The sequence below is a fragment of the Rhizobium sp. K102 genome (assembly GCF_022385315.1).
GTDB lineage: Bacteria > Pseudomonadota > Alphaproteobacteria > Rhizobiales > Rhizobiaceae > Rhizobium > Rhizobium croatiense.
In genome coordinates this window covers 1,437,726-1,494,942 of sequence record NZ_CP092436.1, presented here as the reverse complement: position 1 = coordinate 1,494,942, position 57,217 = coordinate 1,437,726, and the positions used below count along the sequence as shown (strand labels likewise).

The window sequence follows — 57,217 nt, the reverse complement described above, 5'->3', positions numbered from 1 at the left end:
GGATCGTCGCGCATCTCGGCAATGACGCGGGCTTCGTCTGCCTTGTCGGCGACCGGGCGCATCGCCATCTCGATGCCGAGCGCGGCCGCGCGCGCATTCAGGCCTTCGAGGACGTAGAGGGTGAACTGATTGCGGACATAATCGATCATCGCCGCGCCAGAGGCGACGAGCATCACCTTCTTGCCGGCGACACTCGCCGGCAAGGCGTAGCTGACGGCACTGGCCGTTTCCAGCACCAGTTTGCGGATTTCGGGCCTGACGCCCTTTTCACCCGCGAGCGCCCGCGACACGGTGCTGATCGATACGCCGCACCGGGCGGCGATGTCGTCGAGGCGCGTGCGCCTGCCTTTCTTTTGATCCGGGGCCATGTCGTTTTCCTCCCGCTCCTTTATGCAAAAATCTTTCAGATTGCGCAAATGGAATGCCTATGCACAATTGCCATTGAGGAGTCCGCGACAAGCGGCAAAGCAGGGAGGCTTTGAAGATGCGGCTTGACCGCCATCCATGCGTCGGGGTTTTCTCGGAAATCCCAAGGCCGGAGCCGATTTCAGATGGCCGCTGAGCAGCAAGCCCATCTCCGCCGCGATACCGCAAAGAATAGCCCGATCGTCTATTGGCAGCTCGGCCATCTCTCGCAGGCGCGCTACGATGTCGCCGACCGTCCGATGGAAGGCAGGATGGATCCGTTTTTCTTCGTTACCAAGACGAAGAATTTCATTCCGCATGAATATCCCTGCCGCACCGAATTCAAGGCTACTTTCGCGGGCCGGCGGCCGCAACCGGCAGCCGAATTCGAGGCCATCCGCTGGTGGCTCCCCTTTGCCTCGCCGCGTGTCGATCTCTCCGGCTTCTGGTTTCGCCCGACACGCATCGGCTGCTGGGCGCGCACGTTCCTCGATGCCCGCACGGCCGGGCCAGCCACGCTTCGCCTATCGACCTGCGGCGGCGCCATCCTCTTCGTCAATGGCAGCGAGCAGGGCTTCATGGCGCCTTACGAGCGCAACCTCGAAGCCCAGGTGACCTTCGAGGTCGAGCTGACGGCCGGCCTCAACGAGATCCGCATCTATTTCGACGATCTGTCCGAGCGCGACGCCCGCTTCTATTTCGAGCTGGACTATCTCGACGGGCCGGAAGTCGAAACATCACTTCCCGTTCCGATCGCCGCCGATGAGGCGGACGGGCTGGAGGCGATCCTCGAAGGCATGCGCTTCGATCGCACCGCCTATCTCGGCGAGGCCGTGACGATCCTGTTTCCCGCGCCGCTGCCGGTGGCGCTGAGCTGCCATGTCGAGATCGAAGGCGACTTCATGTCGGTCGAGCGCTTCGACTATGATTTCGCGCTGGCGAAAGGCGCAACCAAGCTGGAACTCGGTACTTCGGCGCGCATGCCCGCCGATTTCCGCCATTTCCGCATCACCTTCAAAACCGGTACGCTGTCCGTCGCCCGCACCCTCGGCGTCGAGATCTGTCATCCCCAACGCCAGGGGCAAGCACCGGCTGCGCTGGAAGATCGCATCGGCGAGGCGCTGGCCGAGGTCGCCGCCCATTCCGAGCCCGATACCGTCTGCGCTTTCGCCCGTCTGGCGCTAGGGCAAAGCGGCGAGGAGACCGAGGCGATGATTTCGGCCATGCTGCCGGTCATCGAGGATTGTCATGACTGCGCCGATTTCGTGCTGGTGCCGCTGCTCTTCGCCTATACGCGCTGGAGCGATCATCTGTCACCGGAACTGTGCGCCAGGATCGAGCAGGCGGTTCTCCGCTACCGCTATTGGATGGACGAGCCGGGCAACGACGTTCAGTGGTATTTTTCGGAAAACCACGCGCTGCTCTTCCACACCGCCGCCTATCTCGGCGGCAGGCTGTTCCCCGATGCCGTTTTCGTCCGTTCAGGCCGCACCGGCGCCGAGCAGATGAAGGTCGGCGAGGAGCGGGTTCGCGCCTGGCTCGATCATTTCGAGCGCTGGGAAATGGCCGAGTGGAATTCCGTTCCCTACTTCCCGATCGACCTGAAGGGCCTGACGGCGCTCGCCGCCTGTGCGCCGGATGAGACGATCCGCGCCCGCGCCAATGCCAGCATCGTCCGCCTGATGGAGATCGTCGCCCGCTCCGCCCATCACGGCATGCTGACCGGCAGCCAGGGCCGCTCCTATGAACATACGCTGCGTCCCGGCCGCTCGGTCGAGCTGTCGGCCATCGCCCGGCTGCTCTGGGGCCGTGGCTGGTACGGCCGGCGTGTCCACGCGCTGCCGCAGCTTGCCGTCTGCATCCGCGATCATGGCCTGCATTTCCCGAAGGCGCTTGCTGAAATCGCCGCGCACCGTTCCGACGACGCGCAGGAATGGACCTTTTCCCAGGGCGAGAACCGGTTCGCCGCCCTCTATCACTACAAGACGCGCGACACCGCGCTCGGCACCATCGCCCATTATCGCCCCGGCGCCTGGGGCTACCAGGAGACGGTGCTGCACCTGCGCTTGGGTGAGCGGCCGGAAGCGCAGATCTGGATCAATCATCCCGGCGAAACCATCCAGTTCGGTTACGGTCGGCCGAGCTTCTGGGGCGGCTGCGGAACGTTGCCGCGCGTGCATCAATATCGCGATCTGGCCATTCTCGATTTCAACATCCATGAGGGGCAGCCGGATTTCACTCATGCCTGGTTCCCGCTGGAGGCCTTCGACGAGACGGCGGTCGACGGCAATCTGGCGCTCGCCCGCTCCGGCGGCGGCCTCGCCATGCTGATCGGCAACGGACCGCTGGAGCCGGTAAAGCACGGCCCGACCACGGATGTCGAGCTGCGGCTCTCCGGCCGCCAGGGCCGCTGGATCGTCCGCCTCTCCGATCTCGGTCGTGAGGGCGGCCTGGATGGGATGCGGGGTCGTTTCGCCGCGATCTCGGCCCGGCGGGACGGCGAGGGCGGATTGATCGTCATCGATCCGGATTACGGCGAGGTCGTCTTCGAGGAGGACGGCACCGTGCGTGCCGAAGGCCGCATTCTTCGTCCGTCGGACTGGTCGGTCAGGGGAGACGCGGTACATCTTAAGATACCGGGCAGGCAGCCTCGGCGAGCGGCCTCGTAGACGACATGTCCGGCAGGTGGAGGACCCAGCCGGGCGCGGGAATTCATCGGTCAAGAGGAGGAGAAAATGACTAGAATGAAATCGATCGGTGCGGCTTTTGCTGCGGTTCTCTTGAGTTCCGTCGCCGCCAATGCCGGCGACGTGCGCATCATGTGGTATTCCGACGGCGGCGAGGGCGCGGTCATCAAGGACCTGCTGTCACGTTTCTCCAAGGCCAATCCCGACGTCAACGTCATCCTCGACGAAGTCTCCTACGACGTCGTCAAGGAGCAGCTGCCGGTGCAGCTCGAAGCCGGCAAGGGGCCTGACATTGCCCGCGTCACCAATCTGAAGGCGCAGGCGCAGCACTGGCTCGATCTTCGCCCGCTGCTGGCCGATGCGAAATATTGGGACGACAATTTCGGCGCCCAAGCCGACTGGATGCGCCCCGACGGTTCGAATGCCATCACCGGCTTCATGACCCAGCTGACGCTGACCGGCGGCTTCGTTAACAAGACGCTTTTCGAGCAGGCCGGTGTCGAAATCCCCGGCCCGAAGGCCACCTGGGATGACTGGGCAGCGGCCGCCAAGAAGGTCGCCGACAGCCAGAAGGTCTTCGCCATGGCGATCGACCGCTCAGGCCACCGCGTCACCGGCCCGAATATCTCTTACGGCGCCAACTACATCGGCGCTGACGGCAAGCCGGCGCCGATCGATCAGGGCGCCAAGGAATTCCTCAGCCGCTTCGTCAAATGGAACGAGGAGGGCATCGTCAACAAGGATGTCTGGGTGAGTGCGGCCGGCACCACCTATCGCGCCGCGGCCGAGGACTTCATCAATGGCGGCCTTGCCTATTATTACTCCGGCAGCTGGCAGATTTCCGCCTTCGCCCAGAAGATCGGCGACAGTTTCGACTGGGTGATGGCGGGAAGCCCGTGCGGCACGGCCGCCTGCACCGGCATGCTGGGCGGCGCCGGTCTGGTCGCCGTCAAATACACCCAGAATCCCAAGGACGTCGCCAAGGTGATGGATTACCTGGCAAGCGCCGACGTGCAGAAGGAATTTGCCGAGCGCAGCCTGTTCATTCCGGCGCATAAGGGTGTCGCCGCCGGCCAGATGGACTTCAAGACCGACAATGCGCATGTGCAGGCGGCGCTGAAGGCCTTCGTCGAATCGGCCGGCCAGACGGCCGCACCCGCAGTCAAACTGCCGGGCTGGAAGTGGTCGGACGCCTATTACAGCGCCATCGTCGCCCGCATCAGCCAGGTGATCGCCGGCGAAATGAAACTCGACGACGCCTATGCCCGCATCGACGAGGACATCAAGGCCAAGGTCGGCGCCAACTGACGGGAAAAACGGATGGCGGACGAGACGGTTTCTTCCGTACCACCGGCCAAGGCCGGACTGCGGCAGGCGTTTCTGGCGCCTGTCCGGCTAGTCATGGGGCTCGTCGACGTGCCCATGCGCGCCTGGCAGAAGCTGACGGGCCTCAACGGCATGGCGGGCGTCTTCCTGGCGCCCAACATGCTGATCTTCACCGTCTTCGTGCTCCTGCCGCTGGTCATCAACTTCATCTATTCGACGACCAGCGGCGGCGGCATTTTCCTGCCGAACAGGACCTATGTCGGCGCCGAACAATACCGCATTCTCTTCGATTGCGGCTCCTATCTAGACCCCTCGACCTGTGCGGCCGACACCTTCTGGGCGGCGGTGCGCAACACTGCCGTCTTCGTCGTCTTCCAGGTGACGGCGATGCTGATCGCAGCGCTGGCGACGGCCTTGATTCTCAACCGCGAGCTTTCCAATCGCGGCTTCTGGCGCGCCGTCTTCTTCTTCCCGGTGTTGCTGTCGCCTGTTGTCGTCGGGCTGATCTGGAAATGGATCCTGCAGCGAGAGGGGCTGTTGAACTATGCGTTAAGCCCCTTCGGTTTCGAGCCCTTCTCCTGGCTCAGCGATCGTTTCTGGGCCTTCTTCTTCGCCGTCTTCGTCTCGGTCTGGGCGCATATGGGCTTTTATGCACTGATCCTGCTTGCCGGCCTGCAGGCTATCCCGAAGGATCTCTATGAGGCGGCGGCGATGGACAAGGCGAGCCCCACCCGCATCTTTCGGCGCATCACCCTGCCGCTTTTGATGCCGAACCTCATCGTCGTCCTGGTTCTGGCGCTGATCCGCGCCGTGCAGATCTTCGACGAGGTCTTCGTGCTCACAGGCGGAGGCCCCGGCACCAGCACTATGTACATCACCCAGTATATTTACGAGACCGGCTTTGCGAGTTCGCTGCGCAATCCTGGGCTTGCGTCGGCCGCCTCGATCCTGATGGGCATCGTGCTCGTCATCCTGACGCTGATCCAGCTCGCCGCAAGCAGCCGTAACGAGAAGAAGGGGAAACGCCAATGAGCGCCGTCGGCGCCTTTCTGCTTCGCCGCCGCGGCGGCCGGGGCTGGCACTGGACTGACGTCGTCACCTGGATCTGGCTGATCTCGGGCGTCTTGCTGATGTTCGGCCCGGCCGTCTGGCTGGTCTTCTCCTCCTTCAAGACGCCGGCCGCCCTTGCCGAATTCCCGCCCTCCGTACTGCCCTATGTCACCGAGCAGGCTGTCGTGCCCGGCTATGATAAGCCATTGCCGCTCTATAACGTTGTAATGCCGGATGGCAGCAGCCGCGTGCTTGCTGAAGTCCGTCGCATCGGTATCATGGGCCAGATGGTCGATCCGAAACAGCCGGGTGAAATCGCCAAAGTCAATATCAAGGATCGTACGCCGGTGCGTAAGGTCGAATTCGCCGCCGGCAACTACACCGAACCATTCCAGCGCTTCGATTTCCTCCTGTTCCTGCGCAACTCGGTCTTCGTCACGGTGACGGCGACGGCAATCACGCTGCTTGTCAATTCCATGGCCGCCTTCGCGCTGTCGAAATACCAGTTCCCCGGCCGCACTGCCGTCATGCTGATGATCCTGGCGACGCTGATGGTACCGCTCTCGGTCATCGTCGTGCCGCTCTATTCGGTCATCGGCACGTTGAACCTCTTCGACAGTCTCTGGGGCGTGATCCTGCCGACGGTCGCCACCCCGACCGGGGTCTTCCTGCTGCGGCAATATATGCTGACGATCCCCGACGAATTGATCGACGCGGCGCGCATGGATAAGGCCAGCGAATGGCAGATCTACTGGCGCATCATCCTGCCGCTATCGGCGCCGGCGCTCGCGGTGCTGGCAATCTTCTCGGTCGTCTGGCGCTGGAACGACTTCCTCTGGCCGCTGATCGTGCTGTCGCGCAAGGAACTCTATACGCTGCAGGTCGGCCTCAACGTCTATGCCGGCGAGCTCAATGTGCAATGGCACTATATCCTCGCCATGACCGTCGTCTCGATGATCCCCGTGGTGCTGATCTTCGTCTTCCTGCAGCGCTTCATCACCACGGGCATTGCCGGCTCCGGACTGAAATAAGATGACAGAGGAGAGTGCATGAGCGGCCTTGAGCTCAGAAATATCGTCAAGAATTTCGGCGCCGTCGAGGTCATCCGCGATGTCTCGCTTGCCGTCAATGACGGCGAGTTCGTCGCCTTCGTCGGCCCTTCCGGCTGCGGGAAATCGACGCTGCTGCGTCTGATTGCCGGTCTCGACAAGCCCACAGGCGGCAGCATCGCCATCGACGGCAAGGATGTGACAGCCATCGGCGCTGCCGATCGCGGCCTTGCCATGGTCTTCCAGTCCTATGCGCTCTATCCGCATATGAGCGTGCGGGAAAATCTGGCTTTCGGCCTGGAGAATACCAAAGTGGCGAAGCCCGAGATCGAAGCGCGAATTACCGACGCCGCCCGCATGTTGGAGATCGAGCCATTTCTGCAGCGCCGTCCGGGTCAGCTCTCCGGCGGCCAGCGCCAGCGCGTCGCGATCGGCCGCGCCATCGTCCGCCGTCCCGATGCCTTCCTGCTCGACGAACCACTGTCCAATCTCGACGCCGAGCTGCGCGTCACCATGCGCGCGGAGCTTGCCGCGCTTCACGCCCGTCTGAAGGCAACGATGATCTACGTCACCCACGACCAGGTCGAGGCGATGACACTTGCCAACCGCATCGTCGTGCTGAGAAGCGGCCGGATCGAACAGATCGGAACGCCGTTGGAACTCTACAACAAGCCGGCCAACCGCTTCGTCGCCGGCTTCATCGGCGCGCCGCACATGAATTTCCTGGAAGGCTCGATCATCGGCCACGAAAACGGTTTTGCCGAGGTCGAAACCGTCGGCGGCCATCGTCTTTCAGTCATTGCCAAGGAGACGCTTCCGGCGGGCGAAAGGGTCAGCATCGGCATCCGGCCACAGCACATCACTCTGGCCGATGGAGCCGCCGCAGGCCGGCTGGACACGCGGATCACCCTTGTCGAGGAACTGGGGTCCGAAACCGTCGTCCACACCGATGCCTCAGGCAAGAAACTGATCGCCGTCTTTGCCGGCCAGCAGAGGATGAAATCCGGCGACAGTCTGCCTCTGAACTTCGACCCGGCTGTGCTGCACCTTTTTGGCGAGGATGGGCGACGTTTGTCATGAGATCAAGGATCGTCCGAGCGCGCTTCAGAATGGATCGATCTACAGGAGTTCTATAGCTTCCCGTGATCCTTGACAAAGAATCGTATACTCGCACTTCAACTTTAAGTTGAAATTGTTTTCGCGTAGATCGCTGATGAATACACCAAAGAGCGCAGGTAAAAAGGAACGAGAGGTGGGCAAGGAAATGCGACGCCAGCTCTTGTTGCTTCTCTTTGCGGTGTTAGTTGCACTTGTTATTGCAGTTTTGGCATATGGCTTCTTTTTGTTGAATGTTGAGACTGCGTGTCATTTAGCATCAAACAGTATGTACATGAGAATTTGGCCGCCCAATCTTCAGGATGCCGATGTCCTGCTGGGGGCTGGATATGCGAGGCATGATAGCTGCATACTGCTTTCCACGCGCTCCGTGATCAGCGCTGTCATGCTGATCTATTTTATCTACCTGCTTGTCAGCCAAGTATGGGTTAAGGACACCAGCTATGTCCCAAAACTTATTCCCATATCTGTATTTTTGTTTTTGGGGTATCTGTACACCTCTACAGAGGTAATCTCAACGGCACCGGCTAGCATATATTCTATTAGCACGCATTCTGGTGTTGAGGTAAATCTTATTAAGAGCTACGTTAAGATATGCGGTTTATACATCGGACTTTCGTTGTTCATTCAAAGGATGTTCGCGTTGCTTCGCGTTAAATTTAATACGGGCAGGGAGCGGTGACCGCTTCCGAAAGAGGCCCGCGCCGAAGCACGGGCCAAATTTGCTACCAGGACAGCCTCAGTGGCTGTTCTTGTGGCTTTGTTGACCAGCCTTTACATGCTGTTCATGGCTGCCGCCGCGGGATCCGCTGGACTGCGCGTCGCGGCCACCGGAAGAGGCGTTGCGGGTATTGGAGTCGTTCTTGTGACTCTGCTGCCCGGCCTTGACGTGCTGTTCGTGGGTTCCACCTTGGTTTGCCATTTGGTTCTCCTTGGTTTCGAACTGAGGCCACGTCGACCTCGTGTTGACAACCGCGCTTCGGCGCATGCGTTCCGCATTTTAATATTTCGTGATGTCGCCGGAGAGTGCGATGAGGCGGCGGACCGGGCGGGTAGGGAGCTCGTCTGCCATTTCGTCGGCCATCGGGAGAAAGCGGAAAAATCCCTATGTTCTCCAGCACCGCCGCGTCCGCTTGGCGCGGCCCGCAACCTCGCTTCGAAAACCGCGTATCGGCGAAAAGGTTCCCGCAAAATCAGCCGCATTCCTTTCGGTTCACCCTCCCGATACGGCCCGTCAACTCCTTTCCAAATCGAAGGGCCGCTCTAGCTTAAAAGAGACCCGATGAAAGGAGGAAACCATGACCGACGCACCGAAAATGGCGACCCCGGCGCGAAGAGTTCTGCGTGGCCGCCCCTACAGCTTCAGCGAATTCGCCAGGAAATACCGGTTGGACGACAAGGAGGCCAAGCGTCTCTATGAGAAATTCGGTCCCTCCGCCACCGAACTCGATCTGCTGATGGCGGCAAAGCGGCGCCCGCCGGGGCTGCCCACCAGTCTCGATTCCTGACGGTCGCGATGCGGAGGCGAAGCGGAAGCTGCCTTTGCGGGGCGGTCGTCTACAGAGTCGAAGGCGAGCCGCTCCGCGTCGGCCTCTGTCATTGCGCCGATTGCCGCAAATCGAGCGGTTCCGCCTTCGTCTTCTTCGCGGTCTGGCCCCGCGGCGCCTTCTCGCACAGTGGCGAGATCTCAACCTTTGCCGGCCGCAGCTTCTGCCCCGCCTGCGGCGGTAGGCTTTTCTGCTTGCAGGAGGCGACGGTGGAAATCCGTCTCGGTTCGCTCGACAGTCCACCGACAGACCTTGAGCCGGATCAGGAGCTTTGGATCAAGCGGCGCGAAGCCTGGCTGCGTGAGTTGCCGGGCGCGGGGCAATATGCCGAGGATGCCGATTGACAGGCGCTGAAGCGTGCCGCTTTCCGATCGCTTACCAGGCCTCAGCCCTTGTTTCTCCGCATCTCGTGATTTCAAGCGGCTGCCCATTTTCGGGCGATAAGCTCTGTCGCGCCGAAAAACTTGACTTTTCTTACCAATATTTCATTTCGCCCGTCCGCAATTCCGTGCCAGTTCGGCGGCAACGCTAATTCCCGGTTCATCTGCAGTGTGATTAGTTCATTGCAGGGCCGAGGCGGCCACTGACTGATCGAGGATGACATGAACAAAATCGTGAGCGGCAACGAAACCGGAGCAAAGGCGGGCGCGACGCCCGACCTCGCAGCGGTTCTTGCCGCATCGGGAAAGCGGGACAAGCGCAGCCGCTGGCGCGGACGCCTGCTCATCCTGCTGATCCTCGCCGTTGCCGCCGCGGCTGCCGCTTATTTCTACGCCGGCAGCGGGCAAAGCGAAGTGAGCTACACGACGCAGCCGGCAAAACGCGGCGCCCTGACGGTGCTCGTCACCGCCACCGGCTCGGTGCAGCCGACCGAGCAGGTGGATATATCGAGCGAGCTTTCCGGCACGGTCCGCGACGTCAACGTCGATTATAACAGCACGATCAAGGCGGGTGACGTGCTAGCGCAGCTCGACACCAACAAGCTCGAGGCGGATGTGAAGAGTTCGCGCGCCAAGGTCAATTCGGCCAAGGCGAACGTCGCCAAGGCCAATGCCGATCTCGAATCGGCAAGCACCTCGCTCGAGCGGCTGAAGAGCCTGGTCAGGAGTAATGTCTCCACCCAGCAGAGCCTCGACGATGCCACCTACAAATATGATTCCGCTGTCGCCGCCAAACAGATCAACGAAGCCGAGGTGCTCGCCTCGGAAGCCGACCTGCAGCTTGCCGAGGTCAATCTCGCCAAGGCTAAGATCATCTCGCCGATTGATGGCGTCATCCTCACCCGCTCGGTCAATCCCGGCGCCACCGTCGCAGCCTCGCTTTCGGCGCCGATCCTCTTCACCATCGCCGGCGACCTGAAGAAGATGGAGTTGCAGGTCGATGTCGACGAGGCCGATGTTGGCAAGATCGCCGTCGGCCAGAAGGCGAAATTTACCGTCGACGCCTATCCCGACCGGTCCTTCCCCGCCGAGATCGAGCAGATCCGCTTCGCCTCCGAAGTGGTCAACAACGTCGTGACCTACAAGGCGGTCCTCTCCGTCGACAATGCCGACCTGCTGCTGCGCCCCGGCATGACGGCGACCGCCGATATCACTGTCGAGGCCGTAAAGGATACGCTGATGGTGCCGAATGCCGCGCTGCGTTACGCTCCGCCGCAGGCCGAACGGCGCGGCCGCGGTATTCTGGGGATCTTCGGCCCGCCCCGCCGGCGCGGCGGCAATTCGGCCAAGGCGCTGACGGGAACGGAGCGCCGCGTCTGGGTGCTGCGCGACGGCCGCTCCACGCCTGTCGTCATCCAGGTCGGCTCGTCCGACGGCCAGTTCACCCAGGTCGTCTCCGGCGAAATCAAGGAAAGCGATGCGCTGGTGACCGACGCTGCAGTGCGGACGAATTAGGCGGAGAGACGGATGACAAGCCCGCCGCTCATCGAATTCAGGCAGGTCTCGAAAATCTACGGCGAGGGCGAGGCGGCGATCCGCGCCCTCGACCATGTCGACCTGGCGATCGCCGCCCACGAATTCGTCGCGATCATGGGGCCATCCGGCTCCGGCAAGTCGACGGCGATGAACATCCTCGGCTGCCTCGACGTGCCGACGTCGGGCGAGTACGTCTTCCAAGGTATTGCGACCAGCGACTTCGACCGCAGCCATCTGACGCTCTTGCGCCGCCATATGCTCGGTTTTGTCTTCCAGGGCTTCAATCTCCTGTCGCGCACCTCGGCGGTCGAAAACGTCGAACTGCCGCTGATCTATCGCGGCATGGCGGTGCGTGAGCGGCGCGAACGGGCGCGCGAGGCGCTGGCGCTGGTCGGCCTGTCCGGCCGCGAACATCACAAGACCCAGGAACTGTCAGGCGGCCAGCAGCAGCGCGTCGCCATTGCCCGCGCCATCGTCACCGAACCGGCGCTGCTGCTCGCCGATGAGCCTACCGGCAATCTCGACACCAAGACCAGCGTCGAGATCATGGATCTGCTGACACGGCTGAACCGCGAGCAGGGCATCACCATCGTCATGGTCACCCACGAGCCCGATATCGCCGCCTATGCCGAGCGGCTGCTCAGGTTTGTCGACGGCAAGCTGGAGACCGAGGTCGAGCACCGGAGGAGGGCGGATCATGTTCTTTGAGACGCTGAAACTTGCGCTGCGCGCCATCAGCCGCAACATGCTGCGCTCCTTCCTGACCGTGCTCGGCGTCGTCATCGGCGTGGCCGCCGTCATCGCGCTGGTGACGATTGGCAACGGCACGACCGCGCAGGTCTCGACCGAATTGTCGCGGCTCGGCACCAACATGCTGTTCGTCCGTCCCGGCCAGTTCGGCCCCGGCCGGGCAAGCTCCGAGGCCAAGCGCTTCAGCGTCAAGGACGTCGCCGCGATCCGCGACCAGATCGGCGGCTTGAGGGCGGTGGCGCCGCTTAATCAGTCGACGGCTACGGTCATTTTTGGCGGCCAGAATCATTCCACCAGCGTTTATGGCACCACCAACGACTATTTCATCGCGCAGGACTGGAACCTGGCGCTCGGCCGCAATTTCAGCCCCGCCGAGGAACGCGGCCAGTCCCGCTGCATCATTGGCGAGACGGTGCGCTCGCAGCTCTTCGGCGCCGCCGACCCGATCGGCCAGCAGATCCGTGTCGGCAAGGTTTCATGCCCTGTCGTCGGCGTGCTCGCCAGGCGTGGCCAGTCCGGCATGGGCACCGATCAGGACGATGTCGTCATCATGCCGGTCAAGGTGTTCCAGCGGCGCATCAGCGGCAACAGCAACGTGCCGCAGATCGTCATCTCGGCGCGCGACGGCGTGTCGACTGCCAAGGTGCAGTCCGATGTCGAAAACCTGCTGCGCGAACGCCGCAAGATCATTCCCGGCCGGCAGGACGATTTCAACGTCAACGACATGACGCAGATCGCCGAGGCGATGACCGGAACGACGACGCTGCTCACCGGCCTGCTCGGCGCGGTCGCCGCCATCAGCCTGCTCGTCGGCGGCATCGGCATCATGAACATCATGCTGGTCTCCGTCACCGAACGCACCCGCGAAATCGGCATTCGCCTGGCGATCGGCGCGCTCGAAAGCCAGGTGCTCACCCAGTTCCTGGTCGAAGCGGTGGCGCTGTCGCTCTTCGGTGGCATCACTGGCATTGTGCTCGGCCTCAGCCTCGGCCTGGTGGCGGTCACCCTCCTGAAAGTCCCCTTCGTCTTCAGCCCCCTGATGGTCGCCGTCGCCTTCCTCTTCTCCGCCGCAATCGGCATGATCTTCGGCTATTTCCCGGCAAGACGGGCCGCCCAGTTGAACCCGATCGAGGCGCTGCGGCACGAGTGAAGCGGCGTGGCAAAACGCGCGATGTCCCGCTACTCCTATCAATCGGATGCAAGCGCTATCGGAGGTCCGCATCATGCCGCTCAACAGGCTGGTGATCTACGCTGGGAATGTCGAGGAAATGGCACGGTTTTATGAGAAGCACTTCGGCTTCACGACGACACGTCTGCCGGGCGACCGGATCGTTGAACTTGTCGCTCAGGACGGTGGCGCCAATATAATGCTTCATCCGGCCGCCAAGGGACAGCGGGGCGGCCAATCCATCGTCAAGCTCATCTTCGACGTGGAGGATGTCGAGGCCTTTTGCAGGCGTTGCGCGGAGAACGGCCTTGAGTTCGGTGTTCTCCATCAAGCCGACGGCTATGTGTTCGCCAATGCCAAAGACCCTGACAAAATTCGATTTCGGTGTCCAGCCGGGCTTTTCGCGAGAGCTGACTGAGGGGCAGGTGTCGGATTGATGAAGCGCCCGAGTGGCTCTTTACGCTGGGCATGAGTTTGTGAGGAACGCCAACCCCACTCTCCGTCCTCCCTCGACCTTGAGCCGAGGATCCATGCCGCTACCGCTGGCGGATGCGGTGTGGATGCTCGGCTCAAGCCTCAAGGCCGAGTATGAGGGAGGTTGGAACGGCGAAGTAAGTTCTTTCGGCGTAGACGCGTGAGTCCGCGAAACTCACACCGATGTTATCTATTTGTCTCTATTCTCATATTTCAATGCCGACTTGTGTTCGGTTTTTGACCGTGCCACTATGTGATATATCAGATTGGGCAGCGGACTTTCAGCATGCAGACGTCACAAAGCCATCGTGCCTACCTCGCGCTGGAGCACCTGATTGTCACCCTGGCCCTGAAGCCCGGGGCGCTTGTCACCGAAAAACAGCTGATCGATCTGGCGGGCCATGGCCGCACGCCGGTGCGCGAGGCGATCCAGAAGCTGGCCTGGCAGGGGCTGATCCTCGTCAAGCCGCGAGTTGGGCTGCAGGTGGCCGAAATCGCGGCGGAGGATCACGGCAATGTTATGCAGGTGCGCCGTGAACTGGAGCCGATCGCGGCCGCATTGGCCGCCGAACAGGCGACCGGCGAGCAGCGTGAACGCCTCGGCGACTGCGCTCGCGCGATGGAGGAATGCGCGGTGACCGGCGATCTCGCCGGCTTCTTTGCCCCCGACAAGGCCTTTGACGAAATCCTCGAGGATGCCTGCCCGAACGGTTTTATCGTCGCAGCGCTCGGCCCGGTGCAGACGCATTCGCGCCGCCTCTGGTATTCCACCGCAAGCCCCGAGCGCATGGATCGCGCCATCGCGCTGCATGTTGCCGTCATTCGCGCCATTCAGCAGGGCCGGCCGAAGGAGGCGCGCGCCGCCATGGCGGAGCTGATCGACTATCTCGCCCAAAAATAGAAACGGCCCCGTTTCCGGAGCCGTTGTCAGATCTGCTTGTCGGAAAACTGTCAGCCGACAAAGGCGCGTTCGATGACGAACTCGGCCGGCTTGCTGTTGGCACCTTCATTGAGGCCGGCCTTTTCGAGCAGTTCCTTGGTGTCCTTCAGCATGGCCGAGGAGCCACAGATCATGCCGCGGTCGATCGCCGGATCGAGCGGCGGCACGCCGAGATCGGTAAACAGCTTGCCTGACGAGATCAGGTCGGTGATACGGCCGCGATATTCGAAGTCTTCGCGCGTGACGGTCGCATAATGGCGCAGCTTGTCGCCGACGACTTCCTTCAGCAGCTCGTCATTCTGGATCTCGTGCACGAGGTCGAAGCCGTATTTCAGCTCGGCGACATCGCGGGTGGTATGGGTGAGGATGACTTCCTCGAACTTCTCATAGGTCTCGGGATCGCGGATCAGGCTGGCGAAGGGCGCAACGCCCGTTCCCGTCGAGAACATGTAGAGACGACGGCCGGGCGTCAGCGCATCGAGCACCAGCGTGCCCGTCGGCTTCTTGCGCATCAGCACCTGATCGCCTGGCTTGATCGCCTGCAGATGCGACGTGAGCGGGCCGTCCGGCACCTTGATCGAGAAGAATTCGAGCTCTTCGGCCCAGGCGGGGCTGGCGATCGAATAGGCGCGGAAGACCGGCTTGCCTTCGACCATCAGGCCGATCATCGCGAATTCGCCGGAACGGAAACGGAAGCCCTGCGGCCGGGTCATCGTGAAGCGGAAGAGCCGGTCGGTATAATGCGTCACGGCAAGCACCGTCTCGGCGTAGACGCCGGCGGGGATGGACGAGGCGAAGTCTTCGGTCTTTGCAGGCGCGTTCATTGCGGTAGAGGATCCCGTTTCGTCGGATGAACTATCGGATGCGAGGCAGATATTACATATCGGGCTCGAATTAAAGGCATTCCATTCCACGCAGCGCTCCTGAAGGGAAATATGCATGTCTTTGTCAGGATTCAATGGCGATCTCGGGGGCGGGCCGGCAATTCGTATTTCCTGCTGGCGAAGCCCGGCAAAGGATGCATATTAGGGCGGCGCGCCTGATGTGGACGCCGGTTTTCGGCAAAAGCGGTGCGACAACAAGGATCTACGGGAATCGATTCAGCGACGGGATCGGTGTCGGTGGCAAAAAAGACGCTTGCCGGGGCGAGCGCGATAGGGCGGTCGGGGAATATGAAGATTTTCAATTACAAGCGTGTTCCTTACGCGGAAATGCGCGCCTTTTCCGTTCACATCCTGACGGCCTCCGGCTCCTTCCTTGCCTTTCTCGGCGTTGTGGCCGCCGCCGAACATCGTTTCATCGACATGTTCTGGTGGCTGGGGCTTGCCCTTCTCGTCGACGGCATCGATGGGCCGATCGCCCGTAAGGTGCGCGTCAAGGAAGTGCTGCCGAACTGGTCGGGCGACACGCTCGACAATATTATCGATTACGTCACTTATGTGCTGCTGCCGGCCTTCGCGCTCTATCAGAGCGGCATGATTGGCGAGCCCTGGTCCTTTGTCGCCGCCGGCATGATCGTCGTTTCCAGCGCCATCTATTATGCCGATATGGGCATGAAGACCGAGGAGTATTTCTTCTCCGGCTTTCCCGTGGTCTGGAATATGATCGTCTTCACCCTGTTCGTCATCGATGCGAGCGCGACGACGGCACTCGCCGTCGTCATCGTTTCGGTGGTGCTGACCTTCCTGCCGATCAACTTCCTCCATCCGGTCCGCGTCAAACGGCTGCGCCCGCTCAATCTCGGCGTCTTTTTCCTGTGGTCGGCGCTCGGCGTTTTTTCACTGCTGATGCGCTTCGACACGCCCGAATGGGCTCTCATTCTCTTTATCGTGACCGGGATCTATCTTTACGTCATCGGCGCGGTGCTGCAATTCTTCCCCGCCCTTGGACGCGAAACTTGAGGACAGGCAAGATGACGAAGACGCAGGCGGTTTCATTCTCGAAGACAGGCGGGCCGGAGGTTTTCGACTATGTCGAGATCGATCTTGCGCCGCCCGCGGCCGGTGAGGTGCAGATCAGCCAAGCGGCGATCGGTCTCAATTTCATCGACGTCTATTTCCGCAACGGCTCCTACAAGGTGCCTCATCTGCCCTTCGTCACCGGCAAGGAGGGCGCCGGCACGGTGGCGGCGGTCGGCTCCGGCGTGACCGATTTCAAGGTCGGCGACCGGGTCGCCTATGCCAGCGCCGACGGCGCCTATGCCGCCGAGCGCAATATCGAGGCGCGCCATCTCGTGCATGTCCCCGATGGCATTGCGCTCGAGACGGCGGCGGCGATGATGCTGAAGGGCATGACCGCCGAATATCTCCTGAACCGCACCTTCAAGGTCGGCCCCGAGACGGTCCTGCTGTTTCATGCCGCCGCGGGCGGCGTCGGGCTGATCGCCGGCCAATGGGCAAAGGCGCTCGGCGCCACCGTCATCGGCACGGCGGGCTCTGAAGACAAGGTCGCGCTGGCGCTCGCCCATGGCTACGACCATGTGATCAACTACAAGAGCGAAGACTTCGTCGCCCGCGCGCGCGAAATCACCGGGGGCAAGGGCGTCGATGTCGTCTATGATTCGATCGGCCGCGATACTTTTCCACAGTCGCTCGATTGCCTGAAGCCGCGCGGCCTTTTTGCCTCTTTCGGCCAGTCCTCCGGGCCGATCGAGAATTTCAGCCTTTCCCAGCTGGCGCAGAAGGGGTCGCTCTTTGCAACTCGGCCGACGTTGTTCACCTATATCGCCGCACGCCAGCAATTGGTCGACAGTGCGAAAGCGCTATTTGATGTTGTGCAAAGCAACAAAGTGCGTATCAATATCAACCAAACCTATCCGTTGCGTGAGGTTGGGCGGGCTCACGCGGATCTGGAAACAAGAAAAACAACAGGAACGACGCTGCTGATTCCATGAGATCCGAACGGACCGGTTGGTAGAAGAAATGAGGGGAACGTGTCGCCATTGAATGTGCCGGATTCCGGTGCGTTACTATCCGTCCAGAAGCTGACGAAGTTTTTCGGTGGCTTTGCCGCCTGCAATGAAATCGATCTCGATATAGCGCCGGGCGAAATTCACGCGCTTCTCGGCGAAAATGGCGCAGGCAAATCCACCCTGGTCAAGATGCTGTTCGGCGTTCTGGAGCCGACGCATGGGCATATCCTCTGGCAGGGCAGTCCGGTCGCGGTCGCTTCGCCGGGCGAAGCCCGCAAGCTCGGCATCGGCATGGTCTTCCAGCATTTTTCGCTGTTCGAGGCGCTGACCGTTGCCGAAAACATTGCGCTTTCCCTCGATGACAGCATTCCGATCGACCGGATCGCCGAGGAGGCGAGGGCGCTGTCGGTCGCCTACGGCCTGCCGCTCGATCCGCATGCCCATGTCGCCGATCTCTCGGTCGGCGAGCGCCAGCGCATCGAGATCGTTCGTGCGCTGCTGCAAAATCCGAAGCTCATCATTCTCGATGAGCCGACCTCGGTGCTGACGCCGCAGGAGGCCGACAGGCTGTTCGAAACGCTGTTCAAGCTGCGCGCCGAGGGCCGCTCGGTTCTCTATATCAGTCACCGCCTGGAGGAGGTGCAGCGTATCTGCGATCGCGCCACCGTGCTGCGCCATGGCCGGGTAACCGGCGCCTGCGATCCGAAGCAGGAGACGCCGGCCTCGCTTGCCCGGATGATGGTCGGCAGCGAGGTGGCGACCGTCACCCATCCGGAGCGCAGCGACAAGAGCGAGGTGCAGCTTGCCGTTTCAAGCCTGTCGGTTGCCGCGCGCACGCCTTTCGCCATGCCTTTGCGCGACATCTCGCTCTCGGTGCGATCAGGCGAGATCCTTGCCATCGCCGGGGTTGCCGGCAACGGGCAGAGCGAGCTCTTCGATGCGCTCTCCGGCGAATATCCGGTCGCCTCGGCCGAAGCGATCGTGATCCGCAAAAAGCCTGTGGGCAGGGAGGGCATCACGGCCCGCCGCTTGCTCGGAGCCGGGTTCGTTCCGGAGGAGCGGCACGGCCACGCCGCCGTTTCTTCCATGAATCTTTCCGACAATCTGGTGCTTGCCCGCAGCCAGTCGGATCGCAAAGCCTTTCTCGGCGTGCTTGGCATCATCCGCCACGGCGCGGTTAAATCTGCCGCACGGCGCATTTCCGAGGCGATGGATGTTCGCAAGAGCGGCGATGACCCGGCCGCCGGATCGCTATCCGGCGGCAATCTGCAGAAGTTCATTGTCGGCCGTGAACTCGACCGCCAGCCGGCCGTCCTCGTCGTCAACCAGCCGACCTGGGGCGTGGATGCCGGAGCGGCGAGCCGCATCCGCCAGGCTTTGGTCGACCTCGCAAAATCCGGCTCCGCCGTCGTCGTCATCAGCCAGGATCTCGACGAAATCTTCGAGGTGGCGACCGATATCGCCGTCATTTCCGAAGGCCGCCTTTCCAGGCCTTTCCCGGCGGGCGAGCTGACGCGCGAAAAGATCGGTCTGCTTATGGGTGGCCTGCACGAGAGCAGTTCTGCCGCGGAGGCAGCCCATGCGCATTGAACTGGAAAAACGTCCCGACGTTTCGAAGCTCTTCGGCTTCGTCTCGCCGCTCCTCGCTCTCGTCCTGACGCTGACTTTCGGCGCCATCATGTTCGCCTTGCTCGGCAAGGACCCTGCCGCGGCACTGAGCGCCTTCTTCGTCGAACCGCTGCTCGAGGTCTGGTCGCTGCATGAGCTGGCGATTAAGGCCGCCCCGCTGATCCTGATCGCGGTCGGCCTTGCCGTCTGTTATCGCTCGAACAACTGGAACATCGGTGCGGAAGGCCAGTTCACCATCGGCGCCATCACCGGCTCCTATCTGCCGATCGTCTTCTACGACTGGCATTCGCCGCTGGTCCTGCCGCTGATGCTGATCCTGGGAGCGCTCGGCGGCGCGCTCTTTGCCGCCATTCCGGCGCTGTTGAAGGCGCATTTCAACACCAACGAAATCCTGACGTCCTTGATGCTGGTCTATATCGCCCAGCTCTTCCTCGACTGGCTGGTCCGAGGCGCCTGGCGCGATCCGAAGGGCTTCAACTTTCCTGTTTCACGGGATTTCGCGCCGGAGGCCGTGCTGCCGGCGATCTGGGAAGAATCGGGCCGGGTTCACTGGGCCTTCATTTTCGCCATCATTGCGGCGATCGGCGTCTGGTTCATGTTGCGCTATACGTTGAAAGGCTTCGAGATCGTCGTGCTCGGCCAATCGGAAAGGGCAGGGCGCTTCGCCGGCTTCTCGGCGAAGAAGATGATATGGTTCAGCTTTCTCTTCTCGGGCGCGCTTGCCGGCCTTGCTGGCATCAGCGAGGTTTCCGGTTCGATCGGCCATCTCCAGCCGGCAATCTCTCCGGGCTACGGCTTCACCGCCATTATCGTCGCCTTCCTCGGCCGTCTCAACCCGCTCGGGATCATCGCATCGGGACTGGTGCTGGCGCTGACCTATCTCGGCGGCGAGGCCGCGCAGCTTTCGATCGGCATTTCCGATAAGGTCACCCGCGTTTTCCAGGGGCTGCTGCTCTTTTTCGTACTCTCTTGCGATATGCTCATCTATTACAAAATCCGCATTGTCTGGTCGCGGGTCAGGGGCGAGGCGGCATGAGCATCTTCGAAGCCATTCTGCTGACTGTCATCACCGCCTCGACACCCCTCGTTATCGCAGCCCTTGGCGAACTGGTGACGGAACGATCCGGCGTTCTCAACCTCGGCGTCGAAGGCATGATGATCATCGGCGCCGTCGGGGCCTTTGCCGCAGCCCAGCTCACCGGGTCGGCCTATATCGGCATTGTCGGCGGCATTGTCAGCGGCGCACTGTTTTCGCTGCTCTTCGCCTTCCTGACCCTGACGCTCGTCACCAATCAGGTGGCGACGGGCCTCGCCCTGACGATCCTCGGCCTTGGCGCTTCCGGCATGCTCGGCGAACCCTTCGTCGGCGCGCCCGGTATCCGGCTTCTGCCGATCGAAATCCCGGTGCTCTCGGCTATTCCCTATGTCGGAACCGTCCTCTTCAAGCAGGACATGATCTTCTACCTGTCGATCCTGCTTGTTATCGGCGTCAACTGGTTCCTCTTCAGGAGCCGCACCGGCCTGAAGATACGCGCCATCGGCGATAATCACGCCTCCGCCCATGCGCTCGGCATCAACGTCATCCGCACGCGTTATCTCGCCGTAATGTTCGGCGGTGCGTGCGCCGGCCTTGCAGGGGCGCAGCTGTCGCTGATCTATACGCCGCAATGGACCGAGAATATGTCGTCCGGGCGGGGCTGGATCGCGCTGGCGCTTGTCGTCTTCTCCTCATGGCGGCCTTGGCGCCTGCTGGCTGGCGGTTATCTCTTCGGGGCTGTGACGATCCTGCAACTGCACGCGCAGGCCTTCGGCATCGGCATTCCGTCGCAGTTCCTGTCGATGCTGCCCTATGCGGCGACAGTTGTGGTCCTCATCATGATCTCGCATAATCGGCGCACGACGATGATCAATACGCCGGCCTCGCTTGGCAAAGCCTTCGTGCCTGACCGGTGAGCAACAACAAAAAAGACGGGTTTCAAACTTCCAACCAACAGGGATCAAAATGAAAAAACTTGCACTTGCTCTCGCAGCGACAGCTGCCCTTGTCCTGAGCATCGGTTCGGCCGCCGAGGCTGCCGACAAGACCAAGGTCTGCTTCGTCTATGTCGGCACCCGCACCGATGGCGGCTGGACGCAGGCCCATGAAAACGGCCGCCTCCAGGTCGAGAAGGAATTCGCCGACAAGGTCGAAACGTCCTACCTCGAAAGCGTTCCGGAGGGTCCTGATGCCGAACGCGCCATTGAGCGCATGGCCCGTTCCGGCTGCTCTCTGATTTTCACCACATCCTTTGGCTACATGGACGCGACGATCGCCGTCGCCAAGAAGTTCCCGAAGGTGAAATTCGAGCATGCGACGGGCTTCAAGGCGGCAGACAACGTCGCGACCTACAATTCGCGCTTCTACGAAGGCCGCTACATCAGCGGCATTATCGCCGGCAAGCTGTCGAAGAACGGCACGGCAGGCTATATCGCCTCCTTTCCGATCCCCGAAGTGGTGATGGGAATCAACGCCTTCGAAACTGGCGCCAAGTCGGTCAACCCGAACTTCAAGATGAAGGTGATCTGGGTCAATACCTGGTTCGACCCGGGCAAGGAAGCCGATGCCGCCAAGGCGCTGCTCGACCAGGGCGTCGATATTCTCACCCAGCACACGGACACGACCGCTCCGATGCAGGTTGCCGAGCAACGCGGCGTCAAGGCCTTCGGCCAGGCGTCCGACATGATCAAGGCTGGCCCGAACGTACAGCTTACCGCGATCATCGACACCTGGGGCAACTATTACGTCAAGCGCGTCCAGGCGCTCCTCGACGGCACCTGGAAGTCGGAACAGAGCTGGGATGGCCTCAAGGACGGCATTCTGACGATGGCGCCCTACACGAACATGCCCGACGATGTGAAGAAACTCGCCGAGGAAGCCGAAGCCAAGATCAAGTCGGGCGATCTGCATCCGTTTACCGGCCCGATCAACAAGCAGGACGGTACGCCCTGGCTGAAGGCCGGAGAGAAGGCCGATGATGGCACGCTGCTCGGCATGAACTTCTACGTCGAAGGCGTCGACGACAAGCTTCCGGCGCAATAACCGGTTGACGATTTTGCAGATGCGAGGGGCGTCCCTGTGGACGCCCTTTTTTGTTGCGGTGCATCCTAAAAAACCGATTTACAAAAGTAATACTATATGATTTTTTGACCCTGCGCCGCGAAGGAGCGGCATTGGGAGGATATCATGAAATTGAAGACTGCACTCTTGAGTGCTACGATTCTTGCTGCCTGCATGTTCGGTTCGGCTTCGGCCGCCGGCCTGACCGTCGGCTTCTCGCAGATCGGCTCGGAATCGGGTTGGCGTGCGGCTGAAACGACCGTCACCAAGGAGCAGGCCAAGAAGCGGGGCATCGATCTGAAGTTTGCCGATGCCCAGCAGAAGCAGGAAAACCAGATCAAGGCCCTGCGCTCCTTCATCGCCCAGGGCGTCGACGCCATCCTGATTGCTCCGGTCGTCGAAACCGGCTGGGACGATGTTCTCAAGGAAGCCAAGGAAGCCAAGATTCCGGTCATTCTGCTCGACCGCACCATCAAGGCTCCTGACGATCTCTACCTGACGGCTGTCACCTCCGACCTCGTCCATGAAGGCAAGGTCGCCGGCGACTTCCTGGTCAAGACTATTGGCGACAAGAAGTGCAATGTCGTCGAGCTGCAGGGCACGACCGGTTCGTCGCCGGCCATCGCCCGCAAGAAGGGCTTCGAAGAAGCTCTCGCCGGCCACGACAACCTCAAGATCGTTCGCAGCCAGACCGGCGACTTCACCCGCACCAAGGGCAAGGAAGTCATGGAAAGCTTCCTGAAGGCCGAAAATGGCGGCAAGGATATCTGCGCGCTCTACGCCCATAACGACGACATGGCCGTCGGCGCCATCCAGGCGATCAAGGAAGCCGGCCTGAAGCCCGGCAAGGATATCCTCGTCGTCTCGATCGACGCCGTTCCCGATATCTTCAAGGCAATGTCCGAAGGCGAAGCCAATGCCACGGTCGAACTGACGCCGAACATGGCTGGTCCGGCCTTCGATGCGCTCGAAGCCTATCTGAAGGACAAGAAGGCTCCGGCAAAGTGGATCCAGACAGAGTCCAAGCTCTACACGCCCGCCGACGAGCCGATGAAGGTCTACGAAGAGAAGAAGGGTCAGGGCTACTGATTTGAACCTGGAACCGCACCGGTCCATCATGGACCGGTGTGGAACTGCCGGTGCCGGACCGGGCGTCATGCCCGGTTTTGGTGCAGGCGCAAGGCGCAATATCAGGAAACAGCAGCCCTCATGGTTCACAATAACGAGACTATTCTCGCTGCCTCGGCCATATCGAAATTCTTTCCCGGTGCCATCGCATTGGACAAGGTGGATTTCACGCTGCGCCGCGGCGAGGTTCATGCCCTTCTCGGCGAGAACGGCGCCGGCAAATCGACGCTGATCAAGTGCATCACCGGCGCCTACCATCGTGACGAAGGCAGCCTGATGCTGGACGGCCAGGAGATCAATCCGGCCAATACGCTCGCTGCCCAGAAGCTTGGTATCGGCACCGTCTATCAGGAGGTCAACCTCCTCTCTAATCTGAGCGTCGCCGAAAATCTCTTTCTCGGTCGCCAGCCGAAGCGTTTCGGCATGACCGACGTGCGCGCGATGAACCGCAAGGCGCGCGAACTTCTGGCCGGTTACGGCATCGATATCGACGTCACCGCCGAACTCAGTCGCTTCTCGGTCGCTGTCCAGCAGGTGGTGGCGATCGCTCGCGCCGTCGATCTCTCCGGCAAGGTGCTGATATTGGATGAGCCGACGGCGAGCCTCGACAACCAGGAAGTGGCGCTGCTCTTCCGCATCATTGACGGCCTGAAGAAGCGCGGCCTCGGCATCGTCTTCATTACCCATTTCCTCGAGCAGGTCTATGCGATCAGCGATCGCATCACCGTGCTGCGCAATGGCAAGCTTGTCGGCACCCGCGACGCCGCCGAGCTGCCGCGCCAGGGCCTGATCGCCATGATGCTAGGCCGCGAGCTCGCGCAGGCCGAAGAAACGGTCAGGGAACACAGCATTGCGGCGGGCGAGGTCCGCTACAGATTTGCCGGCTACGGCAAACGCGGCAAGGTCAAGCCATTTGATCTCGATGTGTGCGCGGGCGAGGTGGTCGGCATCGCCGGCCTGCTCGGCTCGGGGCGCACCGAAACTGCCGAACTGCTCTTCGGCGTCGAGCATGCCGATAGCGGCAGTGTTACGATCGACGGCCAGCCTGCAACTCTGTCCAGTCCGCGCGCTGCGATCGAAAAGGGCTTCGGCTTCTGCCCCGAGGACCGCAAGACCGATGGCATCGTCGGCGACCTGTCGATCCGAGAAAATATCGCGCTTGCGCTGCAGGCCCGCCGCGGCTGGACCCGGCCGCTGTCGCGCGCCGAGCAGAATGCGCTGGCCGACCGCTACATCAAGGCGCTCGACATCAGAACGACCGACCGTGAAAAGCCGATCCGGCTGCTCTCCGGCGGCAACCAGCAGAAGGCAATCCTTGCCCGCTGGCTGGCGACCAATCCTAAGTTTCTCATCCTCGACGAGCCAACCCGCGGCATCGATGTCGGCGCCCATGCCGAGATCATCCGGCTCATCGAACAGCTCTGCGCCGAAGGCATGTCATTGATCGTAATTTCCTCGGAACTTGAAGAGCTTGTCGCCTATAGTTCACGTGTTATCGTACTTCGCGACAGGCAGCATATCGCCGAACTCACGGGCGAGCGCATCACCGCCGCCGGTATCGTCGATGCCATTGCCGCCGCCGAACACAAGACGGAGGACGCATGAAATCCTCCCGGAATGCGCTGGCCTATCGCCTGGCGCCGCAATTGATCGCTCTCGCAGTCATTCTTCTGTTGAATTTCATAACGTCACCACAGTTTTTTAATGTGGTGGTTCAGAATGGACGGCTCTATGGCAGCCTGATCGACGTGCTGAATCGCGGAGCGCCGGTGGCGCTCCTGGCGATCGGCATGACGCTGGTGATTGCCACCAAAGGCATCGACCTGTCCGTCGGCGCGGTCATCGCCATCTGCGGCGCCGTTGCTGCGTCATCGATCGTATCCGGCAATTCAGTTGCCTACACCATCCTGTTGACGCTGTTGATCGGACTTGCTTGCGGCGTCTGGAACGGTTTCCTGGTGGCGATTCTCAACATCCAGCCGATTATCGCCACGCTGGTGCTGATGGTCGCCGGCCGCGGCATCGCCCAGCTCATCACCGAAGGTGCCATCCTGACCTTTAATGATGACGGCCTGATCTTCTTCGGCAGCGGTTCCATGGCTCTCCTGCCGATGCCCGTCGTTATCTGGTTGCTCGTCGGGCTGCTGGTAATCCTGCTCGTCCGGCGCACGGCGCTCGGCATGCTGCTCGAGGCCGTCGGCATCAACCGCCGCGCCAGCACGCTCTCCGGCATCCAGACGCCGGTGCTGCTGATGGCCGTCTACATGCTGAGCGGGCTCTGCGCCTCGATCGCCGGCATCATCGTCGCAGCCGACATCAAGGGTGCCGACGCCAACAATGCCGGTCTCTGGCTCGAACTCGACGCCATTCTCGCCGTTGTCGTCGGCGGCAATTCGCTGCTCGGCGGTCGCTTCAGCATCGTGGGATCGCTGATCGGCGCGATGATCATCCAGGCTGTCAATACCGGCATCCTGTCCTCCGGCTTTCCGCCCGAATTCAATCTGATCATCAAGGCGGTGATCATCATCGTGATCCTCGTCATCCAGTCGCCGGCGATGCAGTCGCTCGCCATCTTTGCCAGCCGCCGGCAGGGCGGAAGGGAGCAGCCGAAATGAACTCCAAATACCTGCCGCTGCTTGCGACCGTCGTCATCTTCGTGCTTGCCTATGCCGGCTGCACGCTGCAATATCCGAACATGCTGTCGACGCGCGTCATCGGCAATCTTTTGACCGACAACGCCTTTCTCGGCATTGCCGCGGTCGGCATGACCTTCGTCATCATCTCCGGCGGCATCGATCTGTCGATCGGTTCGGTCATCGCCTTTACCGGCGTCTTCCTTGCTGTCATCCTGCAGAACACCTCGATCCATCCGCTGCTCGCCTTCGCGCTCGTCCTCGTCATCACCACCGCCTTCGGTGCCGTCATGGGCGCGATCATCCATTATCTCGAAATGCCGGCCTTTATCGTCACACTTGCCGGCATGTTCCTGGCGCGCGGTATCGCCTTCGTGCTCTCGATCGACAGCATTCCGATCAACCACGACTATTATTCGACGCTGACGAGCCTCTATTGGCGACTGCCCGGAGGCGGGCGGCTGACGCTGATCGGCGCCATCATGCTTCTGGTCTTTGCCGCCGGCATCTTTATCGCCCACCGCACCCGCTTCGGCACCAATGTCTATGCGCTCGGCGGCGGTCCGCAGACGGCGCGGCTGATGGGCGTGCCGGTCGGCCGCACGACGATCCAGATCTATGCGCTGTCGGGTTTTCTCGCCGGCCTATCCGGAATCGTTTTTTCGCTGTACACCTCTGCTGGATATTCTCTTGCGGCGGTCGGCGTCGAACTCGACGCGATCGCGGCAGTCGTCATCGGAGGGACGCTGCTGACCGGAGGAGCGGGATTCGTGGCAGGAACCTTGATCGGCATCCTGATCCAGGGGCTCATTCAGACTTACATCACCTTCGACGGCACGCTGTCGAGCTGGTGGACCAAGATCCTGATTGGCCTGCTGCTGTTTGCATTCATCCTGATGCAGAAGGCGATCCTGTTCCTTTCCAGTCTGAACAAGAGGTATGCCTGAGGGGGAGACGGATCGCTTGCGCAACAAATTGATCGAGACACGCAAGACAGGGCGCCGGACCCGGACAAGCCACGCCCAGGTGGTCGACGAGCTCGGCAAGGCGATCGTCGCCGGCACCTATCCCGTCGGCTCGATTCTGCCCGGCGACACCGAACTGGCGCAGCGTTTCAAGGTGTCGCGCACGGTCCTGCGCGAGACGATGAAGACGCTCGCCGCCAAGGGCATGGTCGTCGCCAAGGCGCGCGTCGGCACGCGTGTGACCGAGAAGAATCTTTGGAACATGTTCGACAGCGAGATCATCGCCTGGCACTTCGACAGTGGCGTGACGGAAGAATTCCTGTTGCAGCTTTACGATATCCGACTTGCTGTCGAACCCTTCGCCGCCGGCCTCGTCGCCGAGCGGGCCAATGCCGAGGAAATCGAGACGCTGCGCGGGCTGGCGGAGGAGATGGCGGCGAGCGACCACACGGCCGACAGCCTGGCGCTCGCCGACCTGCACTTTCACCTGGCGCTTGCCGAAGCCTCGCACAATCCCTTTATGCGCACCCTCGGCAGCCTTATCGAGGCGGCTCTCGTCGGCATGTTCCGCATCAGTACGCCGCCCTCCGAAAATGGGTTTGCCAATATTGCCGACACCCATATGCGCATCGTCGATGCCATCGCTTCCGGTGACAGCGCCGCCGCGCGCCGGGCGATGGAAGTCGTCATCCTGGACGGCCGCGATCATGTGCACGAAGCCTTCGCGACCCGCGGCGATCCTGCTGCCATGGAGCCGCTTTCGCCCGCAATTTCACCTAAGTAAGGGCTTTGACCGTGCTATGGCGTTGCGCGTCTTTGGGGACGCGCAAAGGGCGCCGTCGCACTTTCGATCCTTCCATCGCGGCTTCCGAAAATCGATTCCGATTTCAGGAATTATGCAGTATGAGGCAACAAAGCCGCCTCATGGCGCGGATTCGTGGAGCAGATCATGGAACGTACTTGTCTTGCCGTCATCCTAGCTGCCGGTGACAGCACGCGGATGAAATCCTCGAAATCGAAGGTGCTGCATCCGGTCGCCGGGCGGCCTATGATCGCCCATGTCGTCGAGGCAGTCGCCTCCGCCGGCATTTCCGCCGTCGCCCTTGTCGTCGGCCGCGACGCCGAGGAGGTGGCAAAGGCCGCAAGCATCGATGGTGTCGGCGTCGAATCCTATCTGCAGCAGCAGCGCCTCGGCACCGGCCACGCAGTGCTGGCGGCGCGTGAAGCGATCGCCAAGGGTTATGACGATATTCTCGTCACCTATGGCGACGTGCCGCTGCAGACCGAGGGCCCGCTGAAAGCCGCCCGCCAGGGTCTTGCCGATGGCAGCGACATCGTCGTCATTGGTTTTCACACCGACCGTCCGACCGGCTATGGCCGGCTGCTCGTCAAGGACGGCGAATTGATCGCCATCCGCGAGGAGAAGGATGCGACCGATGCCGAGCGCGCTGTCACCTGGTGCAACAGCGGGCTGATGGCGATCAACGGCCGCAAGGCGCTCGATCTCCTCTCGCGCATCGGTAATGCCAATGCCAAGGGCGAATTCTATCTGACCGATCTGGTCGAGATCGCCCGCTCGCTCGGCGGCCGCGTTACCGCCGTCGATGCCCCTGAAATCGAGATGACCGGCTGCAACAACCGCGCCGAACTCGCCGTCATCGAGCGCTTCTGGCAGGAGCGCCGCCGCCGCGAGATGATGCTGGCGGGCGTCACCATGATCGCACCGGAAACAGTGTTCCTCTGCTACGATACCGTCATCGGCCAGGATGCGCTGATCGAGCCGAACGTCGTCTTCGGCCCTGGCGCGGTAATCGACAGCGGCGCCGTCATCCATGCTTTCTCGCATATCGAAGGCGCTCATGTCAGTGAGAGCGCGACCGTCGGTCCCTTCGCACGGCTGCGGCCGGGTGCCGATCTCGCCAGCGGCGCCAAGGTCGGCAATTTTTGCGAGGTGAAGAACGGCCGGTTGGGCGAGGGCGCCAAGATCAACCACCTCACCTATATCGGTGATGCCGTCGTCGGCGCCGGCAGCAATATCGGCGCCGGCACGATCACTTGCAATTATGACGGGGTCAACAAGAGCGAAACGGTGATCGGCGAAAACGCCTTCATCGGTTCCAACTCCTCGCTGGTCGCGCCGGTGACGATCGGCGACGGTGCCTATATCGGGTCCGGCAGCGTCATCACCGCCGACGTGCCGGCCGATGCGCTGGCGCTCGGCCGCGCCCGCCAGGAGATCAAGCCGGGCCGCGCGTCCTTGCTGCGCGAACGCGCGCTCGCCATTAAGGCGGCAAAGAAGGCGAAAGCCTGAGGGACGGTTTGCGTAACCGGCGGAAATTGAAAGTGACCGCCGAGGCCATTGAGAAATAAGCGGAAATCGTTAGGACTGGCCTCGTTATCGAAGGCTTATGGGGATATTGCATGTGCGGAATTGTGGGGATCGTCGGAACTCAGCCTGTTGCGGAGCGCCTTGTCGATGCGCTGAAGCGCCTCGAATATCGCGGTTATGACTTCCGCCGGCGTTGCCACCATCCATGAGGGCGTGATGGATCGCCGCCGCGCCGAGGGCAAGCTCTTCAATCTGGAAAAACGCCTCGATGCGGAACCGCTGCCAGGTTTGGTCGGAATCGCCCACACACGCTGGGCGACCCACGGCGTGCCGAACGAGACCAATGCCCATCCGCATTTCGTCGAAGGCGTCGCCGTCGTCCATAACGGCATCATCGAGAACTTCTCCGAGCTGCGCGACGAGTTGACCGCGGACGGATCGGTCTTCGAAACCCAGACCGACACCGAAGTCGTCGCCCAGCTGATGGCGAAATATCTGCGCGAAGGCCTCGAGCCGCGCGCCGCCATGCTGAAGATGCTGAACCGGGTGACCGGCGCCTATGCGCTGGCAGTCATGCTCAAGGCCGATCCCGGCACGATCATGGCCGCCCGTTCCGGCCCGCCGCTTGCCGTCGGCTACGGCCGCGGCGAGATGTTCCTCGGCTCGGATGCCATCGCGCTCTCGCCCTTCACCAACGAAATCACCTATCTCGTCGACGGCGACTGCGCCGTCATCACTCGTGATAGCGTCTCGGTGCTCGATTTCACCGGCAAGCCGGTCAAGCGCGCCCGCCAGATCTCTCAGGCGACCGCCTATGTCGTCGACAAGGGCAACCACCGCCACTTCATGGAAAAGGAAATCTACGAGCAGCCGGAGGTGATCTCCCACGCGCTCAGCCACTATGTCGATTTCGCCGAGAACACGATCGGCGCCAATGCCGCGGCGATCGATTTCAAAGCGGCGACCGGCCTGGCGATCTCGGCCTGCGGCACCGCCTATCTCGCCGGTCTCGTCGGCAAATACTGGTTCGAGCGTTATGCCCGCCTGCCGGTCGAGATCGACGTCGCCTCGGAATTCCGCTACCGCGAAATGCCGCTTTCGCCCTCGCAGGCGGCACTCTTCATCTCGCAGTCCGGCGAAACCGCCGATACGCTGGCATCGCTGCGTTACTGCCGCGACAACGGCCTGAAGATCGGCGCCGTCGTCAATGTCCGCGAATCGACGATCGCACGCGAATCTGACGCCGTCTTCCCAATCATGGCCGGCCCTGAAATCGGCGTTGCCTCGACCAAGGCCTTCACTTGCCAGCTTGCCGTGTTGGCGTCGCTGGCGATCGGCGCCGGCAAGGCGCGCGGCACGGTGAGCACTGAGGAGGAGAGGGCGTTGGTGCGTCATCTCGCCGAAATGCCGCGCATCATGAGCCGGGTGCTGAACCTCATCCAGCCGCAGATGGAAAGCCTGTCGCGGGAATTGTCGAAGTGCAAGGACGTGCTCTATCTCGGCCGCGGCACCAGCTTCCCGCTCGCCATGGAAGGCGCGCTGAAGCTCAAGGAAATCTCCTATATCCACGCCGAAGGTTATGCCGCCGGCGAATTGAAGCACGGGCCGATCGCGTTGATCGACGAGAACATGCCGGTTATCGTCATCGCCCCTTACGACCGTTTCTTTGAAAAGACCATCTCCAACATGCAGGAGGTCGCAGCCCGTGGCGGCCGCATCATCTTCATCACCGACGAAGCCGGTGCGGCGGCCTCGAAACTGCCGACCATGGCGACGATTACCCTGCCTGTCGTCGACGAAATCATCGCGCCGATGATCTTCTCGCTGCCGATCCAGCTGCTTGCCTATCACACGGCCGTCTTCATGGGCACCGATGTCGACCAGCCCCGCAATCTGGCGAAATCCGTGACCGTGGAATAAGCCTGGAGGACCGGGCCTTCGCGCCGAAACATATTGTGCGACGCCTCGAATTCTGGCAATTTTGGTATGCGGACAAGGGGGAAGGGCCGGCGTTCCGGCCCGTCCAGGACTGAGATGGAGTTCATCAGGAAACGATGGCCGACAACGCCCCCAGAATGCCGGTCGCGACCCGGCTGAGGAACAATTTTCTCGCAGGCCTGATCATCTGCGCGCCCATCGCGATTACCATCTGGCTGACCTGGACCTTCATCCATTGGTCGGACAGCTGGGTCAGGCCTTACATTCCGGCGCGCTGGAACCCGGAAAGCTATCTCAATTTCGCCATTCCCGGCTTCGGCCTGCTGATCGCCATCGTGCTGATCACCGTCGTCGGCTTCCTCGGCAAGAACCTCATCGGCCAGAGCATCGTCCGTTTCGGCGAATCGATCGTCCAGCGCATGCCGCTGGTGCGCACGATCTACAGAAGCGTGAAGCAGATTTTCGAAACGGTGCTGAAGGAGCAGTCGAACTCCTTCAAGAAGGTCGGGCTTATTGAATATCCAGGCCCCGGCCTCTGGGCGCTGGTCTTCGTCGCAACCGACGCCAAGGGCGAGATCGCCTCGAAGTTCAATGCCATGGGCCAGGATATGGTCGCCGTTTTCCTGCCGCCGACGCCGGTGCCGACGGCGGGCTTCCTCGTCTTCGTGCCGCGCGAAAAGATCGTCCTGCTCGATATGAGCCCGGAAGACGCCGCCAAGTTCCTGATCTCAGGCGGTCTCGTCGCCCCAGAACACAAGCCGTTGGAGCCGAAGCAGAAGCATCTGCCGCGGCCGAAGCCGGTGGCGGTTTCAAAAGCGGATTGATGCATGTCGCCCAAAAGTGTTTGGCGGTTTTGGGATAACGACATGCATGGAAAGAAGATTAAAGCGCGCCGCGGCGTGCTTTATCCCGCCCTTAAGAACCGGATCGCCTCGTCGCGGCGGAAGAGATAGAGCAAGGTGCGGATCGCCTGTCCTCTGTCACTTGTCAGCTCCGGATCGCGCTCGATGAGATAGGCCGCATCCTTGCGGGCGATCTCCAGCAGGTCGGCATGCGCCTCGAGGCTGGCGATGCGGAAGCCCGGCGTGCCGGACTGGCGGGTGCCGAGCAGTTCGCCTTCGCCGCGCAGCTTCAGATCCTCCTCGGCGATGCGAAAACCATCCTCGGTCTCGCGCATTATCGAAAGCCTGGCATGGCCGGTTTCGCCGAGCGGCCCCTTATAGAGCAGGATGCAGGTCGAGGCCTCGTCGCCGCGCCCGACGCGGCCGCGCAACTGATGCAATTGCGCCAGGCCGAAGCGTTCGGCATGTTCGATCACCATGATCGTCGCATCCGGCACGTCGACGCCGACCTCGACGACGGTGGTGGCGACGAGCAGCCGGGTCTCGCCGTTCTTGAACGCCATCATCGCCGCGTCCTTCTCCGGTCCGCTCATGCGGCCGTGGATGAGGCCGATATCGGGGCCGAGCGCGGCAACAAGTGTCGCATGCCGCTCCTCGGCCGACATCAGGTCGAGCTCTTCGGATTCTTCGACCAGCGGGCAGATCCAGTAGGCCTTCTTGCCCTCGGCAAGCGCGCTTTGCAGCCGCCCGACGATTTCGCCGGTGCGCTCCATCGGCACGGTGATCGTCTGGATCGGCTTGCGGCCGGCAGGTTTTTCCGTGAGCTTGGAAACGTCCATGTCGCCGAAGGCGGCAAGCACCAGCGTGCGCGGGATCGGCGTCGCCGTCATCACAAGCATGTGCGGCGAGATGCCCTTGGCGGTCAGCCTGAGCCGCTGATGCACGCCGAAACGGTGCTGTTCGTCGACGACGGCCAGCATGAGGTTGGCGTAAGATACAGTATCCTGGAACAGCGCATGCGTACCGATGATGATCTGTGCCGCACCGGAGGCGATGCGCTCCAGGATTTCCTCCCGCTCGCGTCCCTTGGTCCGCCCGGTTAGCACCTCGATGCCGAGCCCGGCGGAGGCGGCGAATTTTGAGATCGTCGCGTGATGCTGGCGCGCCAGGATTTCGGTCGGCGCCATCAGTACCGCCTGGCCGCCGCTCTCGATCACCGCCGCCATCGCCATCAGCGCCACCAGCGTCTTGCCGGAGCCGACATCGCCCTGCAGCAGCCGCAGCATGCGCTCGGCTCCGGCCATGTCCTTCAAAACCTCGGCGATCGCCCCGTTCTGGCTCGATGTGAGCGAGAAGGGCAGGAACTTCAGGATTTTGCCGCTGATTTCGCCGGTCGCGTGCACCGGCTGGCCCGCCACCTTGCGCAGCCTCTGGCGCACCAGGCTCAGTGAAAGCTGGCCGGCGAGGAACTCGTCATAGGCAAGCCGCCGCCGGGCAGGGGCCTGCGGGTCGATATCGGTGGGATCGCGCGGCTCGTGCAGCATGTGGAAGCTGTCGCGGATCGACGGCAGGCCCTGCTTCTGCGTCAAGGTGAGATCGATCCATTCCGGCAATTCAGGAAAACGCGGCAGGGCGGCGTCGATGATCTTGCGCAGCGTCTTCGGTGACAGTCCTGCCGTCAGCGGATAGATCGGCTCGACGAGCGGCAGGTTCTCCGCCTCGTCGGCCCTGACGATATAGTCGGGATGCACCATCGAGGCGCGGCCGTTGAACCAGTCGACCTTGCCGCTGACTGTCACCTCGGCATCAACAGGCAGCTGCTTTTCCAGCCAGGCCGCCTGGCCCCGGAAGAAGACCAGTGTCAATTCGCCGGTCTCGTCATGCAGGAAGACGCGGTAGGGCACATTGCTTTTGCCGCGCGGCGGCACCTGGTGGCGGTCGACACGGGCGGTGATCGTCACGATCGCGCCCTGTGGTGCCCGGGCGATTCCCGGCTGGTTGCGCCGGTCGATCAGCGAGAAGGGCGCGTGGAAGAGGAGATCGATGACCCGGCAATCCTCTGGCGTCTCGCGACCGAGCAGCTTGACCAGCAGTTCGGCGATCTTCGGGCCGACGCCCGGAAGGCCCGAAATGGGGAAAACAGAGGATCGAGAATGGCGGGGCGCATGCGGTCAAAATGCGATGAACAATGCGGCCTTGGCAAGGCTGACAAGCCGCTTTCGAGGGGCTATAGAGGCGCATCAACAGGAAGGTAATGCCATGACAGGTGTCACGCTCACGAGTGCCGGTCTCGACCCGCGCCGCCGCAGAATCCTTTTCCGCTGCTGGCATCGCGGCATCCGCGAGATGGATCTGGTCTTCGGCCAGTTCGCCGAAGCCGAGGTCGCGACTCTGTCGGAAGCCGAACTCGACGAGTTCGAGACGATTATGGCGGAAGAGGACAATGATCTCGTCCGCTGGATTATGGGAACATGGCCGGTGCCTGAGCGTTTCCAGACACCGATGTTTGCCCGCATCGCCGCCTATAAGCCCGATTTCGACAAGCCCCTCAGGACGCCGGAATGATCCCTGGTTTCGATGCGAAGAAGCTTGCGGCCATTGCCGAGCCGCTGACGATCGGCAATGTGCCGGCAGGTCTTGAAACGCTGCTGCTCGCCGAGCTCGCCCGAACGGGAGAGCCGGTCGCCTATGTCATGTCCGACGGCCATCGCATGGCCGATCTCGAACAGATGCTGGGCTTTGTCGCCCCCGACATTCCGGTTCTCACCCTGCCGGCCTGGGACTGTCTGCCCTATGACCGCGTCTCGCCGAGCGCCGATACTTCGGCCCGCCGGCTTGCCGCACTCGGCGGCCTCATCGCTCACCGGAAAAAGCCGCATGCGGCCATCGTGCTCGTCACCGCCAATGCCATGCTGCAGAAGGTGGCGCCGCAGGATGTCATCGAAAGCCTGAGCTTTTCGGCCCGACCCGGCAACCAGCTGCGCATGGACGATCTCGCCGGACGTCTGGAGCGCAACGGTTTCGACCGCGTCGCCACTGTTCGCGAAGTCGGCGAATATGCCGTGCGCGGTGGCATTCTCGACGTCTTCGTGCCGGGATCGGAAGAGCCGGTCCGTCTCGATTTCTTCGGCGATACGCTGGAATCGATCCGCAGCTTCGATCCAGCAAGCCAGCGCACGACCGGCCAGGTGCGCTCCCTCGATCTCAACCCGATGAGCGAGGTGACGCTGACGCCGGATACGATCAGCCGCTTCCGTAAGAATTACCTTTCGGCTTTCGGCGCGATGACACGTGATGACGCGCTCTATCTCGCCGTCTCCGAAGGCCGCCGTTACCCCGGCATGGAGCATTGGCTGCCGTTCTTCTACGAGAAGCTCGATACCGTTTTCGATTATCTCAGCGGCTTCCGTGTCGTCACCGACCATACGGTGCGTGAGGCGGCCGAAGAGCGCTCCAAGCTCGTCCTCGATTATTTCGACGCCCGCCTGAATTCCGGCCAGCCCGCCAAGGGCCAGATGGCGCAGGGCACGCCCTATAAGCCGGTGGCGCCGGGGCAGCTCTACCTGGACAGCAAGCTTTTCGCCAAGACTCTCGACGCGCTCGGCGCGATCCGTGTCAGCCCTTTCAATGAAATCGAGGGCGAGGCGAGGCGGGTCGTCAATATCGGAGCCCGCCAGGGCCAGCGCTGGGCTCGCTCGAATGCCGAGGGCGGCGGCGATGCCGAGCGCGTCAATATCTTCGACGTCGTCGTCAAGCATATCGCCGACCGCCGCGCCGGCGGCGCGAAAGTGCTGGTCACTGCCTGGACCGAGGGCTCGCTGGAGCGGCTGCTGCAGGTGCTGAACGAGCATGGCCTGGAAAAGGTGAAGCCGGTCGAGGCGCTGAAGGATCTCGGGGCGCTGGGCAAAGGCGAGGCCGCTGCCGCCGTGCTCAATCTCGAATCAGGCTTCGAGGCCGGTGATCTCGTCGTCATCGGCGAACAGGATATTCTCGGCGACCGCATGGTGCGCCGCTCCAAACGCCGCAAGCGCGCCGCCGATTTCATCGCCGAGGTCGCCGGCCTCGACGAGGGCTCGATCGTCGTCCATGCCGAACACGGCATCGGCCGCTTTATTGGTCTCAAGACCATCGAGGCGGCAGGCGCCCCGCATGCCTGCCTCGAACTGCAGTATGCCGACGAGGCCAAGCTCTTCCTGCCGGTCGAAAACATCGATCTTCTCTCGCGCTACGGCGGCGAGGGCACCGAGGCTCAACTCGACAAGCTCGGCGGCGGCGCTTGGCAGATGCGCAAGGCCAAGCTCAAGAAGCGGTTGCTCGATATGGCGGACGCGCTGATCCGCATCGCCGCCGAGCGTCTGACGCGCCACGCGCCTGTTCTGACGACCCCGGACGGCCTTTACGACGAGTTTTCCGCCCGCTTCCCCTATGACGAGACCGAGGACCAGGATAACGCCATCGACGCTGTGCGCTCCGATCTCGGCGCCGGCCGGCCGATGGATCGTCTCGTCTGCGGCGACGTCGGCTTCGGCAAGACCGAAGTGGCCTTGCGCGCCGCCTTCGTCGCCGCGATGAACGGCGTCCAGGTTGCCGTCGTGGTGCCGACGACCTTGCTCGCGCGCCAGCATTTCAAGACTTTCTCCGAGCGTTTTCGCGGCCTGCCGGTGCGCATCCAGCAAGCCTCGCGGCTTGTCGGTGCCAAGGAACTGGCACTGACCAAGAAGGAAGTCTCCGAAGGCAAGACCGATATCGTCGTCGGTACCCATGCGCTGCTCGGCGCCGGCATCAAATTCGCCAATCTCGGCCTGCTCGTCATCGACGAGGAGCAGCATTTCGGCGTCAAACACAAGGAGCGGCTGAAGGAGCTGAAGAGCGACGTGCACGTTCTGACGCTGTCGGCCACACCGATCCCGCGCACGCTGCAGCTCGCCATGACCGGCGTGCGCGAACTGTCGCTGATCACCACGCCGCCGGTCGATCGCATGGCGGTGCGCACCTTCATCTCGCCTTTCGACAGCCTGGTCATCCGCGAGACGCTGATGCGCGAGCACTATCGCGGCGGCCAGAGCTTCTATGTCTGCCCGAGGCTTGCCGATCTTGCCGATGTCCATGCCTTCCTGCAGTCCGATGTGCCGGAGCTGAAGGTCGCCGTTGCTCATGGCCAGATGCCGGCCGGCGAGCTCGAAGACATCATGAACGCCTTTTATGAAGGCCGCTACGACGTGTTGCTGTCGACCACCATCGTCGAATCCGGCCTCGACGTGCCGACAGCCAACACGTTGATCGTCCACCGCGCCGATATGTTCGGCCTTGCCCAGCTCTATCAGCTGCGCGGCCGCGTCGGCCGCTCGAAGGTGCGCGCTTTTGCCCTCTTCACCCTGCCTGTGAACAAGGTGCTGACGGCAACGGCCGACCGCCGGCTGAAGGTGCTGCAGTCCCTGGATACGCTCGGCGCCGGCTTCCAGCTGGCAAGCCACGACCTCGATATCCGCGGCGCCGGCAACCTGCTCGGCGAAGAGCAGTCCGGCCATATCAAGGAAGTCGGCTTCGAGCTCTATCAGCAGATGCTGGAAGAGGCGGTCGCCGAGGTCAAGGGCGTCGACGAGATCCACGACACCGGCTGGTCGCCGCAGATCTCGGTCGGCACGACGGTGATGATCCCGGAGGATTACGTTCCCGATCTGCATCTGCGCATGGCGCTTTACCGCCGTCTCGGCGAACTCACCGAACTCAAGGAGATCGACGGCTTCGGCGCGGAGATGATCGACCGCTTCGGCCCGATGCCGATCGAAGTCCAGCATCTCCTGAAGATCGTCTACATCAAGTCGCTCTGCCGAACCGCCAATGTCGAAAAGCTCGATGCCGGCCCGAAGGGCGTCGTCGTTCAGTTCCGCAACAAGGAATTCCCGAACCCCGCAAATCTCGTCGGCTATATCGGCAAGCAGGGCACGATGGCGAAGATCCGCCCCGACCACAGCCTGTTCCTGACCCGCGACCTGCCGACCCCGGAAAAACGCCTCCAGGGGGCCGCGGTCATAATGACGCAACTGGCAGAGATGGCGAAATAATCGAGGGAGACAGGCATGGCGACATACGGCGCAACGATCGCTTGGGAGCGCAACGGCGAAACCTTCACCGACAACCACTACAGCCGCGCCCACCGCTGGACCTTCGACGGTGGCATAGAGCTGCGCGCATCCTCGTCGGCGCATGTCGTTCCGCTGCCCTATTCCGCCGAGGACGCCGTCGATCCGGAGGAGGCCTTTGTCGCCTCGCTCTCCAGCTGCCACATGCTCTGGTTCCTGTCGATCGCCGCCAAACAGCGCTTTTGCGTCGACAGCTACACCGATGCCGCCGAGGGCATTATGGAGAAGAATGCCGAAGGACGTCTTGCCATGACTGTGGTGACACTGAAGCCACGTGTTGTCTTCAGCGGCGACAAGCAGCCCTCGCTGAGCGAGCTCGAGGCGCTGCACCATCGCGCCCACGATGAATGTTTCATCGCCAACTCGGTGAAGACCGAGGTGTGCTGCATTCCGGTTCTGGGCTGAAGGCTGATACTGTTCAGTCGGCTGGCGGTTCTGACCAGCCGATCAGTCTTGCCCATTCATTGGCGCCGTCCATGATGATGTCGAACACCGGGTCCTTGATGTCGTAGTAGAAATCGACGTCTTCGGGAAAACGTTGGGCGAGCCGCTGTTTGATCAGCGCATAGGCGTTTGCCGCCGTCGGATGGGCGCGCAGGAAGTCGCGGCAGAGAAGAGAGTAGCGCTGATTGAACCGGCCTCTTTCGCGGATGTGCAGATTGGCCGGGCGTCCTCTGCTGCGATAGAAGGCCTTGCGCAATTCGCCTTCCGTCAGCTCAACTCTCGGAGGGCAGTGGTCGATGACGATTGGTCTGCGCTCGAAACCGGCCTGTTCGAATGCCTCGACATCGACATCGGCCAGATCGTTCACGGTCAGCTGGATATCGATGATATCCTTCGCGGGAAGGCCGGGGATGGCCGTCGAGCCGATGTGATGCAGATAGGCTCCCGCAGGGGCGGCGCGTATGATGGCGCGCTTGAGCGCTGCGAAATCCTCGACCCAACTTTGTCGCGGCTCTTCGATCTCGATGCGCATCGGCGCCTCAGTTGAGCCCCGATCGCGCCTCGGCTTTCGCCTTGGCGATATCGCGCAGCGCATTCGCCAGCACATTGGGTGTCTGCGCGCCGCTGACGGCATATTGCTGGTCGAAGATGAAGAACGGCACGCCGTTGACGCCCATTTCCTGCGCCGCCTTGATTTCGGCGACGATCAGATCACGATCGGCATCGGAGGCGAGCAGCGAGGCGATGACCGAGCGGTCGAGGCCGGTCTTTTCGGCGATATCGAGCAGCACCGCGTGATCGCCGACATTGCGGCCTTCTTCGAAATTCGCTTTGAACAGGGCTGCGACGACCGCGTCCTGCTTTTCGCGGCCTTCGATCATCGCCCAGTGGATCAGCCGATGGGCGTCGAGCGTGTTCGGGCCGATCTTGATCGCCTCGAAATCGAAGGCGATGCCGACTTCGCGGCCGAGATCGGTCAGCATCTTGTGGGCCTGCGCCACGCGCTCCTCGCCGCCGAGCTTCTCGGCCAGCGCCTTCTTCTGGTCGACGCCTTCCTTAGGATAATCTGGATTGAGCCGATAGGGCCGCCAGTTGATGTCGACACCGACTTCGTCCTGCACCTCGGCAATGGCGAGCTCCAGCCGCGCCTTGCCGAGATAGCACCAGGGGCAGACGACATCCGAGACCACGTCGATGGTGATACGCTCCATGATGATCTTCCTTATTTCTGCGCGTCTCCGGTGGAGACATCGGGCCGAGGCCTTCGGCCGCTTCTATTGGGCGCTTGTATCCCACCATATCGGCAGCTGATAGCCATAAAGCGGCACCCTGTCGGGATGGCCGATGCGCTTGCTGCGCGCCACCCACTGCTGGTCCATGTGATAGAGCGGCAGCACGTAGTGGCTCGAGAGCAGCAGCCGATCGTAGGAGCGAACCGCCGCCGTGAATTCTTCCGCCGAGCGCGCCCTCAGCAGATGGTCGATCAGCGTGTCGAGATCGGGATCGTTGGCGCCGGCAAAGCTGTCCGAGCCCTCGCGCGTGCGGGCAGCCGAAGACCAGCGGCCGAGCTGCTCGTTTCCAGGTGACAGCGACGAGGTAAAGGACTTCATGATCATGTCGTAATCGAAGCTGTTCGTGCGGCTCTGATATTGCGAATCATCGACCGTGCGAATCGACGCCGCGATACCGATCGCCTGCAGCGAACGCTGGTAGGCGACGGCGAGTTTCTCCTGGTCGGCATTCTGCGTCATGATTTCAAAAGCGAGTTGCCGCCCCGAGGCATCGGCCATCTTGCCGCCCTGAATCGTATAGCCGCTCTCCTTCAAGAGCCCGACCGCCTGCTTCAGCACGTTGCGATCGCGGCCGGAGCCGTCGGTGACCGGCAGCTTGTAGGTACCGTCGAGAATATCGGAGGCGATTTTGTCCTTGATCGGTCCGAGTAGCCCAAGCTCCGCGGCATTGGCGGGCACGCCGAAGCTCGAAAGCTCGGAATTCTGCCAGAAGCTTTGAGTACGCTTGTAGGCGCCGGAATAGAGGTTTTTGTTCGCCCATTCGAAATCGAACGCCAGCGACAGGCCTTCACGCACTTTCGGATCGGCAAAGATTGGCCGCCGCGTGTTGAAGACGAAGCCGAGCATGCCGCTCGGCAACTTCGGCGTGAACACGTCCTTGATGATAGCCCCGGAGGTGACCGCGGGGAAGTTATAGGCATTGGCCCAGTGACCGGGATTGCCGTCGGGATAGATGTCGACATCGCCCTTTTTGAAGGCTTCGAACAACGTCGTGTCCTGCAGATAATACTGGACAGTGATCTGATCGTAGTTGTCGGTGCCGACCTTGGCAGGAATGTCCTTGCCCCAGTAATTCGGGTCGCGCTCATAGGTGATGCTTTCGCCCGGCTTCACCACCTTCACCTTGTAAGGGCCGGAACCGACCGGCGGCGTCAGCGATGTGCGATCAAAGGTTTCGGGATCGATCGCATGTTTCGGCAGCACCGGGAAAAGGCCGAAAATCAAAGGCGTCTCTCGGTCGGCCTTGTCATTGAAGGTAAAGCGCACGCTGTGTTCGCCGACCTTCTCCATCTTGGCGACGACCTTGAGGCGGTTAGCGAAAGGGACGCGGCCTTTGTCACGCAACAGCTCGAAGCTGAACATTACGTCTTCCGGCGTCACCGGCTGGCCGTCGGACCATTGCGCCTTCGGATTGAGGTTGAACTGAATGAAGCTCCTGTCGTCGTCCCATTCAACGGTCTGGGCAAGCAGGCCGTAAAGCGTGAAGGGCTCGTCCCTGGAGCGCTGCATCAGCGAATTCGTAGACGAGGTTGCCATAGTCCGGGTCCCACATGCCGCGTGCCGTCGTGCGCATGCTCTTCAGAATGAACGGGTTGAGGTTGTCGAAGGTGCCGACGACCCCATAGGTAATCTTGCCGCCCTTCTTGACGTCGGGATTGACGTAAGGGAAGTGCTTGTAATCCGGCGGCAGGGCCGGCTCGCCATGCATCGCAATGCCGTGCAGCGGTTCGGCAGCGACGGTGCCGCAGAGCAGCGAGAGGACGAGGGGGACGACGATCCGGAGCATTCGGCAATCCTTGAAATCCGCGAAAATGGGCACGATTCACGCCGGAGATTAGCATGGGGTCGACCGATTCCAACACGCGGACGCGATTTCTTTGGCGCTGGCGATGAAATAGCTGCTCGAATTGCCAAAGAAATGCTGGATATCTTGAACGCTGCGATGTAACAGGTGAACCCGAAGTTTCGGGGTCATGCATTTGCCTCATTTTTCTATGAGGTGAGTGCCGAACGACCCGATGGTTGGGGCGGCACGTCGCTGCCCCGAACGGATATCAGGAGACGGAATTCGTTATGATGTTCAAGTCTGAAAAGAAAATGCGGGCAGCGCTGTCCGTTCTGGCAGTGATGTTCGGCGCCGCTTCGGCTCCGGTTTCCTCCTTCGCCCAGGATGCGGCGGCTCCAGGTCCGGCCCAGGGCGTCGGCGCCCCCAAGCTCGGCTGGTACAAGACCTGCACCAAGCAGGAAGACAACGACATCTGTGTCGTCCAGAACCTGATCCTCGCCAATGGCGGCCAGCTCGTCACGGCCGTCGGCCTGATCTCGGTCACCGGCAAGATCAACCGCAAGATTCTGCAGGTCTCCGTTCCCACCGCGCGTCTGATTCCTCCTGGAATCATGATGCAGATCGATGGTGGCAAGGGCCAGAAGCTCGATTACGCCGTCTGCCTGCCGGACAAATGCACCGCAGAAATCCCGCTGACCGATGCGATGATCGCCAGCCTCAAGAAGGGCAGCGACGTGATCTTTACTTCGATCAACTTCCGCCGCGCCCCGAACCCGATCAAGATCTCGCTCGAAGGCTTCACCGGCGCTTATGACGGCGAACCGGTTACCGAAAACAAGCTTGCTGAAAGCCAGCGCAGCCTGCAAGAAGGCATGCAGAAGAAGGCTGACGAAGCCCGCAAGAAGCTGGAAGACGCCCAGAAGGCAGCCAAGGCGCAGTAATCCTGCCGCCATATTGAATTAGAAACCCGGCTTGAGGCCGGGTTTTTTGTTGCTAAGCATCTCTCTCTTCTGCGTTACACATGGCTCTTCGGTTTTGCCCCTCACCCTAACCCTCTCCCCGTAAACGGGGCGAGGGGACGTGCCTTGCGAGAGGTAGGCGAGGGACCGAGAGGTTGCGACCTGGTCCCTTCGCCCCGTCAGAACGGGGAGAAGGTGGCGGCAGCCGGATGAGGGGCTTCCCAGCGAAAGACAACAGGCGGGTTTGCAGCCAAAAGAAAAGGCCTCGCCGGGATCGCGAGGCCTTATATTACAATTGGATCAGGATGTCTTTAGTGGGCGAAGCTCATCTTGGGTTTGAACTGCCCTGACGGACTCTGATCGAAAATCTGGTAGACCTGCTGGTTGCGAAGCGGCGTGCCGCTTTCGTCGTTCACCAGGTTCTGCTCGGAGACATAGGCGACATATTCGCTCTCGTCATTTTCGGCGAGCAGGTGGTAGAAGGGCTGATCCTTGCTGGGGCGCACCTCGGCGGGAATGGAATTCCACCATTCCTCCGTATTGGCGAACTCCGGATCCACGTCGAAGATGACGCCGCGAAACGGAAAAACCTTGTGCCGGACCACTTCGCCGATACTGAACTTTGCTACTCTTTCTTTCATGGTACGACTTCCTTTCATCACCGGATTTGGTGATTGGTGGCTCATAAATCAAGATTTTTGAGCCAATTCGTCACATGAACGTCATATCCTCGCCGTCTGCCGTTCGTGACGTGGAGGCGAAAGCCCCAGCAAGCCGGGGCTTTCGGTCTTCGATTGATCAGGCCGAATAGTACATGTCGTATTCAACCGGGTGCGGCGTCATTTCGAAACGCATCACCTCTGCCATCTTCAACTCGATGAAGGCATCGATCTGGTCATCGTCGAAGACGCCGCCGGCCGTCAGGAACTTGCGGTCCTTATCGAGGCTTTCCAGCGCCTCGCGCAACGAGCCGCAGACGGTCGGGATCTTCTTCAATTCCTTCGGCGGCAGATCGTAGAGATCCTTGTCCATGGCCTTGCCGGGATGGATCTTGTTCTTGATGCCGTCGAGGCCGGCCATCAGCATGGCGGCGAAGGCGAGATAGGGGTTGGCGGTCGGATCCGGGAAGCGGACTTCGACGCGCTTGGCCTTCGGATTGGAGCCGAACGGAATGCGGCAGGAGGCCGAGCGGTTGCGGGCCGAATAGGCGAGCAACACCGGCGCTTCATAACCCGGAACGAGGCGCTTGTAGGAGTTCGTCGACGGGTTGGTGAAGGCATTGATCGCCTTGGCGTGCTTGATGATGCCGCCGATATAGTAAAGGCAGCTCTCGGAAAGACCGGCATACTCGTCGCCGGCAAAGGTCGGTTTGCCGCCCTTCCAGATCGACTGGTGCACATGCATGCCCGAGCCGTTGTCGCCGAAGATCGGCTTCGGCATAAAGGTCGCGGTCTTGCCATAGGCGTTCGCCACCTGGTGCACGACGTACTTGTAGATCTGCATCTTGTCGGCGTTGCGCACCAGCGTGTCGAACTTGATGCCGAGTTCGTGCTGGGCGGCTGCCACTTCATGGTGATGCTTTTCGACGACGACGCCCATTTCGGAGAGAACCGTCAGCATTTCCGAACGCATATCCTGGGCGCTGTCAACAGGCGGGACCGGGAAATAGCCGCCCTTGACGCGCGGGCGATGGCCGAGGTTGCCGGTTTCGTAATCGGTGTCGTCGTTCGACGGCAATTCGGTCGAATCCAGCTTGAAGCCGGTATTGTACGGATCTGCCTTGTACTTGACGTCGTCAAAAACGAAGAATTCGGCTTCCGGGCCGACGAAGATCGTGTCGCCGATGCCAGAGGCCTTGAGATAGGCTTCGGCCTTTTTGGCGGTGCCGCGCGGATCGCGGTTATAGGCCTCGCCGGAGACCGGATCGAGGATGTCGCAGACGATGACCATGGTCGACTGGGCGAAGAATGGGTCCATATGCACCGTTTCGGTATCGGGCATCAGCACCATGTCGGACTCGTTGATGGCCTTCCAGCCGCCGATCGAGGAGCCGTCGAACATCACGCCGTCGGCGAACATGTCTTCGTCGACGACGGCAACGTCCATCGTTACATGCTGCAGTTTGCCCTTCGGGTCGGTGAAACGCAGATCGACGAACTTGACGTCGTTTTCCTGGATCTGCTTCAGAATTTCGCTTGCGGTCGCCATTAAATACCTTCCTCCAATTAGCAATGACAATAGGTGGGCGCGGTGACGGTATCGGACTTTGCGCGGTAGGCAAAGTGGTCAGATGGCATCGATGCCGGTCTCGCCGGTGCGGATGCGGATAACCTCTTCGACATTGGAGACGAAGATCTTTCCGTCGCCGATGCGGCCAGTCTGTGCCGCCTTACGGATCGCGTCGATGACCGCCTCCGCGTTCTCGTCGGCCAGCACGACCTCAACTTTCACCTTCGGCAGGAAATCCACGACGTATTCGGCGCCGCGGTAGAGTTCCGTGTGGCCCTTTTGACGACCGAAGCCCTTGGCTTCCGTGACTGTGATACCCTGCAAGCCGACTTCCTGAAGGGCTTCCTTCACTTCGTCCAGCTTGAAAGGCTTAATGATCGCTTCGATCTTTTTCATGAGAAAATGCTCTCCGCTTCTCCCGTTATGGCAGGATGTTTCCCGCTCGCCGGATATGATGCAGATATCGTGCCAGTTTGAAATCCATCTTTGCGAAAAAATACGGCGATTCTGTCAAAACCGGCGCGTTTGCGGGGCATTTGATATGGTTTTGGTGATGGAGAAGTGAAAAAACATCGCCTCCTGCCTAAAATCAGATCGAAAACCGCGAAAGTCAGATTTTCCAGCGATTGCCAAAGCAGATCTCGATTCGGTGAAAAGATAGGCAAATGCATAAAATAGGAGCTTCCGCTTGATGGTTCATGCGGTTGTTTTTTGAGCGTTTTTTGAATTGAATAGGCTGATGAGCAGATATCTCTCCGACCTTCTCCTTACGCCAGCCGAAATGGCAGCCGTCGATACGGCTGCCGCCGCGTCCGGCATCGACTCCTTTGGTCTGATGGAACGGGCAGGAGCTGCGGTCGCCGCTGCCGCGCTCAGGCTTCATCCGACTGCTTTGCGTTTCGTCGTGCTCTGCGGCCCGGGCAACAATGGCGGCGACGCCTATGTCGCGACAAGGCATCTGCAGGAAGGCGGAGCGACGGTGGCGCTCTTCCATCTCGGCGATCCCTCCAGGCTGAAGGGCGACGCCGCCCGCGCTCGAGCCGGCTGCGCGCTTCAGGGGCAGGGGCTTGAGCTCTACCGGCCCGAAAGTGGCGATGTCGTCGTCGACGGCCTGTTCGGGGCGGGGCTCGGTCGCGTGGTGCCGGCCGTTGTCGGCACAGTGATCGAGCAAGTCGCCGAGGCCGATATCCCCGTGCTTGCGATCGACCTGCCCTCCGGCCTCGACGGCCGCACCGGCAAGGTGCTGGGCGCGGCCTTCCGCGCGCGCAATACCATCACCTTCATGACGCGCAAGCCCGGCCATCTGCTGATGCCGGGCAGGGAGCTATGCGGCGAGCTGGCGGTCTTCGATATCGGCATTCCCGCCCGCATCATCAGGGCCGAGGCAGGCGGTCTCATCGCCGAGAACACGCCGGATGCCTGGAAGGCCGTGCTGCCGACCGAGCAGCTGGAGACCCACAAATACAAGCGCGGCCATCTGGTCGTCTTCTCAGGCGAGGCCGACAAGACAGGTGCTGCGCGCATGTCGGCGGCCTCCGGCCTGAAGGCCGGGGCCGGACTGGTGACGATCGCAGCCCCCGGTGCGGCGATGGCCGCCAATGCCGCGCATCTCACAGCCGTGATGCTGCATGCGATCGACGACGAGGTCGAGCTCGAAGACTGGCTCTCGGACCGGCGGCTGCAGACCTTCGTCCTCGGCCCCGGTTTCGGCATCGGCGCCAGGGCGCGCGCCTTCGTCTCGGCTCTTGCCGAACGCCGGCTGGTGCTCGATGCCGACGGCATCTCCTCGTTCAAGGACGATCCGCAACAGCTTTTCGATCTTTTCCGGGGCGAGCCGCGCCTGGTGCTGACGCCGCACGAGGGCGAATTTTCGCGCCTGTTTCCCGATATCGGCGGCGACGATACGCTGGGCAAGGTCGACAAGGCGCTCGCCGCCGCCCGCCGCGCCAATGCCGCGATCGTCTACAAGGGAGCCGATACCACCATCGCCTCGCCGGACGGCCGCGCGCTGATCAATACCAATGCTCCGGCCTGGCTTGCGACCGCCGGATCCGGCGATGTACTCGCCGGCATCATCGGCGGACTGCTTGCGCAGGGCCTGCCGGCCTTCGAGGCGGCGGCGGCCGGCGTCTGGCTGCATGGAGAGGCCGCCCACCGCGCCGGCAAAGGGCTGACGGCGGAAGAGCTCGCAGCGGCGGTACTGCCGCTGTAGTTCGATTTATTTCTCGAGCAATTTCTGCAGGGCGATCGCCCCATGCGGTGCGTTCACCTTGCCCTCATGGATCATGAAGGCGAAGACGTCGCGCGGCTCGACGTTGACCGTGCGGCCTTTATCGATCAGCGGCAGATCGTCGGGTACATTGCCTTCCGCCCAGGTCTCGAGCCGGTCCGCCCAGGCCTTCAACTCCTTGTCGGGATAGCAGGTCGCAATATCGTCCGATCCCTTCTGCAGCCTGGCATAGACGAAATCGGCCGTGACGTCGGCGATCATCGGATATTCGAAATGTTCGGCGCAGACCGGCGCCACGCCGTACTTGGCAAGCAGGGCGACGAATTCCGGCGCCTTGAAGGAATCGTGCCGGACCTCGACAACGTGGCGAAGCGCCAGCCCATCCTGTTTTGCCGGCAGCAGCCTCAGGAAGGCCTCGAAATCTTCCGGATCGAACTTCTTCGTCGGCGCGAACTGCCAGAGCAGCGGCCCGAGATGATCGCCGAGCTCGCTGATTCCAGAGGACAGGAACCGCTCCATCGATTCCCCGGCCTCGGCCAGCACCCGCCGATTGGTGACAAACCGCGTCGCCTTCAGCGAAAAAATGAAACCGTCGGGCACATCCGCTGCCCATTTCGCAAACACCGCCGGCTTTTGAGTGCTGTAATAGGTGCCATTGACCTCGATGACCTTCAGCTGGCGGCTGGCATAATGCAGCTCGTCCTTCTGCTTGAGATCATCGGGAAAGAAATGCCCCCGCCAGGGCTCGAAGGTCCAGCCGCCGATGCCGGTGCGGATAGTGCCGGATTTCGTCATGTCGTCCTCCCAGTTGGCAGCCATCAGGCCGCATCGATCTCATTCGTCATATCGACGAGCGTCCATCCTGGCCGATATGGGTTCGGCCGGCGACCCGTTTCCTGAAATCCGAAGGCGCGATAAAGCGCTATATATTCCGTTCCATCCGGGCATTGGTATAGAGCTGGATCTCTTGCAGTGCCCATTCCCGCGCCTTGCCCTCCAGCCAGCGCAGCATCGCCAGCCCGTGCCCGGCGCCCTGAAAGGCCGGCGAGACCGCGATGCTGAACAGCATGAGGTGATCCGAATGCCGCTCGACGAACGTGAGCCCTACGATTTCGCCGCCGATGTCGCGCAACCACCTCGCCGCGTTCGATCCGTGGCTTGTAGTCTTCCGTCACCGGGATCGGTGGCGAGCCGAAGCGTTCGGTATAGGGGCGATAGGCGGCTGCCGTCAGCGTCGCGACCGTTTCCAGATCATCGGATGACGCCAGCCTCATCGTCATTCCGCCGCAGCCGCCCTCTTGGCCGGCCGCCGTTCCAGCAATTCCTTGAGGAACTGTCCGGTATAGGAACGCTTCTCCTTGACGATTGCCTCCGGCGTGCCGGTTGCGACGATCTCGCCGCCGCCATCGCCGCCCTCAGGGCCGAAATCGAGCACCCAGTCGGCCGTCTTGATGACTTCGAGATTGTGCTCGATCACCACGACAGAATTGCCCTGGTTGACGAGTTCGTGCAGCATTTCGAGCAGCTTGGCGACGTCGTGGAAATGCAGGCCGGTCGTCGGTTCGTCGAGAATATAGAGCGTGCGCCCGGTCGAGCGTTTCGACAATTCCTTGGCGAGCTTGACGCGCTGCGCCTCGCCACCCGAAAGCGTGTTGGCCTGCTGGCCGACCTTGATATAGCCGAGGCCGACATCCTTCAGCGATTGCAGCTTGTCGCGCACCGCGGGCACTGCCGCAAAGAAGTCGACGCCTTCCTCCACCGTCATGTCGAGCACCTCGGCGATCGACTTCTGCTTGAAGGTGACGTCGAGCGTCTCTCTGTTATAGCGCTTGCCGTGACAGACGTCGCAGGTGACGTAGACATCGGGAAGGAAGTGCATCTCGATCTTGATGACGCCGTCGCCCTGGCAGGCTTCGCAGCGTCCGCCCTTGACGTTGAAGGAGAAGCGGCCCGGCTGATAGCCGCGCGCCTTGGCCTCCGGCAGGCCGGCAAACCAGTCGCGGATCGGCGTGAAGGCGCCGGTATAGGTCGCCGGGTTCGAGCGCGGCGTGCGACCGATCGGCGACTGGTCGATGTCGATCACCTTGTCGATATGCTCGAAACCGTCGATCCGGTCATGATCGGCAGGGATTTCGCGCGCACCCATGACGCGGCGTGCTGCCGATTTATACAGTGTCTCGATCAGGAAGGTGGACTTGCCGCCGCCGGAAACGCCGGTCACCGCGGTGAAGACGCCGAGCGGGATCGCGGCCGTGACATTCTTCAAATTGTTGCCGCGCGCGCCGACGACTTTGATCTCGCGGCCCTTCTTCGGCTTGCGGCGCTCGTCTGGAACCGGCACGCCGAGTTCGCCCGAGAGATATTTGCCGGTCAGCGACTTCGGATTGTCCATGATATCCTGCGGCGTGCCGTGGGCGATGACCTGGCCGCCATGGATGCCGGCCGCTGGGCCGATGTCGACGACGTCGTCGGCCGTCAGGATCGCATCCTCGTCATGCTCGACGACGATGACCGTGTTGCCGATATCGCGCAGGTGCTTGAGCGTGTCGAGCAATCGAGCATTGTCGCGCTGATGCAGGCCGATCGACGGCTCGTCGAGCACGTAAAGCACGCCGGTCAAGCCCGAGCCGATCTGCGAGGCGAGGCGAATGCGCTGGCTCTCCCCGCCCGACAGCGTGCCGGAATTGCGCGACAGGCTGAGGTACTCCAGGCCGACATCGTTGAGGAAGCGCAGCCGGTCGCGGATTTCCTTGAGGATGCGCACGGCGATCTCGTTCTGCTTGGCGTTGAAGCTGGCCGGCAGCGTTTCGAACCAGTCGCGGGCGACGCGGATCGACATCTCGGTCACTTCGCCGATATGCAGCCTGTTGATCTTCACGGCGAGCGCTTCCGGCTTCAGGCGATAGCCGTTGCAGGCCGGGCAGGGGGCTGCCGACATGAAGCGCTCGATATCCTCGCGGGCCCAGGCGGAATCGGTCTCCTTCCAGCGACGCTCGAGATTGGTGATGATGCCCTCGAAGTTCTTGTGGGTCGTATAGGAGCGCGCGCCGTCGGCGTAGTGAAATTCGATCTTGTCGTCGGTGCCGTTGAGGATGACATCCTTGGCCTCGTCGGAAAGATCGTTCCAGCGGGTGCCGAGCTTGAAGCCGTAATGTTTGCCGAGCGCTTCCAGCGTCTGGTTGTAGTAGGGCGAGGTCGACTTGGCCCAGGGCGCGATCGCCCCGTCGCGCAGTGTCCGCTCTGGCTCGGGCACGATCAGGTCGGCGTCGATCTTCTGCTGGGCGCCGAGGCCGTCGCAGGTCGGGCAGGCGCCGAAGGGATTGTTGAAGGAAAACAGCCGGGGTTCGATCTCCGGGATCGTGAAGCCCGAGACCGGGCAGGCGAACTTCTCCGAAAACAGCACGCGCTCATGCGTCTCGTTCAGCGACTTGTTGGCCGAGCCGCCGGCTGAGGTTTCCTCCGGCGGCAGCGGCTTGTCGGCGAATTCGGCGACTGCCAGCCCGTCGGCGAGCTTCAGGCAAGTCTCCAGGCTGTCGGCCAGGCGCGCCGAAACATCGGAGCGCACGACGATGCGGTCGACCACGACGTCGATGTCGTGCTTGTATTTCTTATCGAGAACCGGCGCCTCGGCGATCTCGTAGAACTGGCCGTCCACCTTGACGCGCTGGAAGCCCTTCTTCATCAGCTCCGCCAGTTCCTTCTTGTATTCGCCCTTGCGCCCGCGCACGAGCGGCGCGAGAATATAAAGACGGGTGCCTTCGCCGAAAGCGAGGATGCGGTCGACCATCTGGCTGACCGTCTGGCTTTCGATCGGCAGGCCGGTCGCCGGCGAATAGGGAACGCCGACGCGGGCAAAGAGCAGGCGCATATAGTCGTAGATCTCGGTGACGGTGCCGACCGTCGAGCGCGGGTTGCGCGAGGTGGTCTTCTGCTCGATCGAAATGGCCGGCGACAGCCCGTCGATCTGGTCGACATCGGGCTTCTGCATCATTTCGAGGAACTGCCGGGCGTAGGCGGACAGGCTCTCGACGTAGCGCCGCTGGCCCTCGGCGTAGATCGTGTCGAAGGCGAGCGAGGATTTGCCCGAGCCCGAAAGACCGGTCATGACGATCAGCTTGTTGCGCGGCAGATCGAGATCGATGCTCTTCAGATTGTGCTCGCGCGCGCCGCGGATGGAGATCGTCTTCAGTTCGCTCATCGTCTCTGCTTTGGTTTTCTGGATAACAGCCCTTATTTAGTGATGCCGGCGGGCGAGTCGAGGCTGAATATCCGGGAAGGTTCAAGGTTTTCGATTCTGTTGACAGGATCATACGGATAAACTAGAACAAATAAAGAACAAAATTCCTGATGAATGCATGCGGCTTTCTGATGGATAAACATGTGGATTAAATGCCGCCCATGCGCATCGGCGGTCCGTGATGGTTTAAGGTGCGCCGATCGATTGAAACGCCGCCGGGCAGGGCGGCAGGCAGGGTGAGAAGCATGGCTGGTAGCGTGAACAAGGTAATTCTGGTTGGAAACGTGGGTGCAGACCCCGAAATCCGCCGCACTCAGGATGGCCGGCCGATCGCCAATCTCCGTATCGCGACCTCGGAGACCTGGCGTGACCGCAATTCCGGCGAACGCCGCGAAAAGACCGAATGGCACACTGTCGTCGTCTTCAACGAAGGCCTCTGCAAGGTCGTCGAGCAATATGTGAAGAAAGGCGCCAAGCTCTATATCGAAGGTCAGCTGCAGACCCGCAAATGGCAGGATCAGCAGGGCCAGGACCGCTATTCGACGGAAGTGGTGCTGCAGGGCTTCAGCTCGACGCTGACCATGCTCGACGGCCGCGGCGATGGCGGTGCTGCGAGCTCCGGTGGCCGCGGCGGCAGTAGCAACAATGATTACGGCGACGATTACGGCGCCCCGGCGTCGTCCTCATCGTCGAACCGCGGCGGCGGCGGCGGCAACTTCTCGCGCGATCTCGATGACGACATCCCGTTCTGATCGGCCGCATATCCCGGCTTGAAGAAGATCCGAGAGCATGATGCCTTTGACGCGTCATACTCTTTTTTGTTTGCTCTCGCGCTGTTCAGTGCGGCGTCGCGCTGATCAGATTAAGCGCCGCCTTCGCGCCGTCGACGACAAACTGCACGGCAAGGGCGGCGAGGATGACGCCGAGGAGCCGCGTCAGGATCGCCCGCCCGGTGACGCCGAGGAAACGGTCGAGCCTGTCGGCAATCAGCAGCATCAGCAGTGTCAGCAGTAGATTGGCGGCGATGACGGCGATCAGCTGGGCCTTTTCCACCGAGGTCGGCAGCGTGCCGGCAAGCAGGATTGTCGCCGAGATCGCACCCGGGCCGGCGATCAGCGGCAAGGCGAGGGGGAATACGGCGATATTCTCGATATGATCTTTGGTGACAGCTGCCTCGCTGGCTTTCTCTTTCCGCTCCTGGCGCCTCTCGAACACCATTTCGAAGGCGATCCAGAAGAGCAGCAGCCCGCCGGCGATGCGGAAGGCGCCAATCGAAATGCCGAGCACGCCGAGAACGCTTGAGCCGAACAGGGCGAAGACGGCGAGGATGATGAAGGCGATGGTTGAGCCGCGTAGCGCCACCTGGGTTCGCTGGCTCCGGCTCATGCCGGTCGTCAGTCCCAGGAAGATGGGGGCGAGCCCCGGCGGATCGATGGTGACGAGAAGCGTCGTGAAGGCGTTGATCAATTGGTCGGCGCTTGCCATCGTCTCTCCGAAAGCCCATATGGGTGCGTGATTTTCTGCGATTGTGAAGCGGGGATTTGGATTTGGCAAATATGCTGCGGCGGCCCGCGGCGGATTTGTCCGGTCCGATCGCACAAGTCCCGTGCTTTACCCTTTTTCGGCCGCAAAAGCCTGTTCAAAACGCGCTCGGAAATTGGCGCGGGAACAGGCTTTCCGCTATAAATCTTCAAGTGATTCTCAGAAGAGATCGTGATCTGTTTTGACTGAGCAAACACCCCCCGGCGGCGGGAAGCTCCCGCCAGGCATCGAGCCCATCTCCATCATGGAGGAAATGCAGCGGTCGTATCTCGATTACGCCATGAGCGTCATCGTCAGCCGCGCGCTGCCCGACGTGCGCGACGGCCTGAAGCCCGTGCACCGGCGCATCCTCTACGGCATGTCCGAGCTCGGCATCGACTGGAACAAGAAATACGTCAAATGCGCCCGCGTCACCGGTGATGTGATGGGTAAATACCATCCGCACGGCAATGCCGCGATCTATGATGCGCTCGCCCGCATGGCACAGCCCTGGTCGCTGCGGCTGCCGCTGATCGACGGTCAGGGCAATTTCGGCTCCGTCGACGGCGATCCGCCGGCGGCCGAACGTTACACCGAATGCCGGCTCGAAAAGGCCGCCCATTCGCTGCTCGATGATCTCGACAAGGAAACCGTGGACTTCCGCGACAACTACGACGGCACGCTGTCCGAGCCGGTCGTGGTTCCCGCGAAATTCCCGAACCTGCTCGTCAACGGCGCCGGCGGCATTGCCGTCGGCATGGCAACCAACATTCCGCCGCACAATCTTTCCGAAGTCATCGACGGCTGCATTGCGCTGATCAACGATCCAGCGATCGAGCTGCCGGAACTGATGCAGATCATTCCCGGCCCGGATTTTCCCACAGGCGCCAAAATACTCGGCCGCGCCGGCATCCGCTCGGCCTACGAGACCGGCCGCGGCTCTGTCATCATGCGCGGCGTCGCGGCGATCGAGCCGATGCGTGGCGACCGCGAACAGATCATCATCACCGAAATCCCCTATCAGGTGAACAAGGCGACGATGATCGAAAAGATGGCCGAACTGGTGCGCGAAAAGCGCATCGAGGGCATCTCCGACCTGCGTGACGAATCCGACCGCCAGGGCTATCGCGTCGTCATCGAGCTGAAGCGCGACGCCAATGCCGAGGTCATCCTCAACCAGCTCTATCGTTATACGCCGCTGCAGACGTCCTTCGGCTGCAACATGGTGGCGCTGAACGGCGGCAAGCCGGAGCAGCTGACGCTGCTCGACATGCTGCGCGCCTTCGTCTCCTTCCGCGAAGAAGTCGTTAGCCGGAGAACGAAATTCCTGCTGCGCAAGGCGCGTGAGCGTGCCCATGTGTTGGTCGGCCTCGCCATTGCCGTCGCCAACATCGATGAAGTCATCCGCGTTATCCGCCAGGCGCCCGATCCGCAGTCGGCCCGCGAAGAACTGATGACCCGCCGCTGGCCGGCGGCAGATGTCGAAAGCCTGATCCGTCTGATCGACGATCCGCGCCATCGCATTAACGAGGACATGACGTACAACCTGTCGGAAGAACAGGCTCGCGCCATCCTCGAACTGCGTCTTGCCCGCCTCACGGCCCTTGGCCGCGACGAAATCGGCGACGAACTCAACAAGATCGGCGAGGAAATCCGGGATTATCTCGATATTCTGTCCTCGCGTGTCCGCATCCAGACCATCGTCAAGGATGAACTCACCGCCGTGCGCGACGAGTTCGGCACACCGCGCCGCACCGAGATCGTCGATGGCGGCCTCGAAATGGACGATGAGGATCTCATCGCCCGCGAGGACATGGTCGTCACCGTCTCGCATCTCGGTTATATCAAGCGGGTACCGCTGACCACCTACCGCGCCCAGCGCCGTGGCGGCAAGGGCCGCTCCGGCATGACCACCCGCGACGAGGATTTCGTTAGCCGGCTATTCGTGGTCAATACCCATACGCCGGTTCTGTTCTTCTCTTCGCGCGGCATCGTCTACAAGGAGAAGGTCTGGCGCCTGCCGATCGGCACACCGACCTCGCGCGGCAAGGCGCTGATCAACATGCTGCCGCTCGAACCCGGCGAGCGCATCACCACCATCCTGCCCTTGCCCGAGGACGAGGCGAGCTGGGATAATCTCGACGTCATGTTCTCGACGACGCGCGGCACGGTTCGCCGAAACAAGCTGTCGGATTTCGTCCAGGTCAACCGCAACGGCAAGATCGCCATGAAGCTCGATGAGGAGGGTGATGAGATCCTCTCGGTCGAGACCTGCACGGAACGTGACGACGTGCTGCTGACCACCGCGCTCGGCCAGTGCATCCGCTTCTCCGTCGACGACGTTCGCGTCTTCGCCGGCCGCAACTCCATCGGCGTGCGCGGCATCAATCTCGGCGAGGGCGATCGCATCATCTCGATGACCATCGTTGGCCATGTCGATGCCGAGCCGTGGGAGCGCGCCGCCTATTTGAAGCGCTCTGCCGCCGAACGCCGCGCGACGGGCGTCGATGAAGAGGATATCGCTCTCGTCGGCGAGGAAGTCACCGAGGAGGGACAGCTCTCCGATGAGCGTTATGAAGAGCTGAAGGCACGCGAGCAGTTCGTGCTCACCGTCTCCGAAAAGGGCTTCGGCAAGCGCTCGTCGTCTTATGACTTCCGCATCTCCGGCCGCGGCGGCAAGGGCATCCGCGCCACCGACACGTCGAAAACCGGCGAAATCGGCGAACTGGTTGCGGCCTTCCCGGTCGATGACGGCGATCAGATCATGCTGGTTTCGGATGGCGGCCAGCTGATCCGCGTGCCGGTCGGCGGCATCCGCATCGCCAGCCGCGCCACCAAGGGCGTCACCATCTTCTCGACGGCCAAGGACGAGAAGGTCGTTTCGGTCGAACGCATCAGCGAGCCGGAAGAGGACGAGACGGAGGAAGCCGTCGAGACCGCCGAAGGTGCTCCTGTTGCTGAGGAAGGTTCAGTCGGCGAAACGCCGGTTGCCGATGGCGATCCGGCCGGGCCTGCCGAGGAATGATCAAGTGAAAGGGCGGCTTCGGGCCGCCCTTTTCTTTTGAGCTTAGCCTGGTTATCCCCAAGAAAAAAGCCGGACGCTGGGTGCATCCGGCTTTGAAGGACCCGAGGCGGCGGAAGGGTGCCGCTCTTGGGTGGGGAAGGGAGGAATGTCAGAATGCGCTATGTTTTTCGTTCAGCGCTTTCACCTCTGCGTCTTCGCGCCGGAGCGCTGAAATCGTCGAGGCCACAGACACGATGAACATCACGCTGATGAGGGCGGTGAGTACTGTCAAGATCGTGAACATAGGCATTCCTTTCCTGGGGAGTTGCGTTCTCGCCCCTCAGTACTGGCCCAGTACGGCCGTGCGGGCCGAAGCATAGGAACCATAAACCTTGGACGTATCGGCCTTCTGATCATAGAGAGCGACAGTTGCGGTGAGCATGCCCGTGACCATTACCATCCAGAGCACGTTAATCATCGTAATCTTGCCGGGCATCGTTAGTCCTTCCTGCCGCGATAATCGCATCTATGTGTCGGTTGAATGAACGCATCCGTTCTAAATTGGTTCCGCCGGATGTTGAGGCGGTGTTTACCAATGCCGATCTGAAGCCTCCTTGAATGTCTCGTTCATCTGGCGTTCAGATTCGAGACCCGGTTTTGTTCGCGCAGCCGGCCCTGGACGCGCACGATCGCGGCATGTTCGGCAACCTCCGGCCGCACCCAGCTCACCTCGTAGCGATCGGCGAAAAAGCCATAGGCCATTTCAGCGGCGAGAGAGAAAAGGACGGCAAGCGCAACGAGCACGATCAGCATGGACATGGTCTTTCGGGGAACGCCGGATGCCGGAATGGCATCGGCTGCCTTGATGATCCAAGTTAAGCAGGTTCTGTCTGAAACAGCCTTGAATGGCATGTTCATTCGTCGTTCAGCCATGGGAAACGGCGGGGCAAATCACTTGCGGCAAGGCAGCATCCATGACAAAAGGCGTCAAACCAACGGCCGAGCCAGATGACGACAGCTTTTTATCCTGGGTCCTTCGACCCGATCACCAACGGACATGTGGATGTTCTGGTCCAGGCGCTGAACGTCGCCGAAAAGGTGATCGTCGCGATCGGCATCCATCCCGGCAAGGCACCGCTCTTTTCGTTCGACGAGAGAGCCGAGCTGATCCGCCTTTCCCTGACGCAAGCGCTGCCCGGCAAGGCCGGCGCCATCACTGTCGTCGCCTTCGACAATCTGGTCGTCGATGCCGCTCGTGCCCATGGCGCAACGCTTTTGATCCGCGGCCTTCGCGACGGTACCGACCTCGATTACGAAATGCAGATGGCCGGCATGAACAGGGCGATGGCGCCCGACATCCAGACCATCTTTTTGCCGGCGGGCACGGCTTCGCGGCCCATTACCGCCACATTGGTCCGCCAGATCGCCGCCATGGGCGGCGATGTCAGCGCTTTCGTGCCGGCCGCCGTCTT

Annotated in this window: 47 protein-coding genes and 5 pseudogenes (2 of these 52 only partly in view); 35 read left to right on the top strand and 17 right to left on the bottom strand. The window is 61.7% G+C overall.

The window, feature by feature from the left end; genetic code table 11:
• Positions 1 to 368: the start of a LacI family DNA-binding transcriptional regulator gene (locus tag MHI61_RS13180; RefSeq protein ID WP_239792327.1), read on the bottom strand. It extends 688 nt beyond the left edge of the window; the window shows 368 of its 1,056 coding nt (coding positions 1-368); it begins with the start codon at positions 366 to 368; its stop codon lies beyond the left edge, outside the window.
• Positions 369 to 551: 183 nt separating this feature from the next.
• Between MHI61_RS13180 and MHI61_RS13175 the strand changes: the two genes are divergently transcribed.
• The 6 genes from MHI61_RS13175 (at position 552) to MHI61_RS13150 (ending at position 8,315) form a co-directional block, all read left to right on the top strand.
• Positions 552 to 3,074 carry a hypothetical protein gene (locus tag MHI61_RS13175; protein WP_239792326.1) on the top strand — a complete coding sequence of 841 codons (2,523 nt, stop codon included), beginning with the start codon at positions 552 to 554 and terminating at the stop codon, positions 3,072 to 3,074.
• 66 nt (positions 3,075 to 3,140) lie between these two features.
• Positions 3,141 to 4,400, top strand: a complete 1,260-nt coding sequence (locus MHI61_RS13170; RefSeq protein ID WP_239792325.1) for an ABC transporter substrate-binding protein — start codon at positions 3,141 to 3,143, stop codon at positions 4,398 to 4,400.
• A gap of 12 nt (positions 4,401 to 4,412) precedes the next feature.
• Positions 4,413 to 5,450 carry a sugar ABC transporter permease gene (locus MHI61_RS13165; protein ID WP_239792324.1) on the top strand — a complete coding sequence of 346 codons (1,038 nt, stop codon included), beginning with the start codon at positions 4,413 to 4,415 and terminating at the stop codon, positions 5,448 to 5,450.
• Positions 5,447 to 6,499, top strand: a complete 1,053-nt coding sequence (locus MHI61_RS13160; RefSeq protein ID WP_239792323.1) for a carbohydrate ABC transporter permease — start codon at positions 5,447 to 5,449, stop codon at positions 6,497 to 6,499. The genes MHI61_RS13165 and MHI61_RS13160 overlap by 4 nt, the downstream gene beginning before the upstream one ends.
• 18 nt (positions 6,500 to 6,517) lie before the next feature.
• Positions 6,518 to 7,597: a sn-glycerol-3-phosphate ABC transporter ATP-binding protein UgpC gene (ugpC, locus tag MHI61_RS13155; protein WP_239792322.1), complete on the top strand. Its 1,080-nt coding sequence runs from the start codon at positions 6,518 to 6,520 to the stop codon at positions 7,595 to 7,597.
• A gap of 133 nt (positions 7,598 to 7,730) precedes the next feature.
• Positions 7,731 to 8,315, top strand: coding sequence for a hypothetical protein (locus MHI61_RS13150; protein WP_239792321.1), 585 nt, complete (start codon positions 7,731 to 7,733; stop codon positions 8,313 to 8,315).
• Between the two features lie 57 nt (positions 8,316 to 8,372).
• Here MHI61_RS13150 and MHI61_RS13145 read toward each other — a convergent pair whose 3' ends face one another.
• Positions 8,373 to 8,555: a hypothetical protein gene (locus tag MHI61_RS13145; protein WP_097608015.1), complete on the bottom strand. Its 183-nt coding sequence runs from the start codon at positions 8,553 to 8,555 to the stop codon at positions 8,373 to 8,375.
• Between the two features lie 376 nt (positions 8,556 to 8,931).
• On the opposite strand from MHI61_RS13145, the gene MHI61_RS13140 reads away from it, so the two are divergent.
• The 7 genes and pseudogenes from MHI61_RS13140 to MHI61_RS13110 all read left to right on the top strand — a co-directional run bounded on the left by MHI61_RS13140 (position 8,932) and on the right by MHI61_RS13110 (position 14,389).
• Positions 8,932 to 9,141, top strand: a complete 210-nt coding sequence (locus tag MHI61_RS13140; RefSeq protein WP_064683680.1) for a hypothetical protein — start codon at positions 8,932 to 8,934, stop codon at positions 9,139 to 9,141.
• An 8-nt stretch (positions 9,142 to 9,149) separates the two neighbouring features.
• Entirely contained in the window at positions 9,150 to 9,524 is a 375-nt protein-coding gene (locus MHI61_RS13135) for a GFA family protein (protein WP_239792320.1), read from the top strand.
• Positions 9,525 to 9,782: 258 nt separating this feature from the next.
• Entirely contained in the window at positions 9,783 to 11,075 is a 1,293-nt protein-coding gene (locus MHI61_RS13130; protein WP_239792319.1) for an efflux RND transporter periplasmic adaptor subunit, read from the top strand.
• A gap of 12 nt (positions 11,076 to 11,087) precedes the next feature.
• A complete protein-coding gene (locus MHI61_RS13125; protein WP_097608012.1) occupies positions 11,088 to 11,804 on the top strand; it encodes an ABC transporter ATP-binding protein in 717 nt (238 codons plus the stop codon).
• Positions 11,794 to 12,996, top strand: coding sequence for an ABC transporter permease (locus MHI61_RS13120; protein ID WP_239792318.1), 1,203 nt, complete (start codon positions 11,794 to 11,796; stop codon positions 12,994 to 12,996). The genes MHI61_RS13125 and MHI61_RS13120 overlap by 11 nt, the downstream gene beginning before the upstream one ends.
• Positions 12,997 to 13,069: 73 nt before the next feature.
• Positions 13,070 to 13,428 (top strand): annotated as a pseudogene (locus tag MHI61_RS13115) (VOC family protein).
• 346 nt (positions 13,429 to 13,774) lie between these two features.
• Complete coding sequence (locus tag MHI61_RS13110; protein ID WP_239792317.1) at positions 13,775 to 14,389, top strand: GntR family transcriptional regulator; 615 nt, start codon at positions 13,775 to 13,777, stop codon at positions 14,387 to 14,389.
• A 50-nt stretch (positions 14,390 to 14,439) separates the two neighbouring features.
• Here MHI61_RS13110 and MHI61_RS13105 read toward each other — a convergent pair whose 3' ends face one another.
• Positions 14,440 to 15,252 (bottom strand): ferredoxin--NADP reductase, encoded by an 813-nt coding sequence (locus MHI61_RS13105; RefSeq protein ID WP_010060954.1) that lies wholly within the window; start codon positions 15,250 to 15,252, stop codon positions 14,440 to 14,442.
• A gap of 348 nt (positions 15,253 to 15,600) precedes the next feature.
• Here MHI61_RS13105 and pcsA point away from each other — a divergent pair, with 348 nt between their 5' ends.
• From pcsA to MHI61_RS13035, 14 genes and pseudogenes are all read left to right on the top strand, one after another.
• Positions 15,601 to 16,329, top strand: coding sequence for a phosphatidylcholine synthase (pcsA, locus tag MHI61_RS13100; protein WP_239792316.1), 729 nt, complete (start codon positions 15,601 to 15,603; stop codon positions 16,327 to 16,329).
• Positions 16,330 to 16,340: 11 nt separating this feature from the next.
• On the top strand, positions 16,341 to 17,321 hold the full coding sequence (locus MHI61_RS13095; RefSeq protein ID WP_239792315.1) for a quinone oxidoreductase: 981 nt from the start codon (positions 16,341 to 16,343) through the stop codon (positions 17,319 to 17,321).
• Positions 17,322 to 17,360: 39 nt separating this feature from the next.
• Complete coding sequence (locus MHI61_RS13090; RefSeq protein WP_239792314.1) at positions 17,361 to 18,929, top strand: ABC transporter ATP-binding protein; 1,569 nt, start codon at positions 17,361 to 17,363, stop codon at positions 18,927 to 18,929.
• Entirely contained in the window at positions 18,919 to 20,004 is a 1,086-nt protein-coding gene (locus tag MHI61_RS13085) for an ABC transporter permease (protein WP_239792313.1), read from the top strand. The genes MHI61_RS13090 and MHI61_RS13085 overlap by 11 nt, the downstream gene beginning before the upstream one ends.
• On the top strand, positions 20,001 to 20,921 hold the full coding sequence (locus MHI61_RS13080) for an ABC transporter permease (RefSeq protein WP_239792312.1): 921 nt from the start codon (positions 20,001 to 20,003) through the stop codon (positions 20,919 to 20,921). Before MHI61_RS13085 ends, MHI61_RS13080 begins: the two co-directional genes overlap by 4 nt.
• Before the next feature lie 49 nt (positions 20,922 to 20,970).
• Positions 20,971 to 22,047 carry a BMP family ABC transporter substrate-binding protein gene (locus MHI61_RS13075; RefSeq protein WP_239792311.1) on the top strand — a complete coding sequence of 359 codons (1,077 nt, stop codon included), beginning with the start codon at positions 20,971 to 20,973 and terminating at the stop codon, positions 22,045 to 22,047.
• 144 nt (positions 22,048 to 22,191) lie between these two features.
• Positions 22,192 to 23,154 carry a galactofuranose ABC transporter, galactofuranose-binding protein YtfQ gene (gene ytfQ, locus MHI61_RS13070; protein WP_097579261.1) on the top strand — a complete coding sequence of 321 codons (963 nt, stop codon included), beginning with the start codon at positions 22,192 to 22,194 and terminating at the stop codon, positions 23,152 to 23,154.
• A 120-nt stretch (positions 23,155 to 23,274) separates the two neighbouring features.
• Positions 23,275 to 24,798: a galactofuranose ABC transporter, ATP-binding protein YtfR gene (ytfR, locus tag MHI61_RS13065; RefSeq protein WP_239792310.1), complete on the top strand. Its 1,524-nt coding sequence runs from the start codon at positions 23,275 to 23,277 to the stop codon at positions 24,796 to 24,798.
• Positions 24,795 to 25,808, top strand: coding sequence for an ABC transporter permease (locus MHI61_RS13060; protein ID WP_239792309.1), 1,014 nt, complete (start codon positions 24,795 to 24,797; stop codon positions 25,806 to 25,808). Before ytfR ends, MHI61_RS13060 begins: the two co-directional genes overlap by 4 nt.
• Entirely contained in the window at positions 25,805 to 26,773 is a 969-nt protein-coding gene (yjfF, locus tag MHI61_RS13055) for a galactofuranose ABC transporter, permease protein YjfF (protein ID WP_097579264.1), read from the top strand. The genes MHI61_RS13060 and yjfF overlap by 4 nt, the downstream gene beginning before the upstream one ends.
• 16 nt (positions 26,774 to 26,789) lie before the next feature.
• On the top strand, positions 26,790 to 27,575 hold the full coding sequence (locus tag MHI61_RS13050) for a FadR/GntR family transcriptional regulator (RefSeq protein ID WP_239792308.1): 786 nt from the start codon (positions 26,790 to 26,792) through the stop codon (positions 27,573 to 27,575).
• A gap of 165 nt (positions 27,576 to 27,740) precedes the next feature.
• Positions 27,741 to 29,102: a bifunctional UDP-N-acetylglucosamine diphosphorylase/glucosamine-1-phosphate N-acetyltransferase GlmU gene (glmU, locus tag MHI61_RS13045; protein ID WP_239792307.1), complete on the top strand. Its 1,362-nt coding sequence runs from the start codon at positions 27,741 to 27,743 to the stop codon at positions 29,100 to 29,102.
• A gap of 110 nt (positions 29,103 to 29,212) precedes the next feature.
• Positions 29,213 to 31,040, top strand: a pseudogene (gene glmS / locus MHI61_RS13040) (glutamine--fructose-6-phosphate transaminase (isomerizing)).
• A 134-nt stretch (positions 31,041 to 31,174) separates the two neighbouring features.
• Positions 31,175 to 31,882, top strand: coding sequence for a DUF502 domain-containing protein (locus tag MHI61_RS13035; RefSeq protein ID WP_239792306.1), 708 nt, complete (start codon positions 31,175 to 31,177; stop codon positions 31,880 to 31,882).
• Positions 31,883 to 31,962: 80 nt separating this feature from the next.
• Here the strand turns inward: MHI61_RS13035 and recG are convergent.
• Positions 31,963 to 34,067, bottom strand: a pseudogene (recG, locus tag MHI61_RS13030) (ATP-dependent DNA helicase RecG).
• 92 nt (positions 34,068 to 34,159) lie between these two features.
• Here recG and MHI61_RS13025 point away from each other — a divergent pair.
• Genes MHI61_RS13025 through MHI61_RS13015 form a run of 3 tightly spaced genes read left to right on the top strand, consistent with a single transcriptional unit; the run spans position 34,160 to position 38,448 of the window.
• Positions 34,160 to 34,465 (top strand): succinate dehydrogenase assembly factor 2, encoded by a 306-nt coding sequence (locus MHI61_RS13025; RefSeq protein WP_017960426.1) that lies wholly within the window; start codon positions 34,160 to 34,162, stop codon positions 34,463 to 34,465.
• Positions 34,462 to 37,965, top strand: coding sequence for a transcription-repair coupling factor (gene mfd / locus MHI61_RS13020; RefSeq protein ID WP_239792305.1), 3,504 nt, complete (start codon positions 34,462 to 34,464; stop codon positions 37,963 to 37,965). The genes MHI61_RS13025 and mfd overlap by 4 nt, the downstream gene beginning before the upstream one ends.
• Before the next feature lie 15 nt (positions 37,966 to 37,980).
• Positions 37,981 to 38,448: an OsmC family protein gene (locus MHI61_RS13015; RefSeq protein ID WP_239792304.1), complete on the top strand. Its 468-nt coding sequence runs from the start codon at positions 37,981 to 37,983 to the stop codon at positions 38,446 to 38,448.
• A gap of 13 nt (positions 38,449 to 38,461) precedes the next feature.
• On the opposite strand, the gene MHI61_RS13010 is transcribed toward MHI61_RS13015, so the two are convergent.
• The 3 genes and pseudogenes from MHI61_RS13010 to MHI61_RS13000 all read right to left on the bottom strand — a co-directional run bounded on the left by MHI61_RS13010 (position 38,462) and on the right by MHI61_RS13000 (position 41,565).
• Entirely contained in the window at positions 38,462 to 39,019 is a 558-nt protein-coding gene (locus MHI61_RS13010; protein ID WP_239792303.1) for a GrpB family protein, read from the bottom strand.
• 7 nt (positions 39,020 to 39,026) lie between these two features.
• On the bottom strand, positions 39,027 to 39,698 hold the full coding sequence (locus MHI61_RS13005) for a DsbA family oxidoreductase (protein ID WP_239792302.1): 672 nt from the start codon (positions 39,696 to 39,698) through the stop codon (positions 39,027 to 39,029).
• Positions 39,699 to 39,761: 63 nt separating this feature from the next.
• Positions 39,762 to 41,565, bottom strand: a pseudogene (locus MHI61_RS13000) (extracellular solute-binding protein).
• A 287-nt stretch (positions 41,566 to 41,852) separates the two neighbouring features.
• Between MHI61_RS13000 and MHI61_RS12995 the strand changes: the two are divergent.
• Positions 41,853 to 42,506 (top strand): invasion associated locus B family protein, encoded by a 654-nt coding sequence (locus MHI61_RS12995; protein ID WP_010030460.1) that lies wholly within the window; start codon positions 41,853 to 41,855, stop codon positions 42,504 to 42,506.
• Between the two features lie 329 nt (positions 42,507 to 42,835).
• Here the strand turns inward: MHI61_RS12995 and hspQ are convergent, their stop codons facing one another.
• The 3 genes from hspQ to MHI61_RS12980 all read right to left on the bottom strand — a co-directional run bounded on the left by hspQ (position 42,836) and on the right by MHI61_RS12980 (position 45,149).
• A complete protein-coding gene (hspQ, locus tag MHI61_RS12990) occupies positions 42,836 to 43,165 on the bottom strand; it encodes a heat shock protein HspQ (RefSeq protein WP_097579276.1) in 330 nt (109 codons plus the stop codon).
• 157 nt (positions 43,166 to 43,322) lie between these two features.
• A complete protein-coding gene (gene glnA / locus MHI61_RS12985; RefSeq protein WP_038688890.1) occupies positions 43,323 to 44,732 on the bottom strand; it encodes a type I glutamate--ammonia ligase in 1,410 nt (469 codons plus the stop codon).
• A 78-nt stretch (positions 44,733 to 44,810) separates the two neighbouring features.
• On the bottom strand, positions 44,811 to 45,149 hold the full coding sequence (locus MHI61_RS12980; protein WP_003539626.1) for a P-II family nitrogen regulator: 339 nt from the start codon (positions 45,147 to 45,149) through the stop codon (positions 44,811 to 44,813).
• Between the two features lie 343 nt (positions 45,150 to 45,492).
• On the opposite strand from MHI61_RS12980, the gene MHI61_RS12975 reads away from it, so the two are divergent.
• The gene (locus MHI61_RS12975) at positions 45,493 to 46,965 is read left to right on the top strand and encodes an NAD(P)H-hydrate dehydratase (RefSeq protein WP_239792301.1); all 1,473 of its coding nucleotides are present in this window, start codon (positions 45,493 to 45,495) and stop codon (positions 46,963 to 46,965) included.
• A 6-nt stretch (positions 46,966 to 46,971) separates the two neighbouring features.
• Here MHI61_RS12975 and MHI61_RS12970 read toward each other — a convergent pair whose 3' ends face one another.
• The 3 genes and pseudogenes from MHI61_RS12970 to uvrA all read right to left on the bottom strand — a co-directional run bounded on the left by MHI61_RS12970 (position 46,972) and on the right by uvrA (position 51,181).
• Positions 46,972 to 47,778 (bottom strand): DUF72 domain-containing protein, encoded by an 807-nt coding sequence (locus tag MHI61_RS12970; protein WP_239792838.1) that lies wholly within the window; start codon positions 47,776 to 47,778, stop codon positions 46,972 to 46,974.
• A 23-nt stretch (positions 47,779 to 47,801) separates the two neighbouring features.
• Positions 47,802 to 48,263: pseudogene (locus MHI61_RS12965) on the bottom strand (GNAT family N-acetyltransferase).
• Complete coding sequence (uvrA, locus tag MHI61_RS12960; protein ID WP_097579280.1) at positions 48,260 to 51,181, bottom strand: excinuclease ABC subunit UvrA; 2,922 nt, start codon at positions 51,179 to 51,181, stop codon at positions 48,260 to 48,262. Before uvrA ends, MHI61_RS12965 begins: the two are co-directional and overlap by 4 nt.
• Before the next feature lie 284 nt (positions 51,182 to 51,465).
• On the opposite strand from uvrA, the gene MHI61_RS12955 reads away from it, so the two are divergent.
• Positions 51,466 to 51,972 carry a single-stranded DNA-binding protein gene (locus MHI61_RS12955; RefSeq protein WP_239792300.1) on the top strand — a complete coding sequence of 169 codons (507 nt, stop codon included), beginning with the start codon at positions 51,466 to 51,468 and terminating at the stop codon, positions 51,970 to 51,972.
• Positions 51,973 to 52,057: 85 nt separating this feature from the next.
• Here the strand turns inward: MHI61_RS12955 and MHI61_RS12950 are convergent, their stop codons facing one another.
• Positions 52,058 to 52,705, bottom strand: a complete 648-nt coding sequence (locus MHI61_RS12950) for a MarC family protein (protein WP_038688903.1) — start codon at positions 52,703 to 52,705, stop codon at positions 52,058 to 52,060.
• Positions 52,706 to 52,943: 238 nt separating this feature from the next.
• Here MHI61_RS12950 and gyrA point away from each other — a divergent pair, with 238 nt between their 5' ends.
• Entirely contained in the window at positions 52,944 to 55,766 is a 2,823-nt protein-coding gene (gyrA, locus tag MHI61_RS12945; RefSeq protein WP_239792299.1) for a DNA gyrase subunit A, read from the top strand.
• Positions 55,767 to 55,914: 148 nt separating this feature from the next.
• Here the strand turns inward: gyrA and MHI61_RS32625 are convergent, their stop codons facing one another.
• From MHI61_RS32625 to MHI61_RS12935, 3 genes are all read right to left on the bottom strand, one after another.
• Positions 55,915 to 56,049, bottom strand: coding sequence for a hypothetical protein (locus tag MHI61_RS32625; protein WP_010032175.1), 135 nt, complete (start codon positions 56,047 to 56,049; stop codon positions 55,915 to 55,917).
• Between the two features lie 36 nt (positions 56,050 to 56,085).
• Complete coding sequence (locus MHI61_RS12940) at positions 56,086 to 56,241, bottom strand: hypothetical protein (protein ID WP_239792298.1); 156 nt, start codon at positions 56,239 to 56,241, stop codon at positions 56,086 to 56,088.
• A gap of 131 nt (positions 56,242 to 56,372) precedes the next feature.
• Positions 56,373 to 56,663: a hypothetical protein gene (locus MHI61_RS12935; RefSeq protein ID WP_239792297.1), complete on the bottom strand. Its 291-nt coding sequence runs from the start codon at positions 56,661 to 56,663 to the stop codon at positions 56,373 to 56,375.
• A 90-nt stretch (positions 56,664 to 56,753) separates the two neighbouring features.
• On the opposite strand from MHI61_RS12935, the gene coaD reads away from it, so the two are divergent.
• A protein-coding gene (coaD, locus tag MHI61_RS12930) for a pantetheine-phosphate adenylyltransferase (RefSeq protein WP_239792296.1) crosses the window boundary here: on the top strand, positions 56,754 to 57,217 show its 5' portion. 31 nt of this gene lie beyond the right edge of the window; only the first 464 of its 495 coding nucleotides appear in the window; it begins with the start codon at positions 56,754 to 56,756; its stop codon lies off the right edge, out of view.

Excerpts from the sequence above, each read along its gene's own strand:
- MHI61_RS13135 (WP_239792320.1), top strand. The coding sequence starts at position 9,150 with ATGCGGAGGCGAAGCGGAAGCTGCCTTTGCGGGGCGGTCGTCTACAGA.
- MHI61_RS12995 (WP_010030460.1), top strand. The coding sequence starts at position 41,853 with ATGATGTTCAAGTCTGAAAAGAAAATGCGGGCAGCGCTGTCCGTTCTG.
- ytfQ (WP_097579261.1), top strand. The coding sequence starts at position 22,192 with ATGAAATTGAAGACTGCACTCTTGAGTGCTACGATTCTTGCTGCCTGC.
- MHI61_RS12940 (WP_239792298.1), bottom strand. The coding sequence starts at position 56,241 with ATGCCCGGCAAGATTACGATGATTAACGTGCTCTGGATGGTAATGGTC.
- ugpC (WP_239792322.1), top strand. The coding sequence starts at position 6,518 with ATGAGCGGCCTTGAGCTCAGAAATATCGTCAAGAATTTCGGCGCCGTC.
- MHI61_RS13010 (WP_239792303.1), bottom strand. The coding sequence starts at position 39,019 with ATGCGCATCGAGATCGAAGAGCCGCGACAAAGTTGGGTCGAGGATTTC.
- MHI61_RS13085 (WP_239792313.1), top strand. The coding sequence starts at position 18,919 with ATGCGCATTGAACTGGAAAAACGTCCCGACGTTTCGAAGCTCTTCGGC.
- MHI61_RS32625 (WP_010032175.1), bottom strand. The coding sequence starts at position 56,049 with ATGTTCACGATCTTGACAGTACTCACCGCCCTCATCAGCGTGATGTTC.
- MHI61_RS13120 (WP_239792318.1), top strand. The coding sequence starts at position 11,794 with ATGTTCTTTGAGACGCTGAAACTTGCGCTGCGCGCCATCAGCCGCAAC.
- hspQ (WP_097579276.1), bottom strand. The coding sequence starts at position 43,165 with ATGAAAGAAAGAGTAGCAAAGTTCAGTATCGGCGAAGTGGTCCGGCAC.
- glmU (WP_239792307.1), top strand. The coding sequence starts at position 27,741 with ATGGAACGTACTTGTCTTGCCGTCATCCTAGCTGCCGGTGACAGCACG.
- MHI61_RS13075 (WP_239792311.1), top strand. The coding sequence starts at position 20,971 with ATGAAAAAACTTGCACTTGCTCTCGCAGCGACAGCTGCCCTTGTCCTG.
- MHI61_RS13150 (WP_239792321.1), top strand. The coding sequence starts at position 7,731 with ATGAATACACCAAAGAGCGCAGGTAAAAAGGAACGAGAGGTGGGCAAG.
- yjfF (WP_097579264.1), top strand. The coding sequence starts at position 25,805 with ATGAACTCCAAATACCTGCCGCTGCTTGCGACCGTCGTCATCTTCGTG.
- pcsA (WP_239792316.1), top strand. The coding sequence starts at position 15,601 with ATGAAGATTTTCAATTACAAGCGTGTTCCTTACGCGGAAATGCGCGCC.
- MHI61_RS13125 (WP_097608012.1), top strand. The coding sequence starts at position 11,088 with ATGACAAGCCCGCCGCTCATCGAATTCAGGCAGGTCTCGAAAATCTAC.
- MHI61_RS12950 (WP_038688903.1), bottom strand. The coding sequence starts at position 52,705 with ATGGCAAGCGCCGACCAATTGATCAACGCCTTCACGACGCTTCTCGTC.
- MHI61_RS13160 (WP_239792323.1), top strand. The coding sequence starts at position 5,447 with ATGAGCGCCGTCGGCGCCTTTCTGCTTCGCCGCCGCGGCGGCCGGGGC.
- MHI61_RS13015 (WP_239792304.1), top strand. The coding sequence starts at position 37,981 with ATGGCGACATACGGCGCAACGATCGCTTGGGAGCGCAACGGCGAAACC.
- MHI61_RS13025 (WP_017960426.1), top strand. The coding sequence starts at position 34,160 with ATGACAGGTGTCACGCTCACGAGTGCCGGTCTCGACCCGCGCCGCCGC.
- MHI61_RS13080 (WP_239792312.1), top strand. The coding sequence starts at position 20,001 with ATGAGCATCTTCGAAGCCATTCTGCTGACTGTCATCACCGCCTCGACA.
- MHI61_RS13060 (WP_239792309.1), top strand. The coding sequence starts at position 24,795 with ATGAAATCCTCCCGGAATGCGCTGGCCTATCGCCTGGCGCCGCAATTG.
- MHI61_RS12935 (WP_239792297.1), bottom strand. The coding sequence starts at position 56,663 with ATGAACATGCCATTCAAGGCTGTTTCAGACAGAACCTGCTTAACTTGG.
- uvrA (WP_097579280.1), bottom strand. The coding sequence starts at position 51,181 with ATGAGCGAACTGAAGACGATCTCCATCCGCGGCGCGCGCGAGCACAAT.
- MHI61_RS13005 (WP_239792302.1), bottom strand. The coding sequence starts at position 39,698 with ATGGAGCGTATCACCATCGACGTGGTCTCGGATGTCGTCTGCCCCTGG.
- MHI61_RS13110 (WP_239792317.1), top strand. The coding sequence starts at position 13,775 with ATGCAGACGTCACAAAGCCATCGTGCCTACCTCGCGCTGGAGCACCTG.
- MHI61_RS13140 (WP_064683680.1), top strand. The coding sequence starts at position 8,932 with ATGACCGACGCACCGAAAATGGCGACCCCGGCGCGAAGAGTTCTGCGT.
- MHI61_RS13035 (WP_239792306.1), top strand. The coding sequence starts at position 31,175 with ATGGCCGACAACGCCCCCAGAATGCCGGTCGCGACCCGGCTGAGGAAC.
- MHI61_RS13130 (WP_239792319.1), top strand. The coding sequence starts at position 9,783 with ATGAACAAAATCGTGAGCGGCAACGAAACCGGAGCAAAGGCGGGCGCG.
- MHI61_RS13105 (WP_010060954.1), bottom strand. The coding sequence starts at position 15,252 with ATGAACGCGCCTGCAAAGACCGAAGACTTCGCCTCGTCCATCCCCGCC.
- MHI61_RS13145 (WP_097608015.1), bottom strand. The coding sequence starts at position 8,555 with ATGGCAAACCAAGGTGGAACCCACGAACAGCACGTCAAGGCCGGGCAG.
- MHI61_RS13165 (WP_239792324.1), top strand. The coding sequence starts at position 4,413 with ATGGCGGACGAGACGGTTTCTTCCGTACCACCGGCCAAGGCCGGACTG.
- MHI61_RS12980 (WP_003539626.1), bottom strand. The coding sequence starts at position 45,149 with ATGAAAAAGATCGAAGCGATCATTAAGCCTTTCAAGCTGGACGAAGTG.
- MHI61_RS12955 (WP_239792300.1), top strand. The coding sequence starts at position 51,466 with ATGGCTGGTAGCGTGAACAAGGTAATTCTGGTTGGAAACGTGGGTGCA.
- MHI61_RS13175 (WP_239792326.1), top strand. The coding sequence starts at position 552 with ATGGCCGCTGAGCAGCAAGCCCATCTCCGCCGCGATACCGCAAAGAAT.
- MHI61_RS12975 (WP_239792301.1), top strand. The coding sequence starts at position 45,493 with ATGAGCAGATATCTCTCCGACCTTCTCCTTACGCCAGCCGAAATGGCA.
- MHI61_RS13095 (WP_239792315.1), top strand. The coding sequence starts at position 16,341 with ATGACGAAGACGCAGGCGGTTTCATTCTCGAAGACAGGCGGGCCGGAG.
- MHI61_RS12970 (WP_239792838.1), bottom strand. The coding sequence starts at position 47,778 with ATGACGAAATCCGGCACTATCCGCACCGGCATCGGCGGCTGGACCTTC.
- mfd (WP_239792305.1), top strand. The coding sequence starts at position 34,462 with ATGATCCCTGGTTTCGATGCGAAGAAGCTTGCGGCCATTGCCGAGCCG.
- glnA (WP_038688890.1), bottom strand. The coding sequence starts at position 44,732 with ATGGCGACCGCAAGCGAAATTCTGAAGCAGATCCAGGAAAACGACGTC.
- ytfR (WP_239792310.1), top strand. The coding sequence starts at position 23,275 with ATGGTTCACAATAACGAGACTATTCTCGCTGCCTCGGCCATATCGAAA.
- MHI61_RS13170 (WP_239792325.1), top strand. The coding sequence starts at position 3,141 with ATGACTAGAATGAAATCGATCGGTGCGGCTTTTGCTGCGGTTCTCTTG.